This window comes from Kitasatospora sp. NPDC088391 (assembly GCF_044753345.1).
Lineage (GTDB): Bacteria > Actinomycetota > Actinomycetes > Streptomycetales > Streptomycetaceae > Kitasatospora.
The window spans coordinates 447,398-501,938 of the sequence record NZ_JBIVNB010000004.1 but is presented as its reverse complement, the minus strand read 5'-3'; the positions used below and the strand labels follow the sequence as shown (position 1 = coordinate 501,938).

Sequence of the window (54,541 nt, the reverse complement as noted above, 5' to 3'; positions counted from 1 at the left end):
GCACGGCGGTCCGCGGCAGGTCGGCGGCGCGGGCGGCGGCCCGGTGGAGGGCCTGCGGGTCGTGGTCGACGCCGAGCAGCAGGCCGGCGGGGGTGAGGGCGCGGGCCAGGGCGGGGAGCGCGCCGCCGGTGCCGCAGCCCCAGTCGAACAGGTGCTGCCCGGGGCGGGCGTCGAGGGCGTCCAGCAGGACCTGCCGGTAGGCGCGGGCCTGGTCGGTGCTGCCGAGGCGTTCCTGGTAGGCGATCCGGTCGGGGACGGCGGTCTCGAACAGCAGGTCGGCACTGTCGGCGAGGGCGGCCAGTCCGGCGCGCAGCGCGGCCCGGCCGTCGGCGGTGAGGTGGACGGGGCGGCGGCGGCCGTCGCCGGGCAGGTCGGCGATCAGCTGCTTGTCGCGGAGCCGGGCGAGGGCGCCGGAGAGGCTGCCGCGGCCGAGCCGCTGCCCGGTGGCGCGTTCGATGGCGGTGTTGACGGCGTAGCCGTGCAGCGGGCCCTCGGCGAGGGCGGACAGCACCAGCATCTGGGCGTCGTTGGTGCGCACCTGGCTCCGTTCGGTGGTCCGGCCGCGCTCCCGATGACACGCGCCGCGTGCTATTCATTGTGCACCACACCGCGTCCCCCGGGGCCGGTGCGGCCGTCCGCCTGCCCGAAAGGCCGTCAACCGTGCGTCCCGCCCTGCCCGTTCCCGCCGCCCGCCCGACTTACCGCCCCGTCCCCCGGCCCGCCCGCCGCGCCGCCTCCCGGCCCTTCGCCGGGCTCCGCGCCCGGCTGCTGCGCCGCCGCCTGGCGGGGGCCGAACTGCCCCGGCACATCGGGCTGATCATGGACGGCAACCGGCGCTGGGCCCGGGCCCGCGGCCTGGCCGACACCCGCCTCGGCCACCGGTACGGGGCCCGGCACGTCGCCTCGGTGCTGGACTGGTGCGAGGCGCTGGGGGTGCGGCACGTGACGGTGTTCGTCTGCTCGGCGGAGAACCTGCGGCGGCGCGACGACGGCGAGATCGCCTTCCTGATGCGGGTGATCGAGGAGGTGCTGGTGGCGCCCCTCGCCGCGCCGCGCCCGCGCTGGCGGGTGCACCTGGCGGGCGACCTGGACACCCTGCCGGAGTCGACGGCCGCGGCACTGCGCCGGGCCGTCACCGCGACCGCCACTGCCACCGGAGCCGCCGCCACCGCCGCCACCGGCCCGGCGTCGGCCGCCGACCGCGCGGACGGCTTCGAGCTGACCCTCGCGGTCGGCCACGGCGGGCGGCAGGAACTCGTCGGGGCGGTCCGCGGGCTGCTGCGCGCGCACGCCGACTCCGGCCGCCCGGTGCGCGAGCTGGCGGAGGAGCTGACGGCCGAGCACATCTCCCGCCACCTGGACACGGCCGGGCAGCCGGACCCGGACCTGGTGATCCGCACCAGCGGCGAGCAGCGGATGTCCAACTTCCTGCTCTGGCAGAGCGCCTACGCGGAGCTGTACTTCTCCGCCGCGAACTGGCCGGCCTTCGGCGAGCTGGACTTCCTGCGGGCGGTGCGCGCCTACGCCGCGCGCCGCCGCCGCTACGGCGCCTGAACCCGTCGGCGGCGGGCTACTGGTCGACGGTGAAGACCACGGCCAGGCCGGCCGCGGCGGCCCGGTGGTAGAACTCCCGCAGGTCGGGCAGGAACGCGGCGGTGTACTGGAGGTCCTGCTCGCCGTGCGGCCCGTCGTAGTCGGCGAGGTCGAGGCCGAGGTAGCGGCCGCGCAGCCAGGGTTCGTCCACGGCGGCCAGGGCCGCGGCGACCGCCCGCACCTCCTCGGGGGTCACGTAGCAGACCAGCCAGTCGTCCCCCTCGGTCAGCGGGCGCCCGCCGAGGATCACGTGCGAGAGCGGGAAATCGCCGTTGTCGAAGGCGAGTTCGCCGTCGGTCAGGCAGCGGTGCAGCGCGTCCCAGGACTTGTCGAGTTCGCACACCCGGTCCTCGGCCCAGGCTTCCTCGACCTCGGCGACCCGGGCCACCACCTCCTCGTCGCCGTCCGCCGCGAGCAGCGCGGCGGCCTCCTGGTCCGTCAGCGCGAACAGCACTCCTCGACACGCCATCGGGGCGCCTCCTTCCGGGTCGGCCCCGATCCAAGCGGGTGCCACCGACAGCGGGGCCGTTCGAAGGGCCGTTCAGCGGCGCAGCACCAGGACGGTGTTGTGGCCGCCGAAGCCGAGCGAGTGGCTGAGCGCGAGGCGCGGCGCGTCGTCCCGGGGGTGGCCGGTGACCAGGTCGATCCCGGCGGTGTCGGGGCCGGGGCGGTGGTGGTTGGCGGTCGGCGGGACGGTGCCGGTGAGCAGGGTGCGGACGGTGAGGACGGCCTCGATCGCGCCGGCGGCGCCCATGGTGTGGCCGAGGACGCCCTTGGCGGAGGTGACGCTCGGCGGGGTGCGGGCGAACAGGTCGCGGATCGCGGCGGCCTCGACCCGGTCGTTCAGCGGGGTGCCGGTGCCGTGCGCGTTGACGTGCCCGACCTCGTCGGGGCCGGTGTCGGCGGCGCGCAGCGCGAGGGCGATCGCGGTGCGCAGGCCGCGGCCCGCGGGGTCGGGCGCGGCGGGGTGGTGGGCGTCGGAGGTGGTGGCGTGTCCGGCGAGTTCGGCCAGTGCGGGGGCGCCGCGGGCGGCGGCGTGCGAGGCGCGTTCCAGCACCAGCACGCCCGCGCCCTCGGCGAGCACGAAGCCGTCCCGGTCCTGGTCGAACGGCCGTGAGGCGGTGGCGGGTTCGGCGGTCCGCCGGGACAGCGCGCCCATCCTGGCGAAGGCGGCCGAGCAGAGCGCGGTGGCCATCGCGTCGGTGCCGCCGGCCACCGCGAGGTCGCAGGCGCCGGTGGCGAGCAGCTGTGCGGCGTGCACGACGGCGCTGGCGCCGGAGGCGCAGGCGGTGGAGGTGTGCAGGGCGGGTCCGGTGCTGCCGAGCGCGAGGGAGAGGTGTCCGGCGGCGGACAGGTTGGGCAGGTGACCGGTGAGGGTGAGCGGGGAGAGGGCCTGCGGTCCGCGGTCCAGCAGGCGGCGATGGGCGGCCTCCAGGACGGAGATCCCGCCGGCGGCCGAGCCGATCACCACCGCGACGCGGGCCGGGTCCCAGTCGGGCGGGTGGGGGCCGAACGCCTCGATCCGGGCTTCCAGGAGTGCTTCGCGGGCGGCGGTCAGGACGTACCGGGTGGAGCGGTCCAGCCGCCAGCCCTGCCGGACGGGGGCGTCCGCCGAGGGGGGCCGGCAGCTGATCGGCACGGGGCTGTCGGCGAGTTCGGGGTCGGCGGCGGCGGTGCCGCGGCCCGCGCGGACGGCCCGCCAGGTCGCCTCGACGCCGATCCCGCCGGCGGTGACCAGCCCGGTGCCGGTGATCACCACGGGATCGGCGGCGGGGCCCGGCGCCGAGGAGGCGCCGGTCGACGGGGTGTCAGTCATCGCTCCGGCGCCCGTCCCCGTCGAGCAGTTCGCGGCAGCGGTCGGCGAGCTGCCCGACGGTGGTGTCGGGGGTGGCGGCCTCGGCGTCGAGCGGGAGGCCCCACTCCTCCTGGAGGGTGACGTACAGCTCGACGGTGGAGAGCGAGTCCAGGTCGAGGTCCTGGAAGGTGGCCCCGGCGGTGATCAGGTCGGCGGGGACGTCGAACTTGTCGGTGAGCAGGGTGGTGATGCGTTCGGTGACGAGGTCCACGGGGGTCTCCTCCTGACGCGGGGTCAGTCGACGGTGTGGCGGACGGGGTGCGCGGCGGGCCAGGTCAGGGCGACGGACGCCCAGGTCAGGCCGCCGCCGAAGGCGGTGAGCAGGGTGGGGGCGCCGGGGGCGAGGGCCCGTTGCGGGCCGTCGTCGGCGAGCACCAGCGGGATGGACGCGGCGGCGGTGTTGCCGAGGTCGCGCAGGTTGCCGAAGCGGGCGGCGGCGGGCAGGGCGAGCCGTTCGGCGACCGCGTCGAGGATCCGCTGGTTGGCCTGGTGGGCGACGAACGCGCCCAGGTCGGCGGGTTTCCAGCCGGCCCGGTCGAGGGCGCGGCCCGCGGAGGCGGTCAGGTGCCGGACGGCCTGGCCGTAGACGGCGCGGCCCTGCATCCGGAACCAGTGCGCGCCGGGGTCGAGCCGCTGCCGGTCGGGGTGGCGGGCGCCCCCGGCGGCGACGGTGATCAGCGCGGCCCCGCCGCCGTCGCTGCCGAGGTCGGTGGCGCGCAGTTCGCCGGGGGTGCCGGGGGCGGCGGCGGCGAGCAGCACGGCCCCGGCGCCGTCGCCGAAGATCGCGGCGGTGTCGCGGTCGGTGGGGTCGACGATGGTGGAGTAGGTGTCGGCGCCGATCACCAGCGGGCGTCGGCAGGCCCCGGCCCGGATCAGGGCGTCGGCGGTGGCGAGGGCGTAGAGGAAGCCCGAGCAGACGGCGGAGACGTCGAAGGCGGGGACGTCGCCCAGGCCGAGCCGGTGGGCGACGGCGGGCGCGGTGGCGGGGCAGGGGTGGTCCGGCGTGGTGGTGGCCAGCAGCACGAAGTCCGGTGCCGCATCCGTGCGTTCGTCCTTCCCTCCGGGGCCGGTCGCGGCGGACTCGATCGCGGCGGCCGCCGCCCGCACCGCGAGGTCGCCGGTGGAGGTGCCGGGGGCGGCCCGCCGCCGGCGGTGGATGCCGGTGCGGCGGCGGATCCACTCGTCGCTGCTGTCGAGGCCGCCTGCGGCGATCACCTCGGCGTTGTCGACGCTGCGGGCGGGCAGGCAGGAGCCGATCCCGACCACCGCGCCGACCGTTGCGCGTCGCGGGGCCGACGCCCCGTCACCCGTCGTGTCCGGCACGGCGCACCGGCCTAGGCGGCGAACGGGGAGGGCGGCTTGGGGATGCCCGCCAGGCCGCCGTCGGGGACGCTGAGCCCGCCGTCCAGGACCAGGGTCTGCGCGGTGACCAGGGCGGCGGCGGGCGAGGCCAGGAACAGCACCGCGCCCGCGACGTCCTCGGGCGTGCCCCAGCGGCCCTGCGGGACGTGGCTCATCAGCCAGTCCGAGACGGGGCCGGTCTCGACCGCGAAGCCGGTCATGTCGGTGGCGATCCAGCCGGGGCTGACGGCGTTCACCCGGATGCCCTCGCGGGCCCAGCCGACGCCCAGGCTGCGGGCCAGCGAGATCTGGGCGGCCTTGGAGGCCGCGTACGCCTCCATCATCGGGGTGCCGACCAGTCCGGCCACCGAGGACATCAGGATCAGCGAGGCCCGGTCGGAGGCGGCCAGGAACGGGTGCGCGGCGCGGCAGAGTTCGGCGGTCACGTTCAGGTTGACGGAGATCACCCGTTCCCAGTCGGGCTGGGCGGAGAGCTGGAAGGGCACCAGCAGGGGCGTGCCGTCCTCGGCGGTGGGCAGCACCCCGGCGTTGTGCACCAGCACGTCGAGGCCGCCGAACACCTCGGCGGCCCGCCGGACCACGTCCGTCGGCGCCCCGGGCTCCGCGAGGTCCGCGGCCAGCGCCCGGGCCCGGACGCCGTGCGCCTCGGCCTCCTTGACGGCCTGGTGCAGCGCCGCCTCCGTGCGGGCGGTCAGCACCAGGTCGCAGCCGGCCGCGGCCAGCGCCAGCGCGCAGGCCCGGCCGATGCCGCGGGACGCGCCGGTGACCAGGGCGCGGGCCCCGTCCAGCCGGAACGCGGCGGGCAGCGCGGGGACGAGGCCCTCCAGGACGGGGGCGCCGGGGGCCGGGACGCCGGGGGCGGGGGCATCGGGGGCCGTGCCGTCGAGGGCGGGGTCGTTGAGGACGGGGTCGTTCATGACGAGGTCGTTCATGACGGTCGCTCCTTCCCGAGCGGGTGGTGGTCGCCGGACCAGCGCAGCAGGGCGCTGCCCCAGGTCATGCCGGCGCCGAAGACGGTCAGCAGGATCAGGTCGCCGGGGCGCAGCCGCCCCTCGGCGTGCGCGGTGGCCAGCGCGTACGGGGCGCTGGCCGCGCCGATGTTGCCCACCAGGTCGCCGACCACGGTCATCCGGTCGGCGAGGCCGGACTCCTCGGCGAGGCGGTGCAGCAGCACCGGGTTGGGCTGGTGGGTGATCACGTGGTCGAGGTCGGCGACGGTGAGGCCGTGCGCGCGCAGCGTCTCGTGCAGCATCCGCGGGAACGCCTCCCGGATGAACCGGCTGACGAAGCGTCCGTCCATCCGGATCCGGTGCTCGCCCGCCGCGAGGGTCTTGCCGTCGGCGGGGAGGCGGCTGCCGCCCGCCGGGATCAGCACCCGGTCGGCGAGCGTCCCGTCGGAGCCGAGCCGGAACCCGCCGAGGCCGCCGGGCGGCTCGACCGGGCCGAGGACGGTCGCGGCCGCGCCGTCGGCGAACAGCACCGCGGTGGCGCGGTCGGCCGGGTCGACGAACTTCGAGTACGCCTCCACGCCGACCACCACGGCGAGCATCGGGCCGTCGGCCCCCCGCAGCCAGTCGTGCGCGACCTTCGTCCCGAACAGCCAGCCCGAGCAGGCCGCCGAGACGTCCAGGGCGACCGCCCCGGCCGCGCCGACCAGGGCCTGCACCCGGCAGGCCGTGGCCGGTCCGAGTTCGTCGGGCGTGGAGGTCGCGCAGACCAGCAGCCCGATCCGGTCGGCGGTCACGCCCGCCGAGTCGAGCGCCCGCCGGACGGCGGCGGCCGCGAGGTCCGAGGCGGCCTGCCCGTCCGCGGCGACGTGCCGCTGCCGGACGCCGGTCCGCTCGGCGATCCACTCCGGCGTCACCCCGACCGTGCCCGCGACCTCGGCGTTCGGCCGCACCCGTTCCGGGACGTACCGTCCCGTTCCCCACACCCCGACCGCGTTCACCGCACCCACGTTCCTTTCCGGTTCTCGGTGGTCGTTCCTCGGTGGTCGTCGTCCCTCCGGGCCCGGCGGGAGGTTCTCCCGGGGCCGCGCCGGCCCCCGGCCCGTCCGCCGCCGGGGCGCCTACCCGGCACCGAAGAGCTCCTCGACCAGGTCGAGGTGCGGCAGCAGCAGGTCGTAGGCGCGTTCGAGCGCGGTGTCCAGGCCGGCGAGGTCGCCCGGGGTCAGCGTCCGGTGCCGCAGCAGCGGGCCGGCGGCCCGTTCGGCCGCGCGCAGTCCGGCCAGCCGGGCCATCGCCGTGAGCGGCTCGCGGTACGGCCCGCCGGGGTCGAGGGCGGCGAGCGCCCGGGGGACGTCCTGCGCCGCCAGCCGCGCCGCGTACGTCGCGCCGAGTTCCGCGGCCAGGTCCAGCAGCGGGTTCCAGACCTCGAACGGGGTGCTGCCGCCGCCCTCCCGCTCGGCCCGGGCGCGGCGCAGCCGGACGGTCAGGGTGTGCTGGTGGCGGGTCAGGACGGCGGGCCACCAGCCGGGGTCGGCGAGGTCGGCGGGGATCGCCGGGAGTTCGCCGCCGGGGGGCTCGTCGAGCAGGGCGCGGCCGAGGTCGTAGCGGATCAGCCGGCTGTCGCCGCCCGCCGGGTCGAAGGCGCGGGCGAAGCCGTGGTAGCCGGGGAGCCGGTTGGCGTCGGCGAGTCCGGCGTGGCCGCAGCGGCGCTGGCAGTCGGCGACGATACGTTCGGCCTCGTCGGCGCAGTGCGCCTTGTACGCGGAGAGCGGGCGGCTGACGGCTGACCAGGGCGCGAACCCGGCGGCCGCCCCCGGGGTGGTCGGGGCGTCCGACTCCCGTGCGGCGAGCAGGAGTTCGCGGGCCCGGGCGGCGGCGCAGCTGAGCGCGAAGGCGTCGGCGAGGGCGCCGAGCAGGGCGCGCTGCTGGCTGCGGTGGGCGAGCAGCGGGGTGCCGGGGGCGAGGACGGCGCGGGTCTCCCGGTGGCGGGAGTGCCGGACGGCGAGGACGGCGGAGCGCCGGGCGAGCGCGGCGAGCACGGTGGGCAGGACGCCCCACAGTTCCTGGCCGACGGCCAGGGTGCGGCGCAGCCGCTCCTCGGGGGTGCGCGGGTCGTGCAGGCGGCCGTGCCGGTCGAGGCGGGCGCCGTCGCGCAGCCAGTGCGCCTCGGGGACGCGCAGGCCGTCGAACCGCACCCGGTGGTAGCTCAGCGGCAGGGCGCTGACCGCGACGGGCGGGCCGAGCAGCACGCCGGGCCGCGGCCCGGCCCGGTCGGCGAGCGTCGCCAGGAAACCGAACACCCCGCCGTCCCGGCCGTCGGCGTCCACCGCCCGGGCGACGACGACGGCTCCGCGCGGCCCCGGGTACCGGGCCACCCCGCCGAACTTCCGGTCCGCCGTCTCCCTGGTCCGCAGGACGAACTCCCTGGTGGTGGCGTCGAATTCGGCGACCGTCCCGGCTTCGAGGTGGCTGCTGGCGCGGCCGGCCTCGGTGACCAGGTAGCCGATCCGCAGCTCGCCGGCGTCGACGGCGGCGAGGGTGTCCCGGACGTCCTCGGGCGCTCCGGCCAGCCGCAGCAGGGAGCCCTGTCCGAGCACCAGTTGGGTGACGAGCGCCATTCCGAGCCGGGGGTCGGCGAGCGCGGCCTCGGCCAGCACGGCGGCCAACTCGTCGGGTTCGGCGTGCAGTTCGGCGGCCGACGGGGTGGCCGCCAGCAGCGCCCGCAGCCGCCGGTACAGGTACGGCTCGCGGGCGGCGGCGGACTCGGCGACCCGGTAGGGGTACCGGTCCAGTACCCGGCGCAGCCGCTCCGCCCGGGGGCGGACGCCCAGCAGGCGCGCCAACTCCTCGTCCCGGAGGGCGGGTTCCACGGCGTTCATCGGTGCTCTTCTCCCTGCTGGACGTGGTCCTTCGGTACGGGTGGGGGCGGGGGCGGGAGGTGCCCGGCGACGTCGGCGCCGGTGCCGCGCAGGCAGTCGGCGGCGTTGCGGGCGAGGGCGGTGCCGGGCCCGGCCTCGCGGTAGTGGGTGTGGCCGTGGGCGGCGAGCAGGGCGAGCGCCCGGGGCAGGTGGGCGGGCCGGACCAGGCAGTCGGCGGCCCGGGCGGGCAGGTCGTCCCGCTCGGTGTAGCAGCGCCCCGCGACGGCGGAGTAGACCGGCAGCGCGGGCCGCCCGGGCCGCGGGCCGGCCCGCAGCAGCGCCTCGAACTCCGCCCGCTGCCGGACCAGTTCGGGGTGGTGGGAGCCGAACGGCAGCCGCAGCCGGACAGCCTGCGCCCCCTCCGCGGCGGCCTGCCGCTCGACGGCGGCGAGCTGCTCGACCGGCCCGCCGAGCACGCACTCCACCGGGCTGTTGACGCACCCGACCACCACCCGCCCGGCCCCGGCCCGGGCGATCAGGGCGGCCGCGGCCGTCTCGCCCCGGTCGAGCAGGGTGAGCCCGTCGGCCGCCCCCGCCCCCGCTCTTGGCGCCCGGTCCGGCATCAGCACCCGGGCGAGCCCGAGCGCGGCCCGCGCCCCGGCGCCGACCGTCCACGCCCCGGCGGCGGTCAGCGCGGCGAGTTCACCGAAGCTGACGGCCAGCAGCGCGTCCGGCCGGCCGTGCCGCTCGACCAGCCGCCGGTGCCAGGCAACCGCCGCCCCGTAGTGCGCGAGCTGCTGGACCCCGACCCCGGCCTGAGCCAACTCCCGCCCACCGGACGGGTGTTCGCCGAGCAGTCGGCCGACGAGACCGACTCCGGTCTCGATGTCGATCTCCCGGTACACCTCCCCCAGGTGACGGCGCAACGCACCGTCCCCGGCAGCGGCCCGGTACAGAACCTGAACGGGGAAGTCCCCCTGACCTGGAAACATGTGGACCGAAACGGGCATGACGGGACGCTCCGCAGCAGCGAGAAGGCCGATCCGGCACGGGCCCGCCCCCTCGGCGCACCGGGTTTCCGGCCCGTTCACCACAGTGCCCGATCCGTATACCCACCAGCCAGCCCCACCAGCGCCGAAGCCGTTGAAAATCGCACCCCGGCTGAACTTCTGCCCCCGACCCCGCCACTCCCCCCTCTCGCCCCCTCGCCCTTCCCGGTCCGCCCCCACCGGTCCGCCCCCACCGGCGGAGACCGCCCCGGAGCTGCCTTGTTACGCTCGCCCGCATGACTTCCTCCTCCCCCGGCCCGGTCACCGCCGACGACGTCACCCTCGCCGTCCGGTCCGCGATCACCACCCTGCGCGCCGCCGAGAGCGCCGACTGGGGCGTCAACGCCGGTTCGCTGGAGTGGACCTGCTGGGAGACCGGCGAGCACCTGGCCGACGACCTGTTCTCGTACGCCGCGCAGATCGCCCCGTCCTCCCCGCCGCAGGACACCCACGTCCCGTTCGGCTGGGCCCGCAAGCGGCCGGGCGGGCCCGCGAACGCGGTGTCCGCCGATCCGGCGGGCGGTGTCGCGGGGCTGCTCCAGGTCCTCGACACCTGCGGCGCGCTGCTGGCCGCGGTCGTCCGGACCTCGCCGCCGACCGTCCGCGCGCACCACGTCTTCGGGGCCGCCGACCCGGAGGGCTTCGCCGCGATGGGCGTGGTCGAGACCCTGGTCCACACCCACGACCTGGCCGTCGGCCTCGGCCTGCCCTGGGCCCCGCCCGCCGACCTGTGCGCCCGCGTCCTGCACCGGCTCTTCCCCGACGCCCCCGCCGACACCGACCCGTGGACGGCCCTGCTGCACTCCACCGGCCGCGCCGACCTGCCCGACCGCCCCCGCCCGACCACCTGGCGCTGGCACGGCGCCCCCCGCCCGGCCTGACCGGGGCCGAGCGAGACCGACCGGAACTGAGTACGCGTACTCTGGCCGGAGATCCGTCGCATACGGAATGATGAGCGGACCGACGGGCCGACCGGGCCCGTCCCGCCGTCTCCGGAGTGCCCTGCCGTGTCTCGTCCCGCCCTCGCCGCGGCCGCCGCCGTCCTCGCCGCCGCCGGCCTGCTGACCGGTTGCGGCAGCAAGTCCGCCGCCGAGTCCCCGGGCCGCTCCGACGCGACCCCGCGGGCGACCTCGCGCACGACGGCCGCCCCGGACGCCGCCGCGCAGGCCCGGCAGGACCTGGAGCGGCGGGTCGCCGAGCACGACCGGACGTACCCCGAGGTGGCCGCCGGCTGCGCGGGCCGCCCGACGGAGCTGCCGCAGGCCACCGCGACGGCCGGGAGCGGGGGCGGCCCCGCCCCGGAGAACCCGAAGTACCTGGAGAACCACTCCTTCCAGCAGACCGTCCCGCTGAACCCGATGCAGCAGTGCCGGGGCGAGGCGCACGCCGCCCGCCTCACCGCCGCCCTCGCCAAGGCCGCCCCGCCCACCGGCCCGCAGTCCGCCGAGACGCTGCTGCGCCAACTCGGCTACCAGGACGCCAAGGTGACCGAGTACCCGACCTCCCTGCACTTCACCCTCACCGTCCCGGGCCTCGGCCCCTGCCTGACCGGCGTCCTCTCCGCCCCGCCGCAGATCGAGGTGCACGGGCCGTACCAGGAGGGCGGCTGCGAGTTCCCGCGCGGCGGCCACTGAGCCGACGGCCGCCGCCCCGCCGCGGCGAAACTCCGGTGCGCCGAAACTCCGGTGCACGCGGACGACCGCCCGGGGCAGACTGCCCCGATGACGAACGATCTCCTCCGCCGGGCCCGGCGGCTCTGGACGGGTCTCGCCGAGGCGCCCGCCGCGTTCCCGCCCCGGGGTGCCGCCACCGTCCTGGTGTCCCCCGACTCGGGCCTGTGCCCGGCCGGTTGGGTCGGCCTGATCACCCTGGACGGCGCGGTCCTGGCCACCGCCCCGGACGAACGACGGGCCGCGCTCGTCCGCGCCGCGCTCCACCCCGACCCGGGCGCGGCCGCCGACCCGCAGCGCCTGCGCGCCGCCCTGCCCATCCGGTGCCTCCTCGGCACGGCCACCCTCGCCTACCTCGCCCCGGACGCCCTGACGGCCCCCGCCCCGCGACTCCCCCGGTTCCCGCCCGGCGTCCCGACCCTGCGGGCCCGCCGACTCCCGGCCGACCACCCGGCCCTGCGGCAGCCCGCCGCCCCGGACGCCGCCCCGCGGACGTACCGGCTCCCCCTCGACCGCGCGACGCCGCAGCAGCCCGCCGTCCAGGGCCCGACGGCCACCGGCGCCCCCACCACGCCGCGGGTCCGCCGACTCCCGCCCGGCCACCCGGCGTTGCGGCAGCTCGCGGACCGCGTCCCGTCGGAGGAGCGCGACGAGGCGGGCCTGGACGAGATCACCTCACCCGTGTTCGCGGTGACCGAGGGCTCCACCGTCCTCGCCGCCTGCGGCTACCGCGCCTGGCCGTTCGCCACCGCCCAGTTCTCCGTCCTCACCACCCCGGCCCACCGGGGCCGGGGCCTGGCCGGCACCGTCGCGGCGGCCGCCGCCCGCCACGCCCTCGCCGCCGGCCTCCTCCCGCAGTGGCGCGCCCGCCCGGCCGCCTCCCGCCGGGTCGCCCAGCGGATCGGCTTCCGCGAACTCGGCACCCAGATCTCGCTCGAAGTCCCCTGACCCCCCGGCCGGCCACCGGCCCCGGCGCCGGCGGCACCGACCGCCCCCTCCGACCCCCGCCCCGCCGGAAGGCGCTCAGCGGCGGCCGGACACCAGCAGCGCCGCGTGCGGCAGCGCCAACAGGCCGTCCGGCTCCCGGAATTCCTCCGCGAGGCGTTCGAAGTGCGCCTTGACCGAGGCCCGGAGCTCCGGCGTCTGGTGGTGCAGCAATTCGCCGATGAAGGCGACCCGGCCGGCGGGCCCGGCCCACCAGTCCTCGGGGGTGGTGCGGTGCTCCCAGCGCAGGACGTCGACCTCGACGTCGCGCAGGCCCGCGTCGGCGACCAGCGCGGCCAGCCCGTCGGGGGTGCCGGCGGCCTGGAGCGCCGGGGGCGCGGGCGGCAGGTGGGCGGGCCGGGGCGTCCCGGCGGCCTCGACGGCGCGGCCGAGCAGGGTCTGGCCGGGCAGCGCGGGCTGGGCCCAGACGGTGAGCGCGAGCCGGCCGCCGGGGCGCAGCACCCGGCACAGTTCGGTGAGCGCGGCGGGCTGCCGCCCCACGTGGTTGAGCACGAAGTTGCCCACGACGGCGTCGAACTCGCCGTCCCCGAAAGGGAGCTCGGGGAGCGTCGCGGCCCGCACCACCGCTCCGGGGGCGTTACGCCGGGCGGCCGCCAGCATGCTGGGTTCGGCGTCGACGGCCGTCACCCGGGCTCCGCGCGCTCCGGCGGCGGCCGCGGCGGCGCCCGTCCCGGTGCCGACGTCCAGCACGGCGGTGCCGGGGACGACCCCGGCGGCGTCGAGCAGCGCGGGCACGGGGTGCGCGCAGAGCCGGGCGAAGCTCGCGGCGTAGGCGTCGGCGCGCCCGTCCCAGATCCGGCGCTCCAGCGCGTCGTACGCGTCGAGTGCCCCGTCCTCGCTGCCCACCCCGGCCGCAGTGCCCACCCCGGGTGCGGTGTCCCTCGTGAAAGCCGTCATCCGTTTCCTCCCCTTGTCCCGCTTGTCCCGCTCGCGCCGCGGAGCCGTCCGGGGGCGATCGTTCGCACACCGGCCGCCCCCGCCCCGCACCCTACCGGGGCGCCCGGCGGGGGCCGCGGTCAGCCCACGGGGGTGCCGGCCCGGACCTTCGCCAGGAAGTCGGCCAGGTTGTCGCGCATCCGGTCGATCCGCTGCTCCTGCGTCAGCGACTCGTAGATCTTGGTGCCGGTCTCGCGCAGGCCGCGGACGTACAGCGGGCAGGCGAGGTCGCTGCACATGTACGCCCCGACCGAGTTGCCCTGCCGCCCGGCGGGACCGGCCAGCGGGGCGACCAGCAGGGAGACGCCGCCGGTGTGGGTGGTGACGCAGAGCGAGCAGATGCTCCGCCGGGCCTGCCAGGACGCGGCGGAGGAGCTGCGCAGCACCACGGCCTGCGGCTGCTCGCCCAGGTCGGTGACCAGGTAGGCGCGGTCGGGGGCCTGCGGGTCGCGCCAGCCCAGGAAGTCCAGCTCGCCCCAGGGCTGTTCGGCCAGCTCGCGGGGCAGGTTCAGTCGTTTCGCCTCGCCCTTGGAGCAGTTCAGGAACGCGGCGCGGATCTCGGGTTCGGTCAGCTCTCTCACGAAACGCCACGCTAATTTGCCTAAGTCGTTTAGGCAAATGGATAATCGACGGAGGAAGCGACCCCGATCCCGGACGAGGAGACGACAGCCGGTGGCACGCGCAGGACTGACCCCCGAGGTGCTGGCCCGGGCCGGGGCGGAACTCGCCGACGAGGTGGGCTTCGACCGGGTGACGGTCGCCGAACTGGCCCGCCGCTTCGACGTGAAGGTCGCCAGCCTCTACTCGCACGTCAAGAGCTCCCAGGACCTGAAGGTCCGGATCGCCCTGCTCGCCCTCACCGAGCTCGCCGACCGCGCCGCCGACGCGGTCGCCGGCCGGGCCGGGCGCGACGCGCTGGCCGCCTTCGCCGAGGCGTACCGCGGCTACGCCCGCGAGCACCCGGGCCGCTACGAAGCCGCCCGCCTGCGCCTGGACGGGGAGACCGCCGCGACCAGCGCCGCCCCCCGGCACGCCCACCTCGTCCGGGCGATCCTGCGCGGCTACCACCTCCCGGAGCCGGACCAGACCCACGCCGTCCGCCTGCTCGGCGGCACCGTCCACGGCTACATCGCCCTCGAAGCGGCCGGCGGCTTCGCCCACACCCCCGTCGACCCGCAGCTCTCCTGGGACTGGATCGTCGACTCCCTCGACGCCCTGCTCCGCGCCCGCGCGACCGGCTGACCCGCCCCCGGAACGGCCGGGAGCCGGCCGCGGGCTCCGCACCCACGACCGGCTCCCGCTTCTTCCGGCACCGCGCCGGGCTTCCGGCACCGCACTTCCGGCACTGCTCCGCACTTCCGGCACCGCGCCGGGCCCGCGCGCCGTGCCTCCCGGCCGTCAGGCCCCGTCGCGCACCGGCAGCTTCCAGCCCGGCCGCGGGAAGTGGCAGGTGTACCCGTTCGGGATGCGCTGGAGGTAGTCCTGGTGCTCGGGCTCGGCCTCCCAGAAGTCGCCGAGCGGGGTGACCTCGGTGACCACCTTGCCCGGCCAGAGGCCGCTCGCGTCGACGTCCGCGATGGTGTCGAGCGCGACGGCGCGCTGCTGCTCGTCCGTGTAGAAGATCGCGGAGCGGTAGCTGCTGCCGATGTCGTTGCCCTGGCGGTCGACGGTGCTCGGGTCGTGGATCTGGAAGAAGAACTCCAGCAGCGCCCGGTAGTCGGTCCGCTCCGGGTCGTAGACGATCTCCAGCGCCTCGGCGTGGCCGGGGTGGTTGCGGTAGGTGGCGTGCGCGTTCTCGCCGCCCGTGTAGCCGGTGCGGGTCGACAGGACGCCGGGGAGTTTGCGGATCAGCTCCTGCATTCCCCAGAAGCACCCGCCGGCCAGGACAGCACGGTCCGTGGTCATCTCGTTCTCACTCCTCGCGTGTGGCGTCGACTCGCCCCGCCCGGAGCACCGGCTCACGAGCGGGACCATCCGGTCCAACTGTCCGGGCGCCCACCGTGTTCCCCGGCCCCGGGGGTTCCGGCCGCCGGGGAGGGCGTCCCCGGGAAGGCGTCTGCGGGGAGGGCGTCCGCGGGGAGGGCTCAGCCCGCCAGCCCGTCCAGCACCGTCGCCCCGGGCAGGGCCGCGACCGCCGCCCCGGGCAGCAGCAGCTTGCCGCGCCGCCGCCCGCTGCCGACCAGCACCCACGGGGTCGCGGCCACGGCGGCGTCGACCAGCAGCGGCCAGTGCGCGGGGAGGCCGACGGGGGTGATGCCGCCGTACTCCATGCCGCTGCCGTCGACGGCGGCGTCCATCGGCGCGAAGGACGCCTTCCGGGCGCCGAGGTGGCCGCGGACGGCCTTGTTGACGTCGAGTCGGGTGGTGGCGAGGACCAGACCGGCGGCGAGCGTGGTCTCGCCGCCGCGCTTGGCCGCGACCACCACGCAGTTCGCCGAGGCCTCGACGGGCACCCCGTACGCGGCGCAGAACACGGCGGTGTCGGCGAGTTCGGGGTCGGTGTCCACGTACAGGACCGACCGGGCCAGGTCGGCGTCCCAGTTCTTGAGTGCTTCGGCCACGGGGGCGGCCAGTTCGGCGACGGCGTCCACCGCGCGCCGGGCGTCGGGGAAGTCCCCGAACGGCGTCCTCACCTGCTCGTCCATGGACGCGACTCTAGCGAACGCCGGCCGCTGGCCCGTTGGAGTGAGCCGTGCCGATGTCGCGCCGGGGCGGCGGGGGCGGGCGGGAACGCGGACCTATCGTCGCCTCCGGGCGCCCGGCCGGGGGTCCGGTGGCGACGAGTCGGTGGAGTGGCATGGCGACCGGGATTCCCCCGCAGGTGCACGGGCCGCAGGCCAGGGCCGGGCGGGTGCTGCGCCGTTGGAAGCTGTGGCTGGTGCCGGGGGTGCTGAGCGCGCTGGTCGCCCTGGTGCTGTCGCTGCTGTACATGGGCGGCATCCTGACGCCGCAGGACAACCTGCACCGGATGCCGATCGCGCTGGTGGACGCGGACACCGGGCCGCCGCTGCCGGGCCACCGGGCGCCGCTGGGCGCCGAGTTGGCGGACGCGGTCGCGGCGGGCACCCCGCCGGGACAGGTCCAGTGGGAGCGGGTGTCGATGGCCGAGGCGCAGGAGAAGCTGTCCTCGGGCAAGGTGTACGGGGCGCTGGTGGTGCCCGAGGACTTCACCCGCAGCGTGGCCGCGCTGACCGCCGACCAGGCGTCGGCCCGCCCGGTGCTGCTGTCGCTGACCAACCCGGGCACCGGGTCGCTGGGCTCCTCGCTGGCGGGCCAGATCACCCAGGCCGCGGCGCACCGCTCCTCGGCGACGCTGGGCAAGCAACTGGTACCGGCCGTGCCGAACGCCTCGGCGACCGCGAAGCTGCTGCTGGCGGACCCGGTGGACGTGCAGGTGAAGCCCGGCCATCCGATCGGGCGGCACACGGGGCTGGGGCTGAGCGCCTTCTACTACACGCTGCTGCTGGTGCTGGCCGGGTTCCTGAGCGCGAACCTGGTGCACAACGGGGTGGACACGGCGCTCGGCTACGCGGACAGCGAGATCGGGCCGTGGCACAGCCGCCGGCCCACGCTGCCGATCAGCCGCACCCAGACGCTGGTGGTGAAGATGGCGATGACGGCGGGGCTGTCGGCCGTCACCACCACGATGATCATGCTGGCCACGGTCGGCATCCTCGGGATGGACGCCCCGCACCCGGCCCTGCTCTGGGTCTTCTCGTTCTGCGCCTGCGTGTCGGTCGGCATCGGCGTGCAGGCGATCAACGCCGCCTTCGGCACCCTGGGCCAACTGGTCGCCATGTTCGTCTTCATCGCGCTGGCGCTGCCCTCCTCGGGCGCGACGGTGCCGCTCCAGGCGACCCCGTCCTTCTACCGCTTCCTCGGCGCGTTCGAGCCGATGCGCCAGGTCGCGGGCGGCGTCCGGGCCATCCTCTACTTCGACGCCCAGGCCGACGCGGGCCTCACCCGGGCCTGGCTGATGATCCTGCTCGGCCTGGTGATCGGCCTGGTCTTCGGCTTCGCCATGACGCGCTACTACGACCGCAAGGGCCTGCACCGGATGGTGCCCGTCCCGTCCTGACGCACCCTCACCACCGGCCCGCTCACTCCGGCAGCGCGGCCCGCCACACCCAGGAGGTACGACGGGGCAGGCCGGGGAGCGCGGCCCGGCCGGTGCACCAGAGCAGGACGGCGGCCGGATCGGCCCCCGTACCGGTCGGCGCGTCGGGGAACAGCCGGGCCAGCACCGCCGCGGCCGGCCCGGCCGGCGGCGACCAGCCGAGGCCGAGGCCGGTGGCGATGTCATGGGTGTGCAGCAGGATCTCGGCGACCCCCATCGCGGCGAACCCACCCGGATCGGTCGGCCCCCAGTGCCAGGCCCGCACCCCCGGCCCGGCCGCGGCCAGCGCGACCGCAAGCAACTCCCCGCAGGCCAGCACCACCTGCAGGACGTCGCCCGGCCCGGCCCCCGGCCGCACCGCCAGGTCGAACGGCAGATAGCGGTCGACCGGCCGGGCGACCAGCTGACCGGCGTAGGCGAGCTGGTCGTGCCCGATGTGCGCGAGAGTGTCCCGACAACTCCAGTCCAGCGGCCCCGCCGGCACGTCCCAGTCCCGTCCCACCTGCGGGGCGAGGACACGCCGGAGCTCCCCGAGGGCGGCGCGCACGTCCTGATGATCCATCAGATCATCCTACGACCCCGCCTCCCTTGACCCCCTTCCCCCTGCCCCCCTGGCCCCCTCCCCCTACCTCTCCTCCTCCTGCCCTGCCTGCCTGCCTGCCCCACCTCCCCTTCACCCCCCTGTCCTGGGGCCGCTCCCCCTACCTCTCCCCCTCCTCCTGCCCTGCCTGCCTGCTCTACCTCCCTCCCCCTCCCTTCCCCCCCCCTTCACCTCCCCGCCTTGGGGCCGCCCCTCCCTTTCCCTTCCCCTCCTCCCGTTCGGCGAGCCGCCCTCTCCCCGCACCAGGACGTGTGCGAAAAATCGAATGCCGCTGATGGGCCGTCAGGCATAGCCTCCGCACCATGGCCGACGAGTGCTTCACCCACCCCCGCCTCGCCGCGATCTACGACGCCCTCGACCCGGAGCGCCCCGATCTGCTGCCCTACCTCGCGCTGGCACGCACTCTCGGGGCGCGGCAGGTGCTGGACCTGGGCTGCGGCACCGGCGTGTTCGCGCTGCTGCTGGCGCGGGACGAGCGGACCGAGGTGATCGGGGTCGACCCGGCGGCCGCCTCGATCGAGGTGGCGCGCGCCAAACCGGGTGCCGAACGGGTCCGGTGGATCACCGGCGACGCCACGACCCTGCCGCCGCTCGGCGTCGACCTGGTCACCATGACGGCCAACGCGGCCCAGCAGATCACCGGGGACGGGCCGTGGCTCGCCACCCTGAAGGGCGTGCACGAGGCGCTGCGCCCGGGCGGGCACTTCGTGTTCGAGGTCCGGGTACCGGCCCGCCGCGCCTGGGAGGAATGGACGCGCGGGGCGTCCCACCGGGTCTCCGAACTGCCGGGCGTCGGCGCGGTGGAGAACTGGGTGGAGCTGGTCGAGGTGGCCGGCCAACTGGTGACGTTCCGCTGGAACTACGTCTTCGCCGCCGACGGCGCGCACCTGACCTCGGATTCCACCCTGCGCTTCCGCGAACGCGAGGAGGTCGCGGCCGACCTGCGGGCCGCGGGGTTCGAGCTGGCCGACGTCCGGGAGGCACCGGACCGCCCGGGCAAGGAACACGTCTTCCTCGCCCGCCGCCCCTGAACCACCAAACCGCCGAACCGCCGAACCGCCCTGCCGATCCGTCAGAACCGGCCGCGCTCGGCGAGCTGCCCGTACCCGCCCGCGTCCCAGACCTCCGCCCGGAACTCCTGCAGGGTCATCGCCCGCCCCGCCGCACCCGTGGGGGAACGGAAGTGCACGCTGCCGCAGCGCTCGCAGTACCACCCCCGGGCCCAGACCCGCTCCGCCTCCGGCCGCCCGGCCAGCAGCCGCCGCTGCGCGGCCCGCTCCCGCCGGGCCCGGACGAACAGCGTGACGGCGGCCAGCAGGGCGATCGCGGAGATCCAGCCGAGAAAGGACAGGTCCGGCCGGTGCGCGGGCCCGGTGGACAGCGAGGAGTGGTACGCGTCGTAGGCCCACGACCGGTCGGGCCCGGGATCGTCGGCGAACCAGCCACCACCGACCGCGCCCCCGACGAAGGTGCCGATCGACACCAGCACCAGCAGGACGCCCAGCCCGACGTGCCCCGCACAGGACAGCGGCAGCAGCACGGGGGCGGGCCGCAGCGCGTCCGACAGGGACGAAGTGAAGCGGCGGGTCTCGGTCCCCGAAGGATTGTCGTCGCTCCGGGGCAGCCCGGTGACGGTCACCTGATCACGCCCCCGGTGGTACACGGCCGGCACCCCGACCACCCGGTCGCTCGACCCGCAACTCGGGCACGGCTCCAACACCGGCGCCCCGGCGTCGACGCTCCCCGTCATCCCCGCCCCTCTCCCCCACGCCCCGCTCCGCCCCTGCGGCGCGCCCATGCTGGCAGAGCCCCGCCACCCGCGCCCGAGGTCTGAGCAGATCTTGAGCCTGCGCCTACTCCCAGGGGTCCTCCAGCACCGGTATGCACGGCGAGAGTTCGGCCTCCGCTCCTTCGGCCACCCGCCCCCGCACCATCCGGTGCGCCCGCAGCTCGTTGCCCCGCCCCTCGGCGTCCTCGGCACCCTCGGCGTCCTCGTCGTCCCGGACGTGCAGCACGCCGTACGAACCCGGAGCCCGCTCGCCGACCTCGCGGAAGAAGGCGAGGACCCCGGGGTCGCGGTGGTTGCACGAACCGCCGAGGTGCAGGTAGGGCTCGCCGTTCATCCACCGCACGTCCAGCAGGCAGGGGCCGCTCAGTTCCCGGGCCCGCTCCTCGATGCCCGCCACGATCGCCCGCAACCGGGCCTGCTCCTCCGCCCAGTCACCGTCCTCGGCCGTCGCGGTCTCCCGGATCGTCACCCACCCGTGGTACTCGAACATGCCGGCGACCCTACCCGGCCGCCGGCCTCGGCCCTTCGTATCGGATCATGGTCGGATGAACGGCTCCCCGGCGCACGCCGCCCTCCTCGCCCACCTCCGTCGCACCCTGCCGGGGCGCCGGATCGACGAACTCCCGGGGGTGCCGGGGCCGATCGAGGAGCGCGTCCCGGGGTTCCGCGTGCTGCGGGTGCACCCGGCGGGGCCGGGCGACTGGTGGCTGTACGTCAGCTCGGGCTGCTGGGCGGCCACGCAGGAGGGCGGGCACGGGACGGAGTTCTTCCTCGCGGCGCCGGTCGACGACCCGGTCAACCTGGAGAGCGTCACCATGAACGCCTACTACCACTGCGGGCCCGCCACCCAGCGGCTCGACGTCGGACACACGGTGCCGATCGGCCGGCCCTGGCTGGGCGACTCCGCGTGCGACCACTACCTGGTCAGCCTGCCCTACCCGCTCGGGCCCGACTTCGAGGTCTGCCGCTGGGACGGCGGGGCGCACGCCCGGATTCTCTGGCTGCTGCCGATCACCGAGGCCGAGAAGACCTTCCGCCACCGGGCCGGACTGGAAGCCCTGGAGAGCCTCTTCGACGACCACGCCATCGCCCCGGCCGACCCGCACCGCCCCTCCGTCGTCGGGCCGGACCAACGGCCCGTCACCCCCACCACACCCTGACGCTCCGTCATTTCCGTCCCGAGCGGCCCCCGGCGGCCCGCAGCCCGGCCACGGCCTTCGCCAGCCGCGCCTGCCGGGCCTCGGGGGTGAGCGCCTGGAGCAGCGGCAGGACCACCTGGTACCGACCCGTCCGGTCGAGCGCCTCGAAGGCGCTGGCGGCCGTACCGTCGGCCGCCAGCGCGGCCGCCAGGTCGGGCGGCACCGTCGCCGTCCGCTGCGACTCGTAGGCGGCTGCCCAGCGCCCGTCCTGCTGCGCCCGGCGCACCTCGGCCAGCCCGGGTTCGCGCATCCGCCCGGCGGCCGTCAGCTCCGCGACCTTGTCGACGTTCACCTGCGACCACCGGCTCCGGGGGCGCCGCGGCACGTACTTCTGCAGGTAGTACTGCGCGTCCAGCGAGCGCCGCTGCCCGGAGATCCAGCCGTAGCAGAGCCCGATGTCGACGAGTTCGTCCTCGGTGACCGTGGGAATGCCCGACTTCTTCTTGGCCACCTTCACCCAGACGCCCGCCTCCCGCGTCCAGTGCCCGGCCAGCCAGCCCTCGAACGCCGCCCCGTCCGCGAACGCGACGACCTCCACCCCGGCGATCTCCTCCATGCGCCCCACGCTACCGCCCGCCGCCGAAGTGAATCCGCGCCCGGCGCTTCGCGCTCCGGGACCCATCGACCGGGGGGGAATGAACCCGGCCCCCGAACGGCGAAACTTCGGCCGGACCGATTCGGAAGACCAGGACGCCGCCGCACCTGCGTCATGTACGAACGGTTCCACCTCCACCCCTTCCGCTGTCGGCGTGCCGCCCCTCGCGCCAACGATGCCGGGCCGACTGCCTCCTACCAGCACCTTCTCCACCAGCGTGACAATTCTCGGAAGCGCGGCCATTTTTCGCATGGGCACGGACAAGAAATCCCTGCACCGCTTCTCCGCAGGAAAAGGATCCTCTTCCCTACTTCGACAGCCCGAGCAATCGAGACCCAGGAGTCGACCGCCGACCCCCCGGACCCCGCCATGGATGCCGACACCCCTGCCAACCATCTTCCGCGAGCAGGAAAGATTCTGCAGGTATTGATCCGTTTGACTCACCGTCGGGCGGTTCGCCCATTAAATGGTTTGCATCCCTATTGTCCGAATAAAAGCCGATCGCGCACGGCTCGAGTCGAGGGTGGCGCCGACAAAAGGCCGGCCCCACGCAGGCCAACCACCATGGAAGGCAAATTGAATGTGAGGCATATCACAGGGGAGTGCAAAATTGACCATGCGCACAAATGGGGCATTTTGCAGCTCTATCGGATTGCGCTGTCGGTGCCGCTTGCGTGAATGTGATGGGCACCCGCGCGCCCGCACCTTGCCCCGCCGAGAAAACCGAGCCTCCCGCAACATCCCGGACCATCGACGACGGTGCGCATCAAACGGACCTGACGGCGTCCCGAAAATTTCCGCCGACCGTCCTCGATGATCCAAAGAAAACGAACGGTCATTTCGGCCAGAAGACTTGACGTTCCATCAGATACAGGAGTTTTGACTGTGAGCAGAAGGTATCGCGGCGCTGCCGCGCTACGGATGGTGGGTCTGACCGGGGCGTTGGCCCTGGCGGGCGGGTTGGCCGTGCCGGTCGCGTTCGCGGCCGACGCGCAGCAGTTGCCCTCGGCCGGGGAGATCGCGGCGGTCGCCAAGCAGCGTGAGCAGCAGCGTCCCCAGTCGGAGACGGACCGGGCGTTGGCGCAGGCGAAGGCCACGGGCAAGAACGTGGTGATCGAGTCGTTGACGACGGAGTCGGGTGAGACGTCGGCGACGCCGGAGGGGCATCTGCTGTTGACGGCGGCGCCGGAGCAGAAGCGGGTGAAGCGGGACGGGAAGTGGGTGGCGCTGGACGCCACGCTCGGCAAGCGGGCGGACGGTGCGTTCGCGCCGAGGTCGGCGGCCGCGGGTGTGGTGCTGTCGGGTGGCGGGAGCGGTCCGCTGGCGACGCTGACCAGTGCGGACGGGAAGAAGCTCTCCATCTCGGCGCCGTTCGCGCTGCCGGCGCCGAGCGTGGACGCGGACGGTGACGGCCTGCTGTACCCGGACGTGGTGCCGGAGGTGGACCTGAAGGTGACGGCGTCGAGGTTCGGCGGCGTCTCCACCGTGCTCGTGGTCAAGACCCAGCAGGCCGCCGCAGGCGAGGCGTTGAAGAAGCTGCGTTTCGCCACCACCGCCGACGGCGTCGAGATCGCCGCGGACAAGGACGGCGCGCTCACCGCGAAGGGCGCGGACGGCAAGGCCCGTTGGACCGCTCCCGCGCCGACCATGTGGGACAGCAGCGGCAAGGCCCCGGCCGCCAAGCAGGCGGCGAAGAATGCGGCCCCGTCCGCCGAATCCGCCCCCGCCCCCGCCCCGGCGGCGAGTTCGGCGGACGGCCCGGGCACCGGCGCGACCGTCGCCGTGATGCCGGTGGCCACCGACGCGGGCTCGCTGACGCTGACGCCCAGTCAGGACCTGCTGGCCCACGGCACCGCGCCGTACTACATCGACCCGGCCTGGATCCCGGCCTCGAACACGGCCGCGGCCTGGACCTGGGTGCAGTCGGCCCATCCCACCAACGCCGGCAACTACAAGGTCTACGGCACCGGTTCGGCCCGCCCGGGCGTCGGCGTCTGCGGCACCTACCCCAACGGCGGCAGCTGCGTCCCCAGCGACGTCGAGCGGTCGTTCTACGAGTTCGACACCCGCTCGCTGCGCGGCGCGGTGATCAGCAGCGCGACGGTCAGCCTGCAGGAGGTGTACTCGGCCAACTACGCCTGCGGCACGACCTACCCCGTCGACCTGTACCTGACCGGCGGAATCAGCAACAGCACCAGCTGGAGCACCCAGCCCGGTACGGTCGGCGGCAAGCTGGACGGCACCCGTAACGTGCCCGGCACCGGCCAGTCCGGCTGCAGCAGCACCGTCGGGTTCGACTACAACGTCACCGACTCGATGCGGCAGTACGGCACTTCGTACGACAACCAGACCTACGGTGTGTTCGGCAACGAGAGCGACGCCTACGGCTTCAAGCGCCTGAGCAACAACCCGAGCCTGACGGTCACCTACGACCGGGTGCCCGACGCGCCCGCGAACCCGGCCGTCGTCCCCTCCCCCCGCACCGCCGGGGACAACCAGAACCGGCAATCCTGCGGCAACGGCGACGCCAGCGCCTGGGGCTGGCTCGGGGCCGGGGCCTCGCAGGCCCAGGCCGTCGCGCTGACCGCGACCGTCTCCAGCCCCACCCAGGGCCAGGCCGGTACCTGGAGCCACATCTGGGACTACAACCAGCCCGGTTCGCCGGACGTCGCCAGCGGGTTCTCCGAGCTCGTCGCCAACAACGCCGCCGCCTCCTTCTGGCTGCCCGGCGGCACCCTGCAGGACGGCCACTCCTACGGCTGGAGCCTGTTCGCGACCGACGGCCTCAACGGTGTGGGCTGGAACGGCCCGACCCCGAGCTGCTTCTTCAAGGTCGACACCACCCCGCCGACCCTCGCCTTCCCCACCACCGTCACGGACCCGGCCACCCAGTTCCCGCCCTCGGGCAGCGGACAGACCACGGCGCTGCGGGCCGGGCAGAGCGGCAGCATCCCCTTCACCGCCGCCGACCCGAACCCGAGCGGCCTGAACAGCTCCGGCCTGGTCTGCCTGCGCTGGTCCTTCGATGCGCAGTTCACCGGCGCCACCTGGCAGTGCGGCGCCTACATGCCCAACGGCCAGATCAGCGTCACCCCGGGCCGCTGGGGCACCAACGTCCTCTACGCCCAGACCCTCGACAACGCCGGCAACGTCTCCCCCGTCGGCCAGTACGCCTTCTACGTGCCGTGGAACCCGAACGGCCCGCAGCCCGTGTACGGCGACGTCAACGGCGAGCAGAACGGCGCCCGCACCCCCGACGTCCTCACCTGGGGCCCGGCCGGCGACCTGCGCGCCTACACCGCCCCCGCCACCGGCCCCCAGAACGCCTCCGCCGCCACCACCGCGCAGTCCCCCGGCGGCGACTCCTGGGCCAACTACCGCACCACGCACCGGGGCAGCCTGCGGCTGGGCCCCGACCTGGACGACCTGCTCGCCCACAAGGACGGCGACGCCGCCCTGTGGGTCTACAAGAACCCGGGCAACACCGGCGTCAGCGGCACCTTCGACACCAAGACTGCCCTCGCCAAGCCCGCCTGCGCCGTGAGCACCTCCAACCCCGACTGCACCGGCTACGCCACCACCTGGGCCACCACCCAGCAGATCGCGGCCCTGGGCGACCCCGCCTCCACCGACCGCAGCACCACCAACCAGAACAAGAACCGCACCGGCCTGCTCACCACCGAAACCGCCGGCAGCGACGCCGCGCTCTGGTACTACCCCACCACCACCGACAACACCCTCGGCGCCCCGATCCGCCTGGCCGCGAGCGGCTGGAAGGACACCGACCTGATCAGCCCCGGGAGCTGGACCACCCAGACCCGGCCCGGCCTTTGGGCGCGCAACCGCACCACCGGCACCCTCACCGCCTACCCCCTCGTCCTCGGCAGCATCAGCCAGACCGACAGCTTCGGCAACACCTACAGCTACCCGGTGATCACCGGCCTCGGCACCGCCAAGACCGTCGCCACCAACATCACCGCCGCCGCCTGGCCCCGCATCGGCTCCGACGGCGACCTCACCGGCAACGGCGCCCCCTCGCTGTGGGCCATCACCCCCCAGGGCACCCTGCAGACCTGGACCGGCACCCGCACCGGCACCACCGCCGACCCCGGCTACACCCTCACCGGCCCCAACACCGCCTACAGCCTCGACGCGGTCCCGGCGCCAGCACCACCCTCCGCCGTGGAGGACGGCGTCTACCCCGGTGCGCAGAACATCGCGGCCACCACCGGCGCGACGCTGGTGCGGGGTGACGGCCTGATCACCCCCGTCGCCTGCGACGCCCCGCACCAGATCGCGGTCACCGCGAACGGCATCACGCTGTCCCAGCACCGCATCTGCTTCACCGCACCGGCCGCCACCGGCTACCTGGCCCTCAACCTCCCGGGCACCACCCGGATCGAGACCACCGGCCGCACCCTGCGCAGCACCCTCACCGTCAACGGCGGCGCGCAGAGCACCGACACCGCCGCCGACGCGGCCACCGACCTCGGCGCGGGCACCGTCCTGCAGGAACTGCGGATCACCGGCCCCGCCACCACCCCCGCCACCGGCCAGAACGACCCGGCGACCGCCTTCAACACCCGTCTGGCCATCGGCGCCGCCGGCCGGACCTGCTCCGGCGCGCTCGTCGACCCGATGTGGGTCCTCACCGCCAGGAGCTGCTTCTCCGACCACCCCGACAACCCCGACGACGTCGTCCAGGGCGCCCCCAAGCTGCCCACCACCGCCACCGTCGGCCGCACCGACCCCGCCACCTCCGGCGGCTTCACCACCACGGTCGCCGAACTCGTCCCGCAGACCGACCGGGACGTCGTCCTCGCCCGGCTGCAGGCACCCGCGGTCGGCATCACCCCGGCCGCGATCACCTCGACGGCCGCCACCAACGGCGGCGCGCTGACGGCCGCCGGCTACGGCCGCACCGCGACCGGCTGGGGCCCGGGCGTGCTGCACACCCCCGCCACCACCGCCAACACCGTCACGCCGACCGGGTTCGCCGTCGCCCCCACCGGCTCCGGCCGGATCTGCCAGGGCGACGCCGGCGGGCCGCTGTGGCGCACCGAGAACGGCAAGCCCGCCCTCGTCGGCGTCATCTCCCGCTCCTGGCAGGGCGGCTGCCTCGGCGCTCCGTCGACCGAGACCCGCACCACCGCCCAGGCGGCCCGCACCGACGGGCTCGCTTCCTGGGTGAGCGCCACCGCGGGCCGCTCCTACCTGCTGTACAACACCGTCACCGCCAAGTGCGCCGACCTCCCCGGCTACGGCAACGGCGGCATCGGCGGCGCCGTCAACCAGTACACCTGCAACGGAACGTCCTCGGACAACCAGCGCTTCCACTTCGACAACTACGGCACCACCGCCGACGGCTACGCCCAGTACACCGTCCGCAACGACAAGGACAACCTCTGCCTCGACCTCCCCTACTTCGACGGCGTGCCCAGCGGCACCCTGGTCAGCGAGTACACCTGCAGCGGGAGCACCTCCGACAACGAGCTCTACAAGCTGGTGCCCCGGCCCAATGACGGCAACTGGCTCGTCAACGTGAAGAGCGGCCTGTGCCTCGACGTCGACGGCGTCCGCACCGGCGGCAACGACGCCCGGCTGACCGTCTACACCTGCAGCGACACCGACGACCACACCTGGCAGCTCCTCTGACCCAGGAAGCCGGCGGCCACCACGGCACCGGCTGACCCGATCACGACCACGGCCGGTCGGACCCCGCCCAGGGGCCCGACCGGCCGTGGTCGTTCAGGACGAACCGGTGTCCCCGGTCGGGAGCGGGTCAGCGGCCGCTCTCGAACCGCAGGACGCGTTCGCGCAGCAGGCGCTCGGCCCGGGGGCGGAAGGCGCTGCTGGGGCCGCCGACGTGCGGGGTGATCAGGACGCCGGGGGCGTGCCAGAGCGGGTGGTCGGCGGGGAGCGGCTCGGGGTCGGTGACGTCGAGCGCGGCCCGCAGGCGCCGCGCGGAGAGTTCCTCCAGCAGTGCCGCGGTGTCGACGACGGGGCCGCGCGCGACGTTGACCAGCAGCGCGCCGTCCTTCATCTGGGACAGGAACCCGGCGTCGACCAGGTGGTGGCTCTCGGGGGTGAGCGGGGTCAGCAGCACGACGACGTCCGCGGCGGGGAGCAGCGCCGCCAACTCGGCCGTGCCGTGCACGCCCTCCTCGGGGCGGGGGCGGCGCGCGACCTTGACGATCTCGCACTCGAAGGGTTCCAGCCGGGCGGCGAGCGCGCGGCCGATCGAGCCGTACCCGACGACCAGCACCGTCCGGTCGGCGAGGGACGGGTGGAACTCCTGCTGCCAGCGTCCCTGTTGCTGGAGACGGGTGAAGTGCGGGACGCCGCGCAGCGAGGCCAGGATCAGGGTGACGGCCAGTTCGGCGGTGCTGGCGTCGTGCAGCCCGCGGGCGTTGTCGGCGCGGACGCCCTCCGGCACGTGCGGCAGCACGTCGTCCATCCCGGCGGTCAGCGTCTGGACCACCTTGAGCGACGGCAGGCGCGGGATCAGCGGGAGCGCGGCGGCGTGCCGCAGGTAGGGGAGGCAGAAGAACTCGACCTCCCGGAGCGCCTCGTCCGGCGGCACCGGCCCGTCCCCGTCCCAGACCAGGGCTTCGAGTCCGGCGGGCAGGCCGCCGATCGCATCGGGGGCGTACGGGAGAAGGTAGCGGGCGCTCATCCTCCGACCTTAACCACTGCGCCGGGACCACTGCTCCGGCAGGTCGATGACGGTGACGCCGTCCGCCCCGCCGACAGCGAGCCGCGCCCCGTCGGGGCTGACGGCCGCGACCGCGCCGGGGACGTGTTCCACGCCGTAGCACGCGGTCTTCCCGGGGACGCGCACCTCGGGCCACTCGGCGACGACCCGTCCGGTCGCGGCGTCGAGCAGCCGGGGGCGGCCGTTCAGCGAGACCGGCTGGGAACCGCGGGCCAGCAGGGTGCCGGTGGGGCGGTCGATCGGGCTGCGGTGCAACCAGCGGCGCTGCCCGACGGACCAGACCCCGAGCAGCATGGTCCCGAACACGGGTTCCTCGTCCCACCCGAGCGCTTCCTGGGTGGAGGCCGTCGCCACCCGGTCCGCGTCCAGCCAGCAGGCGGCCCCGATCTCGGCGTCGACCCCGGCGTACGGCTCGAACAGGTCGTCCCACCACAGCGACTTCACTCCGCCCGACGCCGCCCACGTCCGCACCGCCACCGCGCTCCCCCTCCACTCCGTGCCACCGGAGATCGCAACGGCGCCGCCCCGGCGAACGTTCCTTCCCGTGGCGGCGGGGGGGGTGCGGGTGGCGGGGAGTCAGATCTCCAGTTCGATCCAGCCGAGGTCGTTGATCTCGGCGGTGAGGCCGTCCGCGCGGCGGCCGCCGTCCTTGAAGTAGTGCTCCTGGAGGGCGGTGGCGAGGATGCGGCGTTGGTCGGTCTCGGTGGCCCCGGCGTCGCGGGCGGCGTACAGCTCGCGGGCGACCTCGCCGGGCAGGTGCTGGGTGATCAGGCGTTCGCGCGGGTCGTCGGTGGAGCCGGCCGCGGCGCTGTAGCCGAACCGGGCCTGGATGTGCACCATGAAGCCGTCCGCCTCGGCGCGGCGGCGCACCCGGCGGCGCACCCCGGGCTGCCAGCGGGCCCGGACCTTCTCCTCGATCCGGCGGGCCGCGTCCGGCTTCGGGCTGATGGTGCCCTTGAGCCAGCGCTGCACGGTGCGCTGGCTGACGCCGAGTTCGGCGGCGACCGCCCGGGTGGAGCCCTTGGCCTGCTTGACCAGGTACCGGACCCGGGCGGGCACGGTGCGCGGGACGGGCCGGGTCCGCTCGACCCGCTCCATCCCTTCCTCAATCTCCCCCACGGGGCGTCACTTCCTCACTGCTGCTGGACGGTCCACACCCACCGCGCCCCTCGGGGCGACCCCGCCGGGCGGGCTCACTCGTCGGCGGAGACCCGGCCGCCGGTCTTGATGTACCGGGCGGGGTTGGCCCCGTCGGCGATCAGTTCGCGGATCTCGGCGAACGGCCGGCTGCCCTCGAACTTGACGTGGCCGGGCGAGATGCCCAGCCGCAGCGCGGTGCTGAGGGTGCCGTCGGGGCGGCGGAGCACGTCGAGCGCGGAGGGGCCGGGGGCGGCGAAGACCGCGCAGTCGGAGAGGACAGCGAGCGGCGGGGTGCCGAGTTCGGCGTGCAGCCGGGCGAGTTTGCGGTGCAGGTTGACGGTGGCGGTGTCGATCACCAGGGCGCGGACCAGCGGGTCCCAGGTGGGGCGTTCGAGGGCGGCCCAGCGCTGGCCGGGGCGGTAGCCGAGGCCGCGCGGGCGTTCGCGGAACTTGCCGATGGTGCCCTTGGCGGTCTGCTTGATCGCGCCGAGCACCGCGAGTTCGGCCGGGTCGCCGCCGGGCAGCGCGGCCATCGCGTCGAGGAAGGCCCGCGGGTCGCGGTCGGCGAGGTCGAGCGGGACGCCGAGCGCGGCCATGGTGTCGACGTACGCCTGCCGCAGCCGCTTGTGCCAGGGGTCGAGGTACGGGCCGGACTCGTGCCGCAGCCACGCCTCGGTGGGGCGGACGTCGGCGCCGAGTTCGACGGCGTAGGCGAGTTTGGCGGTGCTGTACCAGGCGGGGCCGGTGGGGGCGGTGCCGTCGGCGGTGAACGGGTTGGGCAGCAGCGGGTCGAGGACGAGGCCGCTGAGGTCGGCCCGCCAACTGCCGGGCGTCCTGCGGTCGAAGGCGGGGTTCAGCTCGTGGACGGGTTCGGACAGCGGCAGGGTGAGCCGTCCGGCGGCCGCGAGGAAGGCGGTGTTGACGTCGAGTCCGACGGCGAAGGGGGCGGCGAGTTCGGCCGCGGTGGGCGGGCGGTGCCAGTCCCAGGCTTCCGTGGCCAGGACGCCGTCGTCCTCGCGTTCGGCGGCGAGCGGGTGCTCGTCGGGCACCTCGGGCGGCGCGGCGTCGAACACCCGGCTGCGGGAGCCCTCGACGGGGCCGGAGGTCCAGCCGCTGTCGGTGCGGACGGGGCGGGTCGGGGGGCGCAGCGCGGTGACGAGTTCGAGGCCGGAGACGGCGGTGGAGCCGCGCGGGGTGACGACCCGTCGGGCGTAGGCGCCGAGCAGGCGGGCGAGTGCGGGGGCGGCCAGGGTGTCGGGGACGGCCCAGCCGCCGCCGGAGAGCGCGCCCCAGGGCAGGACGCAGAGCTGGACGCACTGGCGGCGCCCGGCCTCGGGCTCGCGGTAGATCCGGGCCCAGGGGCCGAGGCCGCGCCGGGTCAGCTGCCAGTCCGCCTTGGCGAGTGCCTTGACCTGACGGTGGGTGTCGGGGAGGCGGCCGATCCGGGCGACGTACTCGGTCTTCTCGTCGCGCCCGGCGGGCGGCAGGCCGAGTTCGGTGGCGGCGGCGTCGGTGAGGACGAGCAGCGGGTCGCCGTCCTTGCCGTGGCGGTGCAGCCGGGCCGAGCCGAGGCCGGCGGCCAGCGCCCACTCCAGCAGTCGGGGCAGCGCGCTTCCGGGCGGGCGCTCGCCGGGCAGTTCGGCCCCGTCGGCGTCGTACCCGATCAGCGACCGGCCGTCGGGGGCCACGTCCACCACCACCAGCGGCCCGGCCGGGAACCGCGCGGCGGCGGCCTCCTGCCAGTCCTCCCCGTCAGCGGCCGCCTTCCGCGCGCCCCCGCCGCCACTGCTGCCCGCGCCCCGGGGCTTCCCCTTGGCAGCGGCCGGCGCGGGCCGCCGGACCGGCGGCGACAGGACGACGGCCGCGGCGCCACCGGCGGCGGCAGCAGCAGCACGGGAAGGGACCACGCCGGAAGGGGCCGCACCGGAAGGCGGGACAACGGGGGGCGGGGCAACGGGGGGCACAGCCGAGGGGGCAGGGGAAACGGCCGAGGAGGCGGGCGCGACCGGCCGACAGAACCCGCCGAGGTGCATGGGCCGCCCCTGGGACCGGTACACCGAGGGCTGTCCGCACTGCACGCAGGGCTCGGCGGCGGCCATCACCAGCGACCCGTCCGGGTGCTGATCGAGCATCACCGCCTGCGGCACCGGAGCCGAGACAGGGGCAGGGGCAGGGGCAGGGGCAGGGGCAGGGGCAGCCGACGGAACGACGACCTCCTCCTCCGCCTCCTCCGCCACCTCGTCCACCTCTTCCACTGCCGCCTCTGGGAGCTGCGCGGCCATGCCCTCCAGCAGCCGGGCGTACGCGGCACGCCCCTCGCCCTGCGGGTCGCGGCGGCCCTGCTCCCAGGCGGTGAGCGTGGCGGCGCTGATGCCGAGGGCCTGCGCGGTCTCGGCCTTGCCCAACCCGTAGGAGGTGCGCAGCCGTTCGCGCTCGGCGGGCTCGGGCAGCGGGACGGGGCGGCGCGGGCCGGTGCCGAGCAGGGCGCCGATCGCGTCGGAGGCGCCGGGGCCACCGGGAGTGTCGGGGGTGTCGAGGGCGGGGGTCATCTCAGGCCGCCTCCGCCCGGAGGGCACCGGTCGGTCCGGTCGCGTTTCCGTGCCGTGCTGCCGGGCGGGGGCCACACATCGTGCCGGTACACCTCTTCTTGCCTGCTGGAACGGTCGGGCTCCGGCCCAACATAGACATCCGGCGCGCGGCGGCACAAGCAAGGGCCGCCCACCGCGCGCCCCACCCGGCGGGCCCCGACCGCGACCGGCCGAGCCCATCATTTCGCCCATCAGTTCGACGGGTGAAAAATCTCCCTCGGGGGCGACGCTTCAACAATGAATCATCACGCCATGTAGCCGAGGCCGCCGCCCGAGTGACGGAATGCCCCGAAATCCGACGGTTTGCGTACCTGCCCGGGCGGGGCCTCGTTGGGCGGGGCATGAAGAAGATGATCACTGGCGCGTCGGCGGGACTGCTGCTCCTGGCCGCCACCGCGGCGACCGCGACTCCGGCGGGAGCGGCGACCGCCCAGCGCTCCGGCGCCCACATGACCCGCGGACACGGGGTGGCGGCCTGCCCGGCGGACGCGTTCTGCCTCTACGAGCACGAGGACTACAACGACCGGGAGACCGGCCAGATCTGGATCTTCCAACAGGAGAAGACCCGCAGCACCCCTCGCCTGGACCTGACCCGGACCGGCGCTGTCGGCTTCGGCCGCTCGGCCGTCGCCAACGACACCGACTTCGTCACCATCCGACTGTCTCCGAACACCTGCAGCACGGTGCACAACCCGACCCGGGACTGGGAGTACCTGATCTTCCTGCCCGCCAGCGGCAACCCGGAGCGCACTGCCCGCCGCCCCGACCTGAACGGCGCCAAGGGAATCCACCACACCGCCCGGGAGATGGACGACCAAGGCCGCCAAGTGATCTCCGGCCGCACCCTCGACCTGGACAACCGGGGCCGCTGCCTGCTCTTCGACGAATCCACCCCCGGCCTGTGACCCGACCGACATCCCCCAGCTGAAACGATTCTGCCCGGTCGGCCGAGAACCCGACCGGGCCCTCTCCCCCACACCCCGCGCGGAGCCGCCCACACGGACCTCCCGCGCCCGCGCGAGGTCACTTCCCGTCGTGGTGGACGAAGAGGTAGGTCTCCCGGTCGAGTTCGGTGATCTCCACCCCGAACGCCACGGGCACCCGGACGTACGCCCGCAGCAGGTCCGTCACCGCGGCCGAGAGCTCGGCCCTGATCGCGGTGCTGCGCCCGGCCAGGATCTTGATCTCCACCAGCACCACGGCCTCCCCCGACGCACCGTCACCGACCAGGTGCCGCAGGGCCGGGCGCACCAGCGTCTTGCACGCGCCGATCGGGGCGTCGATCACCGTCGGGATCAGGGCGTGCACCTCCGCGGCGAAGGCGAGCGCGTCGAAGTCCAGGCCCGGGGAGTGGTCGATCAGGATCTGCGGCATGGTGGCGCGCCTCTCGGGACGACGGCCCGCCCGGGGCCCTCCCGGGTGTGGCGTCCGTGATCGAGAACATAGCCCCCGCGACCCGGCCCGCGACAGGCATACTGGCGCAATGTCCGACCATCGCCAGCCCGATGCCATCGAGCCCCCGGACCCGTTCGAAGGACTGGTCCTGGACGAGGAGTTCGTCCGCTCCGCCACCGTGAGCGAGCCGTCCGCCCGGGCGCGAATGCTGGCCGAGCGCTGGCGCCGGGAGCCCCCGGTCGACCCGGGCGACCGGCGTCGGCCCGCCGAGGACCCGGCCCGGGCCCGGCGCACCGGGCGGCTGCGGTGGCCGCGCCCGGGCCGCGACCGGTCGGACGACGGCGACTACGGGGCTGGCGTGTACCGCCGCCCCGGCCTGCGGGGCCGGTTCGGGGTGCTCAGCCGCGGCGAGCAGTGGTCCGCTGTCCTGGGCGTGCTGATCGTCCTGCTGGTGGTCGGCGGGGTGCTGTTCGGGCCGAACCGGGCGCACACCCCCCAGGTCGCGGCCGACTCCGCCCGGGTGGGCGCCCCGCGCACCGCCGCCGACCGTGCGCTCTCCGGCGGCGGCGTGTTCGCCGGCAGCGCGTGCGGTCGGCACGGCTACCACCGCTTCCCGGACGCCGCCCGACCGACCGGGCCGGAGGGCGGGGCCGGACCGGCGATGGTCCTCGGCGCCTACGGCCACCAGCGCCTCGACGCCTCCCTGCCGGGCGAGTTCACCTTCGACCTGCTGCTCACCGGCGGCTCCGGCCCGCTGACCCTGGCCGCGCCGCTGGGGCGGGACGGGGTCGCGGTCGAGATCGAAGGCCCGGACGGGGTGGTCGCCGCCGCGTACGGACTGCCCGCCGAGGTGTCCGGCGCGAGCCGTCTGCCGGACGGCGGCGGCTGGCTGGTCACGGGCCCGACGGGCGCCTCCGCCCACGTCGTCCTGCCGGAGGCCGCGCTCTGCCCGGGGGTGGACGCGCAGGCGCTCACCTCCGGACTCATGCTGCCGACCGACGCGAGCCGCACCATCACCGGGCCCGCCCCGTACACCGTCACGGTCTCGATCTCCGACCCGGAGATCGCCGAGGCCCGCCGCACCACGCACGCGCAGTCCTCCGGCCAGGTGCTGGCGGCCACCAACCAACTGTCGGCCGCGACCGCGCAACCGGTCTGACCGGCCCGCTCCCCGCTCCCTCCCGGAACCCGGGCAGACACGGAGCAGCCCTTCCCCGTCCACTTCCCGCCCCCTTTCCCGCATGCTTCACTGACTGACCGTCAACTACCGGAAGGCCGCCGAACGGAGTCGCCCCGCCGTGTCTCCCCGCCCGCGCCCCGCCGCCGTCGCCGTCCTGCTCTGCGCACTCGCCCTGTCCGCCACCGGCTGCTCCGACGACGGGCCGCCGACCCGGCACGTCCAGATCGACTGGGCCTCCCACTACACCGACGTCAAGGAGTTGGACGCGCACAGCGACCTGGCCGTCGTGGGCGTCTTCCACCAGGACCTCGGCGAGTCCACCGACGCGGCCGGCATCACCCGCACCGACTTCGGCTTCTTCGTCCAACGCCAGCTGTCCGCCCACGGGGGCAGCCCTCGGACGGGCGGCACCCTGATCCGCGTCCGCCAGAACGGCGGCCGTGCCGTCCGGGTCGAGGACGACGCCCTGTTCGTGCTCGAGCAGCACGCCGTCCTGTTCCTGCACCGGATCGAGCCCGACGTCTACGCCGTCGTGGGCGGCCCGAACGGGCGCTTCGACCTCCCCCCTCCGCCACCCGGCACCAGCTCCCTCCAACCGTTCGACGACGCCGTGGTCGTTCCGTACAACGACGAGACCGCCCGCTTCAGCGGCAGCATCCGGACGCTGGCCGCCCTGCTCGACCCGGCCGCCAGCACGCCCCTGCCTTCCCCGTGACCACCGGACCCAGGCCCGAGCCCCGACCCGGGCCGGAGCCGTTCACGCCCGGCCGAGCAACTGGGTGCCGGCGACGCTGCCGGTACGGGCGGTGAAGAACCCGGTGAAGCCGCGGACGAACTCCTCCTCGGTGATCCGCCCGTCCCCGTCGGTGTCCAACTGCTGGAACCCGTCGGCGAGTTCGGCGGGATGGACGCGCGAGCCGCCGAACAGCGTGCGGTACTCGTCCGCGTGGAGCAGGCCGCTGCCGTCGAGGTCGGCGGCCCGGAACATGGCCCGGACGGCGACGTGCAGGCCCGCCTCCAGGTAGTGGGGGTCGCGGTCGATGCCGGCGAGCATCGCGGTGACGAACTCCTCGCAGGAGATCTCGCCGTCGCCGTCGGCGTCCATGGTGGCGCGCAACTGCTGCCACCAGGTGTCGAAGGCCGCGTGGACGGCGTCCTCCCCGGCCTGGTCCAACTCCAGCGGCCAGCAGACGTTGTGCGCCATCGCCCGGAAGTCGGCGGAGGTCAGCCGGCCGTCGCCGGTCTGGTCCATCACCTGGTGGTAGAAGGCGGCCAGCCGGGCGGGGCGGTCGTCCCGCCGCCGGGTGCGGGTCGGGCGGGGCGGGGCGGCGCTCCGGGCCTCGGCCCGCTCCCCGTCGGACAGCGTGCGGTAGCGGAGCCGGTCGGGCAGGTGGAGGGCGACCACCCGCGCCCCGCGGTGGACCGCCCAGGACAGCGCGGCGGCGGACCGGCCGCGGGGCAGGCCGAACTTGGCCCGGAACTCGGGCGGCAGGTCGGCGAGGGTGAGCGCGGTGACGAACCCGCCGACGAGGCGCCGCAGCAGCGGCCAGGCGGGACGGAGCCGGCCGAGCCGGCGCGGGGCGGGCGCCCGGGTCAGGACGGTGAACAGCATGTCCTGGGCGGCGTCGGTGAGTTCGAGGGTGTCACGGATGGTCTCCCGGAGGTAGCCGGGCACGTCGGCGGCGGTGGCCGGGAACAGCTCGTCGGGCAGTTCGAAGGCGGCGCAGACCTCGCGGAACTCGGTGTACAGCTGGTCGAGCCGGGCAGCGGGCAGCGGGCGGCCGGAGAGCGTGCCGAGCGCGGTCATCGCCTCGTAGAGCGTGACCAGCACCCAGACCCGGACGGCGGGGTCGAGCGCGCTGTAGGAGCGGCCGAGGTGGTCGGTGCCGTTGACCCGGCGGTGGCTGCGTTCGAGGCGCTGGACCTCGCGGCGCAGGGCCTCCGCGTCGGAGAAGAAGAGGCGGCGGCCGCTGTCCATGGTGTGCTCGATCCGCCGCCAGGGGTGGTTGCGGTAGGTGGAGAGCCCGTGGACGCCGGCGCCGACGGCCGGGTGGGCGTTCTGCAGCACGAGCAGCCGCCAGGCGACCAGCGCGATCCGCCGCTCGCCCAGGGTGCGGCGCAGCATCGAGTCCGCCCCCGGTCGGGTGGTGTCCGTCATCCCCGTCCTCCTCTCCGCCCGCGGCGGTCAGGTGCCGATCGATCACGGTCACCCTAGAGGCGGTTCGGCCTCGAACTTGCTTGCGAACGAACCAAACCACCCGGGCGGGGGAACCCTGAGCCCGTTCTCCACTCGCACGGGTGGTTCGAGTCTGATCGAAATTGACGGGCCGTCAGTCCCACCAGAACGACCACTGCCCGGAGCCGACCAGGCCGGGGGCGTACTCGGCGAGGGAGCCGGAGCCCTGGAAGATGTTGTCGGGGCAGAAGGCGAGGTGCTCGGCGGCGACGTGCAGCGCGGCGGCGAGGTCCGCGGGCGGGGCGGCGACGCTCAACTCCAGCTCCGCGAAGCCGACCTGGACCACCCGGGCGCCGAACCGGCGCTCCCAGTCGAGCAGCACGGCGGAGACCTTGGCGATGTCGTCCTCGTGGTTGACGGGGCCGGTCCACCCCAGCGCGGTCAGCGCCCGCGCGCCGGTGGCGGCCGGGACCAGGCCGATCCGCAGGCCCTCGTCGGCCCCGTTGGCGAACAGCTGGCGGGCGAGCGCCCGGGCGGCGTCGTCCGGGTCCCGGACCGGCACGCCGGCGGGGGCGGGGCCGGGCCAGTCGGACGTGAACGGGGCGATGCTGCCGTCGAGTTCGACGCGCTCCTCGGGGTCGAGCGGATCCCCCTCCGCGTCGAGGGTCACCGAGTACTGCCAGCCGGTGCGCAGCAGCGCGGCGGGGTCGTACCAGTCCGGCTCGCTCGCGGAGCGGGGGTCGAGCTCCCCGTTCGCCCAGGGGCGGAACTCCTCGTCCACCTTGAGCGGGGCCAGCAGCAACGGCCAGAGCCCGCTGGCCGGGTGGGCCCGGTGCAGCTGCTCCCAGAGCCCCTGCGGGGCCTCCGCCCCGCTCATCCAGAGCACCGGCTCGGCCTCCCGGTCGCCGAACTCCGGCCTCACCAACCGCCCGGCCGGCAACAACCCGGCCACCGTCTCCGGATTCCCCTCCGGCGACAACCGACGCAGATCCCGCAGCACATCGCTCATGCGAACACGCTATCGACCGGCACCGACAGTACCGGCAGCACCGGCACGTCCGGGGTTGAGTACCCGGGCTCAGGCCGGACGGCGCGGGGCGGCGGCACAATGGGCGGGCCGCCCGGGGCCGCCCGGCCCGGCCGCCGATCCCGAGGAACCGAGAGCCACCCATGCTGAGCGCCGTCGCCCGCACCGTCGTCCCGATCCTCGGACGGCTCACCGTGACCGCGGACGAGGACGCGGTCCTGGCCCCCGGCAGCATCGTCGCGCCCAACCACTCCTCCCTGGTCGACCCGGGCGTGGTGCTCGCCGCCGTCCGGCGCCTCGGCGTCGAACCGGTGGTGCTGGCGACGGCCGGGCTGTGGCGCGTCCCGCTGCTGGGCGGCGCGCTGGTCCGCGAGGGCCACATCCCCGTGCACCGCGGCACCGAACGGGCCGCCGAGGCCCTGGACGCGGCGGCCGACGCGCTGGCCGCCGGCCGGATCGTCGTGATCTACCCCGAGGGCCGCCTGCCCCGCCGGGTGGACGCCGCCGACAGCCCGCCCGGCCCCTTCCGCACCGGCCTGGCCCGGCTCGCCGCGCACGGCGCCCCCGTCGTCCCCCTCGGCCAGGCGGGCGCCCGCCGGATCAGCTCCGGCTCCACCGCCAAACAGCTCGCCGGCGTCCTCACCGCGCCCCTGCGCCGCCCCGCCGTGCACGTCCACGTCGGAGCGCCCCTGACCCTGGACGGCGACACCGCCACTGCCACCGCCCGGGCGCACGCCGCCGTCACCGCCGCCTGGCGCACCGCCTCCACCCACCTCGCCACCGGCCGGAACTGACGCCCTCCCAGCCACGCACGACCGCCCCGACGCACCCGACCACGCCCCGACGGATCACCGCTGCGCAGCAATACCCGGCGGGCCGCAGACCGATCCGAACCGCATCAGCCCGTCACCACCGCACCCCCGCCACCCACGACCGGCTTCCCGCCCATCCACCTCCCGCTCCGGCGGATCACCGCTGCGCGGCGGCGTCCAACGGGCGGTAGGCCAGCCCGAACCGGCGGTAGAGGCGGATCGCGGGCACGTTCCACTCGTGCACCATCAGCGCGGCGCGCGGCGCGCGCTCCAGGAGGCGGGTCAGCACGAGCCGGCAGGCGGCTTCGGCGTGGCCGCGGCCCCGGCCGTGCTCGGGGTCGGCGACGACGCCGGCCAGCAGGCCGACCGCGGGGGCGGACCAGGCGTCGGCGGCGAGGGCGGTGAGCCGCCCGCCGGTGCCGCGCACCCCGGCCCAGGCGGTCGCCCCGGCCCGCCGGGGGTGGGCGTGCGAGTCGGGGAAGTGACCGTCCATCAGCTCGGCGGCCGCCCCGAGGTCGGCCCCGGTCAGCCACTCCGCGACCGCCCCGGGGCCCGCCTCCCCCGCCGCGAGCGGGCCGGTGCGGTCCATCCAGCCGAACCGGCCGCGCAGTTCGAGGCGGTCGTCCCGGGCGACGAGCGCGGCCAGCAGGTCGGCGTCGCCGAGCGGCCGGTAGCCGGGGCCGACCAGGTCGATCACCTCGGCGAGCAGCGGCGACAGCTCGTCGACGGGGCCGCGCACCGCGATCCGGTCGCGGCCGGAGAGCGCGGGGCAGGCCACGGCGACGGCCCGCCCGCGCGTCCAGGCCCGGGCGCCCCGGGTGAGGCCCTGCCCGGCCCAGACCAGCAGGGCGTCGTCGTCGGAGGCGGCGCGCAGGTCCTCCGCCGCGGTCAGTTCGAACACGGGTCGATCCTGCCCCACCCACCGCCGTGCCCCGGCCCCGGGGTCAGGCTCCGGCGTCCCCGTAGCGGTCGAGCAGCCCGGCGACGTACTCCTCCAGGCGGTCGCCGAGCACCTGCGGGGTGAGGTCGGTGCGGCCGAGTTCGCGCCAGGGGACGGCGACCTTCTCGGCGTCCGGCGCGAAGGCGAGCGCGTCGAGCAGCCGCCAGTAGAGGTGGTCGGCGGGGTCGTCCGCGAGGGTGCCGCCGGCGGCGGTGTAGCGGTCGGCGAAGGCGAGGCCGTGCTCGGGGCCGTACAGCAGGGCGTGCGCGGTGGCGCAGTGCGCGACGTCCAGGTCGGCGGGGCCCCAGGAGGTCTCCACCCAGTCGACGACCCCGCTGATCCGCAGGCCGCCGTCACCCGCGTCACCCGCCCCGTCCGCCCTGTCCGTCCCGTCCGCCGCGCCCTCGTACAGGAGGTTGCCGGGGTGGTAGTCGCGGTGCAGGAAGCACGGGCGGTACCGGGGCGGATGGCGGTCGATCAGCGCGACGGCGCGGGACCAGAGCGCGGGGCGGGTGGTGTCCGGCGGCACCGCGACCCGTTCGGGGGCCGTCCAGGGCTGGTAGTCGCGCGGCCGGGTGGCGTCGGTGACGCCGGTGCGGTGGATCTCCAGCAGTTGACGGGCCGCCAGGTCGGCCCGGGCCCGCGCACCGGCCGGCTCCAGGCGGACGCCGCCGGGCAGCAGCGTCATCAGCAGCGAGGGGTGCTCGCCGTGCGCGCCGGCGGCGTCCACGGCGACCAGTCGCGCGGCCGGGACGCCGCCGGGGGCGAGCAGGCGCAGGATCGCGGCCTCCCGCCCGAGCAGCCCCTCGGCGTGCTGGACGAAGAACGGCTTGACGAAGGAGCGCAGCACCAGCGTCCGTTCGCCGTCCGGTCCGGTGACCGTCAGCCGACGCATCTCGGACGTCCAGCCGCCGCGCAGCGTGGTCACCTCGGTGATGTGCTCGTCCCGCCCCAGCCGGTCCGCGACCCAGGCCGCGGTCCGCTCCCCGATCATCTCAGTCATATGTGACACCTTACTCCTCCCCGCCTCCCGCGCCGTGATGTCCCGTCAGCGTCCCACCTGGGGAAACGACTTCGACCAGGGGCGAAAGTGGACGGGAACCCCGGGGCTTGATTACGGTCTGGCATCAAACCGATGTTCGGACCGTCTTTTCATCCCACCGGTCCGGCGTGGAGCAGAAGGAGCCTGCCGTGGCCTCCCACCGCCGTCCCAAGCAGCCGAGCCGTGCCCGGGTGTCCGTGCTCACCGGCGCCGCCGCGACCGCGGTCGCCCTCTCCGCGCAGGTGAGCGCGCACGCCGCGCCCGCCCAGCCGGGCAAGGACGAGGTCAAGGCGCAGGTCGACAGACTGACGGAGGAGCAGGAGCAGGCCGCCGAGAAGTACAACGGCGCCAAGGAGCGGGCCGACCAGCTGCGCAAGCAGGCCGACCAGCTGCAGGAGCAGCTGGCCCGTGGCCAGCAGCAGCTGAACGACCTGGCCACCGGCCTGGCCGCCGTCGCCGGGGACCAGTACCGGCAGGGCGGCGTCGACCCGTCGATGGAGCTGATGCTCTCCGCCGACCCGGACGCCTACCTCGCCCGGGCCGCCTCCTTCGACCAGGCCGCCGGCACCCAGGCCGACACCCTGAAGGCGCTCAAGGACCAGCAGCGCCGGCTCGACCAGCAGAAGCTGGAGGCCGCCGACGTACTGGCCGAACTGGACGGCCAGACCCAGCTGCTGAACAGCGCCAAGAACGACGTGCAGGCCAAGCTCCGCGAGTCGCAGCAGTTGCTCGGCCGGCTCGACGCCGCCGACCGGCGGGCCGTGCTGGACGGCGACGGCGCCGCCTCGCGCAGCGCCGAGCGGGTCGACCCGTCCACCCTGCCGCCGGCCAGCGGCGCGGCCGCGGTCGCCGTCCGGGTGGCGCTGGAGCAGCAGGGCAAGCCGTACCACTGGTCCTCCACCGGGCCGGACCAGTTCGACTGCTCGGGCCTGATGGTCTACGCGTACGCCCAGGCCCACGTCTCGCTGCCGCGCACCTCGCAGGAGCAGGCCACCGTCGGTACCAACGTGGGCAACGACTGGCACAACGCCCAGCCCGGCGACCTGGTGATCTACTACGGCGACCGGCACCACGTCGGCATGTACATCGGCAACGGCATGGTGGTGCACGCCCCGCACTCGGGCGACGTGGTGAAGGTGATGAAGGCCGACGCCATGCCGATCTCCGTGATCCGCCGGGTCTGACCCCGCGCCACCACCGCATCCGCCCCCACCGGACCCGACACGGCCGGACCCGCCGCCGCCGGACGGGTCACCGCCGGACGGGTCGCCGGGTCCGGTCGGGCAGCTGTCCGGCGACGATCGAGGCCAGCGCCAGCGCGAAGCCGAGCAGTTGCACGGCACCGAGGGTCTGGTCGAGCAGCAGCGCGCCGAGCGCGGCGGCCACCAGCGGGGAGAGCAGGCCGAGCACGGCGGCGGCGGTCACCGGCAGGCGGGCGATGCCCTGGAACCAGAGGGCGTAGGTGAGCAGCCCGCCGACCAGACCGAGCCAGAGGTAGCCGAGCGCGGCCCGCCCGTCGACGGCCGGGGGCGCGCCCTCGAACAGGAAGGTCGTCGGGAGCAGCAGGAGTCCGCCGGCGGTGAGCTGCCAGCCGGTGAGGGCGAGCGGGCCGACGCCCTCGGGGCGGCCCCAGCGCTTGGTGAGGACGACCCCGAGCGCCATGCTGGCGGCGCCGCCGAGCCCGGCGGCGATCCCGAGGGCGTCCAGTTGCGCCCGGGGGCCGATCACCACCAGTCCGACGCCGAGCACGCCGACCAGGGCCCACAGCAGCCGCCGTCCGGACAGCCGTTGGCCCAGCACCGGGACGGCGAGCAGGGCGACGGCCATCGGCTGGGCGGCGCCGAGGGTGGCGGCGACGCCGCCGGGGAGGCGTTCGGCGGCGGTGAACAGCAGCGGCAGGAACAGTCCGATGTTCAGCGCGCCGAGCACGGCGGCCTTCCACCACCAGTCGCCGCGCGGCAGCCGGCGGGTGAGGGCCAGTGCGATCAGTCCGGCGGGCAGGGCGCGCAGCAGGGCGGCGAACATCGGGTGGGCGGGCGGCAGCAGTTCGGTGGTGACCACGTAGGTGGTGCCCCAGACGGCGGGGGCGATCGCGGTCAGTGCGGTGCGCGGCAGCGGGCCGGGGCCCGAACGGGCCTGCTGCGCCGGGGCGGTGAGGGTGTTCGCGGTCATGCCGGGAAGTCTGGCTCCGCCGTGAGCGATGAGTCCAACACATGTTTGTCAGCGCATCGATCGCGGTGCACGATGGATCGCATGGAGCTGCAGCAGGTGCGCTACGTCCTCGCGGTCGCCGAGACGCTGAACTTCACCCGGGCCGCCGAGCGCTGCCTGGTGGTGCAGTCCGCGCTCAGCCACCAGATCGCCCGGCTCGAACAGGAGCTGGGGGCGCGGCTGTTCGAGCGGACCAGCCGCCGGGTGCGGCTGACGGCGGCGGGCGAGGCGTTCCTGCCCGCGGCCCGGCAGTGCCTGGAGGCGGCCGAGCGGGCGGCGGCCGAGGTCGCGGCGGCGGTCGGCGAGGTGCGCGGGCGGCTGGCGGTGGGGCTGATCCCGACCGTCACGGCGGTCGACATCCCGGCCGGGCTGCGGGAGTTCCGCGGCCGGCACCCGCAGGTCCGGGTCCGGCTGCGGGTGGGGGCCAGCAACGACCTGTCGGAGCTGGTCCGGCAGGGGGCGCTGGACGTCGCGTTCCTGGGGCTGCCGCCGGGCCTGCGCCCGCCGGGGGTGGCGGTGCGCGAGCTGGCCCGGGGGCGGCTGGTCGCGGTGGTGGCGCCGGACCACCCGCTGGCGGCCCGCCGCCGGGTGCCGCTGTCCGCGCTGGCGGCCGAGCCGTTCGTCGACCTGCCGGCCGGGACGGCCGGGCGGGCGCAGACCGACCTGGCGTTCGCGGCGGCGGGCCTGGTGCGGGACGTGGCCTTCGAGGTGGACGACGCCGCCTACATCCCGCGCCTGGTCGGTCCGGGGCTGGCGGTGGCGATGCTGCCGGCCGGGTACGTCCCCGGGTTGGCGGGCGTGGCGGTGGTCGAGGTGGTGGACGCGCCGACCCGGGTGGAGACGGTGGTGTGGCCGGGCGCGGGGCCGTCCCCCGCCACGGCGGCCTTCCTGCGGCTGCTGGCGATCCCGCCCTCCTGACCTCGAACCCTGTTCGTACGATCATCATTTGATGACCCGTCAGGTGACTCCCGCATGTCCTCCCGTGACGCCGGATGTCCACTCGGGCGATCCGCTGGCGGGCCGCTCCCGGGCCGTGCTTGTCTGACGCCGTGACCGTCCCGCGGCCCTCCCGCGCCGCCGCACCTCCCGACGGTCCCCCGTCCCGCGCGCCCTCCAGGAGCAACATGTCCGAGCAGAGTGCTGTCCCCGTACCCGGCTGGTCCTTCGAGACCCGGCAGATCCACGCGGGCGCGCAGCCCGACCCGGCCACCGGGGCCCGGGCCGTCCCGATCTACCAGACCACCTCCTTCGCGTTCCGGGACACCGCGCACGCCGCCGACCTGTTCGCCCTCGCCGAGCCCGGCAACATCTACACCCGCATCCACAATCCGACCACCGACGTCCTGGAGCAGCGCCTGGCCTCGCTGGAGGGCGGCGTCGCCGCGGTCGCCGTCGCCTCCGGCCAGGCCGCCGAGACGCTGGCCCTGCTGACGGTGGCGGGCGCGGGCGACCACCTGGTCTCCTCCGCCTCGCTGTACGGCGGCACCTACAACCTGCTGCGGCACACGCTGCCCCGGTTCGGCATCGAGGTCGGCTTCGTCGAGGACCCGGACGACGCCGAGGCGTGGCGGGCCGCGATCCGGCCGAACACCAAGGCGCTGTTCGCCGAGTCCCTGGGCAACCCGCGCGGCAACGTGCTGGACGTCCGCGCGGTCGCCGACGTCGCGCACGCCGCCGGGGTGCCGCTGATCGTCGACAACACCGTGCCGACCCCGTACCTGCTGCGGCCGATCGAGCACGGCGCGGACGTGGTGGTCCACTCGGCCACCAAGTTCCTCGGCGGGCACGGCACCACCATCGGCGGCGTGGTCGTCGACGGCGGCACCTTCGACTTCGGCGCGCACGCCGAGCGCTTCCCCGGCTTCACCGAGCCCGACCCCAGCTACCACGGCCTGCGGTTCTGGGACGCCCTCGGCCCCGGCGCGTTCGCCGCCAAGCTCCGGGTCCAACTGCTGCGCGACCTCGGCCCGGCGCTCTCCCCGCACTCCGCCTTCCTGCTGCTGCAGGGCGTCGAGACGCTCTCGCTGCGGCTGGAGCGGCACACCGCCAACGCCCTGGAGCTGGCCCGCTGGCTGGAGCGGCGCGACGAGGTCGCGGCCGTCCACTACCCCGGGCTGCCCTCCAGCCGCTGGTACGACGCGGCGCGGCGCTACCTGCCGAACGGCGCGGGCGCGGTGCTCTCCTTCGAGCTGCGCGACGGCGTGGAGGCCGGGCGGCGCTTCGTCGACGGGCTGGAACTGTTCAGCCACCTGGCCAACATCGGCGACGTCCGCAGCCTGGTGATCCATCCGGCGTCCACCACGCACAGCCAGCTGGACGCCGAGCAGCTGGCCGCGACCGGCACCGCGCCGGGCCTGGTCCGGCTGTCGGTCGGCCTGGAGAGCGTCACCGACCTGCGGGCCGACCTGGAGGCCGGCTTCCGCTCCGCGAAGGGCGCGTCCTCCTGAACCGCGCCGAACCGCCGACCGCCCCCGCGGTCGCTCCCGCAGTCGCCTCCGCGGTCGCCGAACCGCCGGCCACCGGGGCCTGGCGGGACGGCGACCCCGCCGGGCGGCGCCGCTTCCTGGCGCTGCCCGGCCCGCTCGCCCTGGAGGCGGGCGGGGTGCTGCCGAACGCCCGCCTGGCGTACGAGACCTGGGGCACCCCGGCGCCCGACGGCTCCAACGCCGTGCTGGTGCTGCACGCGCTGACCGGCGACAGCCACCTCGCCGGTCCGGCCGGGCCCGGGCACCCGACGGCCGGCTGGTGGGACGCCCTGGTCGGGCCCGGGCGGGCGCTGGACACCGACCGCTGGTTCGTCGTCGCGCCGAACGTGCTCGGCGGCTGCCAGGGCTCCACCGGCCCCGCCTCGGCCGCCCCCGACGGGCGGCCCTGGGGCGGGCGGTTCCCGTTCCTGACCCAGCGCGACCAGGTCGCCGCCGAGACGGCCCTCGCCGACGCGCTCGGGATCGGGCGCTGGGCCCTGGTGGTCGGCGGTTCGATGGGCGGGATGCGCGCCCTGGAGTGGGCGGTGACGCACCCGCGCCGGGTCGGGGCGCTGCTGGTGCTGGCCACCGCGGCGGCGGCCTCCGCCGAGCAGATCGCGCACGCCTCCGCCCAACTGCACGCCGTCCGGGCCGATCCGGGCTGGCACGGCGGCGACTACCACCACCTGCCGCCCGGCGCGGGCCCGCACCGCGGCCTCGGCCTGGCCCGCCGGCTGGCCCAGCTCACCTACCGCAGCGAACCCGAGCTGGCCGCCCGCTTCGGCCGCGCCCCGCAGCCGGGCGAACACCCCTGGCGGGGCGGCCGGTTCGCCGTCGAGTCCTACCTCGACCACCACGCGGCCAAGCTGGCCCGGCGCTTCGACGCGGGCAGCTACGTGGTGCTCAACGAGGCGATGAACGCGCACGACCTCGGCCGGGGCCGCGGCGGCACCGCGGCCGCGCTGCGCCGCGTCACCGCCCCCGCGCTGGTCGCCGCCGTCGACTCGGACCGGCTCTACCCGCCCGCCCAGCAGGCCGAACTCGCCGCCCTGCTCCCGCACGCCGACGCGCCGCGCACCCTCGCCTCCCGCTACGGCCACGACGGCTTCCTGCTGGAGACCGCCCAGGTGGCGCCGCTGTTCACCGAGCTGCTGCCGCCACCCCGCTGACGGGAACCTGCCGACGGGCCCTGTCGGCGGAGCCTGCTGACGGCTGCTCAGGCGATCGACGCGGCGACGATCGCGGCGGCCGCCAGGTTGCAGCTCGCCGAGACCCACACCGCCGGGTGCGGCTCGGTGGAGACCAGGATCGCGCCGAGCCGGCCCGGTGTCAGCAGGTCCAGCAGCCAGAACGCCAGCGCCATCAGCAGCAGGCCGAGCACTCCGAAGCAGAGCGTCGACACCAGGCCCTTGCCGAAGTCGTCGTAGGTGTACCGGATCGCGGTGTACACGATCCCGCCGACGCCCAGCAGCGCGGAGCTGAGCAGCACCGCGGCGTTCCGGTTGCCCTCGGCCCAGATCAGCCGGCCGAGCCGGCCCGGGGTGAGCACGTCGATCAGCGCGTAGCCGAGCAGCAGGAGCAGCAGGCCGACCAGGCCGTAGACGGCGGCCGCGCCCAGGCCGTGGACGATGTCGTTCATCCGTGGGACTCCCCGGAGGATCGGGCGGCGGCCGTCCGCGACCGCGCCATGGTCAAGGATCGGCAAAAGATATCCCATTTCCCTGGCGTCCCCTCAGGTTCTGGGGTCCTCACCCGTATCATCCGGCCCGCGCGTACCATGGTCCGCCATGACACCGCCGCCTTCCGTTCCCGCCGGCCCGGGGCAGCCGATCCCGGGCGGGCGCCGCCGCTCGGGCTTCGTCAGCCTGGGCATGGTCGGCACGCTCGCGCTGACCCTCTCCGGCTGTTCCTCCTCGGGCAGCACGCCGAGCCGCTGCGTCGACCCGACCACCCTGAAGGTCCTCGACCAGCACTCCTGCACGGCGGGCGGCGCCGGCGCGGGCCGCTGGTACTACTGCGGCTACGGCACCGGCACCGCCAGTGGCGGGACCTTCGACAAGGCCGCCACCAAGCGCGGCGGCTTCGGCTGCCCCAGCGGCAGCGGCAGCGGCTCGGGCGGGGGCTGATCGCGGTGCGCCGCCACACCGTCGCCCCGCGGCCCGATTGGCTGGCGACCGTCGAGTCGCAGGGCCTCGTGTACGCGATGTGCTCCGACCCGTGCAACCAGGGCGGCCCGCACCCCTACTGGGACGAGAGCGCCTACTACGAGTTCTCGCTGCCCGAGGTCGAGGCCCTGGAGGAGGTCGTCGAGGAGCTGCACGCACTCTCCCTCGCCGCCGCCGAGCACGTCGTGCGCACCGGCCGCTTCGCCGACTTCGGGATCACCGACCCGCGGCTGGCCGCCGTGGTCGCCGAGTCCTGGCGGCGGCGCGCCGAGCAGCCCAGCGTGTACGGGCGCTTCGACCTCGCCTACGACGGCACCGGCCCGGCGAAGCTGTTCGAGTACAACGCCGACACCCCGACCTCGCTGATCGAGGCGGCCGGCCCGCAGTGGTTCTGGCTGGAGGACCGCTTCCCCGGGGCCGACCAGTGGAACTCCCTGCACGAGCGCCTGATCGCCTCCTGGGAGCGGCAGAAGCACCTCCTGCCGCCCGGGCCGGTGCACTTCGCGCACTCCCGCGGCGACACCGAGGGCGAGGACTGGCTCACCACCCTCTACCTCCAGGAGTGCGCCGAGCAGGCCGGGCTGCGGACCGTCGGCATCGCCATGGAGGACATCGGCTGGGACGGCCTGTCCGGCCGCTTCGTCGACCTGGAGCACCGCTTCATCCGCTCCGCCTTCAAGCTCTACCCGTGGGAGTGGCTGGTCGAGGACGAGTTCGCGGACCGGCTGCTCGATGTGATCGACCTCGGCGGCGGCACCGGCTCCACGCTGTGGATCGAACCGGCCTGGAAGATGCTGCTCTCCAACAAGGCGCTGCTGGCGGTGCTCTGGGAGCTCAACCCCGGCCACCCCAACCTGCTGCCCGCCTACCTCGACGGCCCCCGCGAACTCGCCGACCCCGACGGCCCCGGCTACGCGGCCAAGCCGCTGCTGGGCCGCGAGGGCGCGGGCGTCCGGATCGTCGAACCCGACGGCCGGGAGACCCGGCTCGCCGACTGGGCGGGCGACCCGGACCGCTACGGCGCCGAGGGGCACTGCTACCAGCAGTACCACCCGCTGCCCGACTTCGACGGCAACCGCCCCGTCCTCGGCGCCTGGGTCGTCGACGGCGAGTCCGCCGGCCTCGGCATCCGCGAGACCGACGACTCCCCCATCACCCACCAGGGCGCCCGCTTCCTGCCGCACCTCATCCGCTGACCCCGCGGCGCCGTCCGCCGGACCGCGGCGCCGGGTGACGGCAGGTCAGCTTCCTTGGCCCAACGGCCTCCTCAGCCCTCCGTGCCCACCGGCCGGGCCGAGCAGGTCCGCTGCGCGGGGATCAGCACGGACCGCCCGACGACCTGGACCCGCCGGGGCGCGGGCCCCTCGCCCTGCGGGGAGATCCGCGCCAGCGAGGCCAGCCGGGACCGGCTGGTCTGCCGTTCGACCGTCCCCCGGCAGCGCGACAGTGCGGCGACCGACTCGTCCGGGGCGGTGAAGTGCTCTGCGGCGTACAGGCGGAAGCGCTCGCGGCGGGTCATCGAAACCTCCTGGGGCGGCCGGTGGCCGGCTCTGGCCGTCATCGGGACGCCTCAAGCAAACCCCCGCCCCACCCACCGAACAATGCGTACCCCCTACCCATCGTCCGACCCGAACTCTGGGTACCCCCACTCCTCGGCCGCGACTACCCAGCCTTCACCTCCCCCGTTGGGTACCACTACGCATTGATCACCACTGCGGGCCACCGGTTAGCTGGGACTTGTTCACGCCCCAGACCCTCAACCCTCACCCGGAGGTCCGGATGACCCGCCGCGAACGCTTCCGTCTCTACGCCAGCGAGCACTTCGCCGGCCTCGCCGACCACTCCGCGACCGGCCGGGACCGGGGCACCGTCGAGCGCCAGACCCGGCGCGCCAAGCTCGCCCGCCTGGCACGGCTCCCGCACCGACCCCGCCCCTGAACCATCATGACGATCACCGCCACCGAGGCCGTCCCGCGCCCACTGCCCAGCTTCGACCTGCCGCTCTGGCTGGTCACCATGCCCACCACCGGCACCACCGGCGCCCGCGGCGAACAGACCTTCGCCGTCCGTGCCGTCACCCACGCCGCCGCCCTCGCGGCCGCCGAGGCCACCGCCTTCGCCCACCCGGCGCTCCGCCACCGCCGCGGCGCCCACATCGACCCCAGCGCCGCGTACGTCACCCTGCACCACTGACCCACCGCCCCACCCCGCCCGCGGCCCTGACCGACCGTCACCCCGCAGGCCCCACCGGCCCACTCCCCGGCCACCCCACCGGCATCGGACCGCCGCCGACCCACCGGCCGACCGGAACTCCCGCCCAGGACCAGGCACCACCCACCCCTGGTCCGCGCGGTGCCCACCTCCCGGACACCCCGACCGCCGCCCGAGCATCCCGCCGCCCCGCGTGACCGCTCCGCCCCCGGCCCGGCCGACGGCCCCGCTCGTCCCTCCGTCCGGTCAGCCCTCCGCCTCCGCCAGAGCCTCCCCGACGTCCTTCCGCCCGACCCCGAGTTTGCGCAGCACGCTCGCCACGTGATGCTCGACCGTGCGCGGCGACAGGAACAGCGCCTGCGCGATGTCCTGGTTGCTGGCGCCCTGCCCGACCAGTTCGGCGACCTGCCGCTCGCGCGGCGACAGCGCCTCTCCGTAGCCGCGCCGCCCGGGCGAGGCCATCCGCCCCAGGCCGAGGTCCCGCCGGGCGTGCTGGCAGCGGGCCGCGTCGGACGCCGCCCCCAGCGTGGTGTACGCCGCCTCCGCGGCGGCCAGCCGCTCCGCCGCGGTCTGCGGGTCGCGCTCGGCGAGGGTCCGCGCCAGCCGCTCCTCCGCCCGGGCGACCTCGTACGGCCGGCCGATCGTGCGCCAGGACTCCCGGGCCTGCCGGTATGCCTCGATCGCCCCGCAGGAGTCGGTGGCCTCCAGCAGGACCCCGCGCGCCAGCTCCAGGCCCGCGTGCGCGGCGGGCGCATCGATCCCGTGCAGGGCGTCGGTGGTCTCCTCCACCAGGTGGCGCGCCCCGTCCTCGTCGCCCACCGCCCGTGCCGTCTCGACCGCGACCGGCAGCAGCTCGGCACTCCGGGCCCAGGCCCCGACCTGCCGCAGGATGCCGATCGCCGGGGCCAGCACCTCGGCGGCGGCCGCCCCGCCGCGCTCCACCAGGTCGAGCCCGGCCAGGCCGGCGGCCGACCGGATCGCGGCGGTGACCTGCGACTCCCGCTCCCCGTAGCGGGCCGCCGAGGTGAACTCGGCGCGGGCCAGTGCCAGCCGCCCGCGGGCCGCCGCCAGCCGGCCCAGCAGCATGGCGCGCTCGGCGGTGGCCATGGCCACGTCCGGGAACTCGGTGCCGAGCGCCTCGAACCGCTCCTCCAGGCCCTGCCAGCGACCGGCCAGCCCGTCCAGGCGCAGCAGGGCGATCCGGCTGTAGCACTCCAGGTAGGAGATCGCGGCCTGCCGGGCCAGGGCGCGGCTCTCCGCGAGCAGCCGTCCGGCCCGCTGGTCGTGGCCGGTCTCCAGGGCGATGTCGCCGACGTTGAACAGGGCGCGGGTGGTCTGCCGGACCAGTTCGGGGCTGCGGGCGTCGCGGGGCAGCCGGTCCAGTTCGGGCCAGAGCTCCGGGTCGCCCTCGCGGGCCTGGAACGTCAGCCGGGTGGCCCGGTAGGCGGCGGCGACCTCCTCGTCGGGTTCGACCTCCAGGGCGGCGGCGGCCTTGGCCATCCGGTCCCATCCGGCCCTCGCACCGCCGTCGCGTTCGTTCATGGCGAGCGCGACCAGGGCGCGGGCCGCCCGGGCCGGGCGCTCGGCGAGTTCGTCCGCGGCCTGCTCTATCTGCGCGAACCCGGCCCGGTCGCCGCCCTGGACGGCGAGGCGCAGGCCCAGGGTCAGCCGGATCTCGCCGCGGTCGGCGACCGGCAGTCTGGGGTCGGCGATGATGCCGGCCAGGGTCTCGGTGCTGGCGGTGTCGTCGGCGGCGTTGGCGGCGATCCCGGAGAGCGCGCGGGCCGCCCGGCCGCGGCGCTCCGGCGCGAGGTCGGACTCGGCGAGCAGTTCGCGCAGCAGCGGCCCGGCCGCCGCGGTGTCGCCCTGCTGCACCGCCTGTTCCGCGGCGGCCTCGGCGGCCTGCTGCCAGACCTCCCGGTCGCCGAGGGCGCGGGTGTGGGCGGCGATGCGGGCCAGCGGCTGCGGTTCCGCGGCCCGGAGCGCCTCGATGGCGCGCCGGTGCAGCGCCGACCGGACGGGGCCCGGTATCCGCCGGTACGCCACCTCCCGGGCGGGTGCCCGGCGGAACGCGTACCTGGCCGGTTCGGGTTCGTCGAGGACTGCCGCCCGCAGGGCCTCGACCAGTCCGGCCGCGACCTGTTCCGCCGGCAGGGCGGCGACCTCGGCGATCAGTTCCTCCGGTGCGGGCCCGTCGAGGACCGCCGCGGTCTCCACGACCAGTCGGCCGTCCGGCCCCAGCCCCGCCAGCCGCTCGGTGATCGTGTCGTGCAGGCCGCGCGGCAGCCCGGCGGCGGCCAGCACGGCCGGCGGGTCCGCGTGCGGGCCGCTCGCCCGCACGGTCGCCAGGTCCTCCGCGACGGCGGCGGGCAGGCCGCCGGAGCGTTCGTGGAGCAGGGCCCCCAGTGCCGGGGCGGTGCCCGGGCCGAGTTCGGCGCGGGCCAGTTCCAGCACCTCGGCCTCGTCCAGCGGCAGGACCCGGAGCAGGCCGCCCGACACTCCCGGCGGGCAGCGGTAGGCCGTCCCCAGTACCGATGCCCCTTCCGGCAGCTCGTCCGCGCGGTAGGTCACCACCAGCGAAAGTCCCGGCTGGGCGTCCCTGGCGAGGACCAGCAGCAGCTCCCGGGTCGCCCGATCGGCCCATTGCGCGTCCTCGACCTGCAGCACGACCTCGCCGAGGATGCCGAGCAGCGCCCGGACCCCCTGCAGGACCCGGTACTGCTCGTTCCCGCCGGTGACGTCCTCCGGGAGCCGGTCCGCCAGGTCCGGCAGCCACGGCCGCAGCGCGCCCACGCTGCGCGGCACCTGCCCGGCCTCGGGCAGCAGCGGACCGCAGCGCCGCAGCGCGTCGAACAGCGGCCCGTACGGTGTCGGCTCGGCCACCGGATGGCAGCGGCCGATCAGCACGCGGTGCGGCGGCACCGCCGCTTCCGCCAGTGCCCGCTCGACCAGGACGGACTTCCCGACGCCCGCCTCGCCCTCGACCAGCACGACCGCCGGAGCGGCCCGCAGGGCCTCGGCCAGCCGTGCCACCTCGGACCGCCGACCGACGAAGGCCGGCGCCCCACCACCGTTCATCACCATCGCGCACCCCATCCGCACACCCGACCCGACCGCACCAACCGGCGAGAGCACGTGCCTGCCATGCGCCCCATCATGCCGTGCCACCTCACGACACCGGTCCCCGCCCACCGCCGGACCGCTGCCCCGCACCACCAGCCGCACCATCACCCTCCGTCCCCGATCCTCCGCACCCGCCGCGCCCCTGCCCTGCTGTTCCGCCTCCTATCCGCCTCCTACTCGGCTTCGCTCTCGGCCTCGATGTGGCCGAGCCCGTACCTGCATCCGACGTACCGCTCCCGCGCTCCCCGTCCCCGGGCCGCTGCCTCCTGCTCCGGCACTACCGGGTCCGGCCCGGAACCCGACACCACCGTTGCCGCCCGCATCGACCGGAACAGGTCCGTTCCCACACGCACAGCTCCTGGCACGACGGGCCTCGCCCCGACCGGCTCCACCCGCGACCCGGGCCACGGACCCACCAGCACCCGGGCCCGTTCTCCCGCCACCGGTCCGTCGCCCCGGCCTGCCCCGTCCACTGTCACCGTCGGCCTCCCGATCCTCTGCTGCTGCTCCGACACCTCCACTCCATCCCGCCCTCCCGGCCACCTGTCCCTTTCTTGACGCCTTCGCTACGCCCACGAAGCGCCTGTTGACGCATCCCTGCGCCGCGCACCGGCCGACCAGCCTCCTCAGCGCCGTGCATTCGACCTCACAGCTGCCGTCACCCCTCGTACCGCCGCCGCTCCAGACCGCTCCGTGTTGCGGGCCGGGTGGCTCCCTGGCGAGCATGAAGAAACTGCGTGTGACCTCACCCGAGCGACGAGGACAGGTGCTGTCATGACCGACTGGGACGCCCAGGACCCGGAACCCGCCGAGGACGACGGCGTTCTCGAACCGGCCGATTCCCTGCTCACGGACCGGCTGAACGACGATCCGCTGGACACGGGCGTCATCCCCCCGGACGGTTACCGGGGCGCAACCGCGTACGGCACGACCCCGGCGGAGGCCGAGCGCGGCGAGTCCCTGGAGCAGCTGTTGTCGGAGGAAGAACCCGACGACGTCCCCGAGGTGGTCGACGACCGCTGGTCCGACGGCCCCTCCCCGCGGGCGGGCCGCCTCGTCGAGGACGGCCTCGACACCGAGGGCACCGATGTCGGCCCCGACTGCGGTGCCGCCAGTGCCGAGGAGGCCGCGGTCCACCTGGTGTACCCCGACGATGACGCCGAGGCCGAGCTCGACGACGCCGGCCCGGACGAACCGCTGAGCGAGGCAGTCCGCTTCACCGTGCTCGACGACCTGGCCGACCGGGTGCCCGACGACGACTACCGCTGACCGGTCACCATTATCCGCTCCTCCTCGGCCACCCCCGCGGTTGCTTTTCTCATCCCCGCCCCTCCACCTCCAGATCGGCCACCTGCAACTGCGGACCGCTCTCGCCGGCTTCCGTGACCACGCTCCCGTCCGGTGCCCATACGGCGCTGCCGCCGCAGCCCTGCCAGGGCCCGATGGAGCCGACGAAGTTGGCGAGCACCACGTGCATATTGGTGACCTTCGCTATCGCCGGATACACGGTGCGGCGTTCTTCCCGCCCGCCCTCGCTCCCGTAGATCGAGCTCGCCAGGTGCACTTGGCAGCCCTGCGCGACGTTCCGCGCCGGCACCTCGGGAAAGTGGTTGTCGTAGCAGGTGGCCAGTGAGTAGCCGACGCCGTTCCACCAGAACCGGCCACCTCCGACACCGGGCTCGAACACGCCCCGCTCGTTCTCGTACAGGTGCTCCTTCGCATAGGTCGCCAGCACCTCGCCGTCCGGCCCGAACACGATGCTCTCGATCCGCGGC

At 75.5% G+C, this 54,541-nt stretch carries 54 protein-coding genes (2 of these 54 cut by a window edge); 23 read left to right on the top strand and 31 right to left on the bottom strand.

Going from position 1 to position 54,541, the window contains the following annotated elements:
- Window positions 1-538: the 5' portion of a methyltransferase domain-containing protein gene (locus ACIQBJ_RS15425; protein WP_400709123.1), read on the bottom strand. It extends 518 nt beyond the left edge of the window; the window shows 538 of its 1,056 coding nt (coding positions 1-538); its start codon is at window positions 536-538; the stop codon falls past the left edge of the window.
- A gap of 227 nt (window positions 539-765) precedes the next feature.
- Between ACIQBJ_RS15425 and uppS the strand changes: the two genes are divergently transcribed.
- Window positions 766-1,554: a polyprenyl diphosphate synthase gene (gene uppS, locus ACIQBJ_RS15420; protein WP_400709785.1), complete on the top strand. Its 789-nt coding sequence runs from the start codon at window positions 766-768 to the stop codon at window positions 1,552-1,554.
- A 16-nt stretch (window positions 1,555-1,570) separates the two neighbouring features.
- Here uppS and ACIQBJ_RS15415 read toward each other — a convergent pair whose 3' ends face one another.
- The 8 genes from ACIQBJ_RS15415 to ACIQBJ_RS15380 form a co-directional block, all read right to left on the bottom strand.
- On the bottom strand, window positions 1,571-2,062 hold the full coding sequence (locus ACIQBJ_RS15415; RefSeq protein ID WP_400709120.1) for a DUF1877 family protein: 492 nt from the start codon (window positions 2,060-2,062) through the stop codon (window positions 1,571-1,573).
- Between the two features lie 72 nt (window positions 2,063-2,134).
- Window positions 2,135-3,409: a beta-ketoacyl-[acyl-carrier-protein] synthase family protein gene (locus ACIQBJ_RS15410; RefSeq protein WP_400709117.1), complete on the bottom strand. Its 1,275-nt coding sequence runs from the start codon at window positions 3,407-3,409 to the stop codon at window positions 2,135-2,137.
- Window positions 3,402-3,659, bottom strand: a complete 258-nt coding sequence (locus ACIQBJ_RS15405) for an acyl carrier protein (RefSeq protein WP_400709114.1) — start codon at window positions 3,657-3,659, stop codon at window positions 3,402-3,404. The genes ACIQBJ_RS15410 and ACIQBJ_RS15405 overlap by 8 nt, the downstream gene beginning before the upstream one ends.
- Window positions 3,660-3,682: 23 nt before the next feature.
- A complete protein-coding gene (locus ACIQBJ_RS15400) occupies window positions 3,683-4,714 on the bottom strand; it encodes a beta-ketoacyl-ACP synthase 3 (RefSeq protein WP_400709111.1) in 1,032 nt (343 codons plus the stop codon).
- A 68-nt stretch (window positions 4,715-4,782) separates the two neighbouring features.
- Complete coding sequence (locus ACIQBJ_RS15395; protein ID WP_400709108.1) at window positions 4,783-5,742, bottom strand: SDR family NAD(P)-dependent oxidoreductase; 960 nt, start codon at window positions 5,740-5,742, stop codon at window positions 4,783-4,785.
- On the bottom strand, window positions 5,739-6,767 hold the full coding sequence (locus ACIQBJ_RS15390) for a 3-oxoacyl-ACP synthase III family protein (protein ID WP_400709105.1): 1,029 nt from the start codon (window positions 6,765-6,767) through the stop codon (window positions 5,739-5,741). Before ACIQBJ_RS15390 ends, ACIQBJ_RS15395 begins: the two co-directional genes overlap by 4 nt.
- A gap of 111 nt (window positions 6,768-6,878) precedes the next feature.
- A complete protein-coding gene (locus tag ACIQBJ_RS15385) occupies window positions 6,879-8,636 on the bottom strand; it encodes an acyl-CoA oxidase (protein WP_400709102.1) in 1,758 nt (585 codons plus the stop codon).
- Window positions 8,633-9,541: an acyltransferase domain-containing protein gene (locus tag ACIQBJ_RS15380; protein WP_400709099.1), complete on the bottom strand. Its 909-nt coding sequence runs from the start codon at window positions 9,539-9,541 to the stop codon at window positions 8,633-8,635. Before ACIQBJ_RS15380 ends, ACIQBJ_RS15385 begins: the two co-directional genes overlap by 4 nt.
- 359 nt (window positions 9,542-9,900) lie before the next feature.
- Here ACIQBJ_RS15380 and ACIQBJ_RS15375 point away from each other — a divergent pair, with 359 nt between their 5' ends.
- From ACIQBJ_RS15375 to ACIQBJ_RS15365, 3 genes are all read left to right on the top strand, one after another.
- Window positions 9,901-10,545 (top strand): hypothetical protein, encoded by a 645-nt coding sequence (locus ACIQBJ_RS15375; RefSeq protein WP_400709096.1) that lies wholly within the window; start codon window positions 9,901-9,903, stop codon window positions 10,543-10,545.
- Window positions 10,546-10,671: 126 nt separating this feature from the next.
- Window positions 10,672-11,298 (top strand): hypothetical protein, encoded by a 627-nt coding sequence (locus ACIQBJ_RS15370; RefSeq protein ID WP_400709093.1) that lies wholly within the window; start codon window positions 10,672-10,674, stop codon window positions 11,296-11,298.
- Window positions 11,299-11,385: 87 nt separating this feature from the next.
- Complete coding sequence (locus ACIQBJ_RS15365; protein WP_400709090.1) at window positions 11,386-12,282, top strand: GNAT family N-acetyltransferase; 897 nt, start codon at window positions 11,386-11,388, stop codon at window positions 12,280-12,282.
- Between the two features lie 75 nt (window positions 12,283-12,357).
- On the opposite strand, the gene ACIQBJ_RS15360 is transcribed toward ACIQBJ_RS15365, so the two are convergent.
- Both ACIQBJ_RS15360 and ACIQBJ_RS15355 read right to left on the bottom strand, forming a co-directional pair.
- Window positions 12,358-13,236 carry a class I SAM-dependent methyltransferase gene (locus tag ACIQBJ_RS15360; protein WP_400709087.1) on the bottom strand — a complete coding sequence of 293 codons (879 nt, stop codon included), beginning with the start codon at window positions 13,234-13,236 and terminating at the stop codon, window positions 12,358-12,360.
- A 119-nt stretch (window positions 13,237-13,355) separates the two neighbouring features.
- Window positions 13,356-13,856 (bottom strand): FBP domain-containing protein, encoded by a 501-nt coding sequence (locus tag ACIQBJ_RS15355; protein ID WP_400709084.1) that lies wholly within the window; start codon window positions 13,854-13,856, stop codon window positions 13,356-13,358.
- Window positions 13,857-13,947: 91 nt separating this feature from the next.
- Between ACIQBJ_RS15355 and ACIQBJ_RS15350 the strand changes: the two genes are divergently transcribed.
- Complete coding sequence (locus tag ACIQBJ_RS15350) at window positions 13,948-14,517, top strand: TetR/AcrR family transcriptional regulator (RefSeq protein ID WP_400709081.1); 570 nt, start codon at window positions 13,948-13,950, stop codon at window positions 14,515-14,517.
- A 156-nt stretch (window positions 14,518-14,673) separates the two neighbouring features.
- On the opposite strand, the gene msrA is transcribed toward ACIQBJ_RS15350, so the two are convergent.
- Both msrA and ACIQBJ_RS15340 read right to left on the bottom strand, forming a co-directional pair.
- A complete protein-coding gene (gene msrA / locus ACIQBJ_RS15345; RefSeq protein ID WP_400709078.1) occupies window positions 14,674-15,180 on the bottom strand; it encodes a peptide-methionine (S)-S-oxide reductase MsrA in 507 nt (168 codons plus the stop codon).
- Between the two features lie 179 nt (window positions 15,181-15,359).
- Entirely contained in the window at window positions 15,360-15,920 is a 561-nt protein-coding gene (locus ACIQBJ_RS15340) for a YbaK/EbsC family protein (protein WP_400709075.1), read from the bottom strand.
- A gap of 152 nt (window positions 15,921-16,072) precedes the next feature.
- On the opposite strand from ACIQBJ_RS15340, the gene ACIQBJ_RS15335 reads away from it, so the two are divergent.
- Complete coding sequence (locus tag ACIQBJ_RS15335; protein WP_400709072.1) at window positions 16,073-17,353, top strand: YhgE/Pip domain-containing protein; 1,281 nt, start codon at window positions 16,073-16,075, stop codon at window positions 17,351-17,353.
- A gap of 22 nt (window positions 17,354-17,375) precedes the next feature.
- Here ACIQBJ_RS15335 and ACIQBJ_RS15330 read toward each other — a convergent pair whose 3' ends face one another.
- Complete coding sequence (locus ACIQBJ_RS15330) at window positions 17,376-17,954, bottom strand: maleylpyruvate isomerase N-terminal domain-containing protein (RefSeq protein ID WP_400709069.1); 579 nt, start codon at window positions 17,952-17,954, stop codon at window positions 17,376-17,378.
- A 341-nt stretch (window positions 17,955-18,295) separates the two neighbouring features.
- Between ACIQBJ_RS15330 and ACIQBJ_RS15325 the strand changes: the two genes are divergently transcribed.
- Window positions 18,296-19,024, top strand: coding sequence for a class I SAM-dependent methyltransferase (locus ACIQBJ_RS15325; protein ID WP_400709067.1), 729 nt, complete (start codon window positions 18,296-18,298; stop codon window positions 19,022-19,024).
- A gap of 41 nt (window positions 19,025-19,065) precedes the next feature.
- Here the strand turns inward: ACIQBJ_RS15325 and ACIQBJ_RS15320 are convergent, their stop codons facing one another.
- Together ACIQBJ_RS15320 and ACIQBJ_RS15315 are read right to left on the bottom strand one after the other, a co-directional pair.
- Window positions 19,066-19,743 carry a hypothetical protein gene (locus ACIQBJ_RS15320; protein ID WP_400709064.1) on the bottom strand — a complete coding sequence of 226 codons (678 nt, stop codon included), beginning with the start codon at window positions 19,741-19,743 and terminating at the stop codon, window positions 19,066-19,068.
- Between the two features lie 103 nt (window positions 19,744-19,846).
- Window positions 19,847-20,272: an Imm7 family immunity protein gene (locus tag ACIQBJ_RS15315; RefSeq protein WP_400709061.1), complete on the bottom strand. Its 426-nt coding sequence runs from the start codon at window positions 20,270-20,272 to the stop codon at window positions 19,847-19,849.
- 55 nt (window positions 20,273-20,327) lie between these two features.
- Between ACIQBJ_RS15315 and ACIQBJ_RS15310 the strand changes: the two genes are divergently transcribed.
- The gene (locus ACIQBJ_RS15310; RefSeq protein ID WP_400709058.1) at window positions 20,328-20,942 is read left to right on the top strand and encodes a suppressor of fused domain protein; all 615 of its coding nucleotides are present in this window, start codon (window positions 20,328-20,330) and stop codon (window positions 20,940-20,942) included.
- Between the two features lie 7 nt (window positions 20,943-20,949).
- Here the strand turns inward: ACIQBJ_RS15310 and ACIQBJ_RS15305 are convergent, their stop codons facing one another.
- On the bottom strand, window positions 20,950-21,537 hold the full coding sequence (locus ACIQBJ_RS15305; RefSeq protein WP_400709056.1) for a YdeI family protein: 588 nt from the start codon (window positions 21,535-21,537) through the stop codon (window positions 20,950-20,952).
- Between the two features lie 408 nt (window positions 21,538-21,945).
- On the opposite strand from ACIQBJ_RS15305, the gene ACIQBJ_RS15300 reads away from it, so the two are divergent.
- Entirely contained in the window at window positions 21,946-22,254 is a 309-nt protein-coding gene (locus ACIQBJ_RS15300; RefSeq protein WP_400709053.1) for a hypothetical protein, read from the top strand.
- Between the two features lie 207 nt (window positions 22,255-22,461).
- Window positions 22,462-27,231: an RICIN domain-containing protein gene (locus tag ACIQBJ_RS15295; RefSeq protein ID WP_400709050.1), complete on the top strand. Its 4,770-nt coding sequence runs from the start codon at window positions 22,462-22,464 to the stop codon at window positions 27,229-27,231.
- 127 nt (window positions 27,232-27,358) lie between these two features.
- Here the strand turns inward: ACIQBJ_RS15295 and ACIQBJ_RS15290 are convergent, their stop codons facing one another.
- From ACIQBJ_RS15290 to tap, 4 genes are all read right to left on the bottom strand, one after another.
- Window positions 27,359-28,252 (bottom strand): 2-hydroxyacid dehydrogenase, encoded by an 894-nt coding sequence (locus tag ACIQBJ_RS15290; protein WP_400709047.1) that lies wholly within the window; start codon window positions 28,250-28,252, stop codon window positions 27,359-27,361.
- 9 nt (window positions 28,253-28,261) lie between these two features.
- Window positions 28,262-28,768 (bottom strand): hypothetical protein, encoded by a 507-nt coding sequence (locus ACIQBJ_RS15285; protein ID WP_400709044.1) that lies wholly within the window; start codon window positions 28,766-28,768, stop codon window positions 28,262-28,264.
- A 99-nt stretch (window positions 28,769-28,867) separates the two neighbouring features.
- The gene (gene tpg, locus ACIQBJ_RS15280) at window positions 28,868-29,410 is read right to left on the bottom strand and encodes a telomere-protecting terminal protein Tpg (protein WP_400709041.1); all 543 of its coding nucleotides are present in this window, start codon (window positions 29,408-29,410) and stop codon (window positions 28,868-28,870) included.
- Between the two features lie 74 nt (window positions 29,411-29,484).
- Window positions 29,485-31,980: a telomere-associated protein Tap gene (tap, locus tag ACIQBJ_RS15275; RefSeq protein ID WP_400709038.1), complete on the bottom strand. Its 2,496-nt coding sequence runs from the start codon at window positions 31,978-31,980 to the stop codon at window positions 29,485-29,487.
- Window positions 31,981-32,369: 389 nt separating this feature from the next.
- On the opposite strand from tap, the gene ACIQBJ_RS15270 reads away from it, so the two are divergent.
- Complete coding sequence (locus ACIQBJ_RS15270) at window positions 32,370-32,924, top strand: peptidase inhibitor family I36 protein (protein WP_400709035.1); 555 nt, start codon at window positions 32,370-32,372, stop codon at window positions 32,922-32,924.
- Between the two features lie 118 nt (window positions 32,925-33,042).
- Here the strand turns inward: ACIQBJ_RS15270 and ACIQBJ_RS15265 are convergent, their stop codons facing one another.
- Complete coding sequence (locus ACIQBJ_RS15265) at window positions 33,043-33,393, bottom strand: 5-carboxymethyl-2-hydroxymuconate Delta-isomerase (protein ID WP_400709032.1); 351 nt, start codon at window positions 33,391-33,393, stop codon at window positions 33,043-33,045.
- A gap of 109 nt (window positions 33,394-33,502) precedes the next feature.
- On the opposite strand from ACIQBJ_RS15265, the gene ACIQBJ_RS15260 reads away from it, so the two are divergent.
- Window positions 33,503-34,573: a hypothetical protein gene (locus tag ACIQBJ_RS15260; RefSeq protein WP_400709029.1), complete on the top strand. Its 1,071-nt coding sequence runs from the start codon at window positions 33,503-33,505 to the stop codon at window positions 34,571-34,573.
- A gap of 139 nt (window positions 34,574-34,712) precedes the next feature.
- Window positions 34,713-35,309, top strand: coding sequence for a hypothetical protein (locus ACIQBJ_RS15255; RefSeq protein ID WP_400709026.1), 597 nt, complete (start codon window positions 34,713-34,715; stop codon window positions 35,307-35,309).
- Window positions 35,310-35,351: 42 nt separating this feature from the next.
- Here ACIQBJ_RS15255 and ACIQBJ_RS15250 read toward each other — a convergent pair whose 3' ends face one another.
- Both ACIQBJ_RS15250 and ACIQBJ_RS15245 read right to left on the bottom strand, forming a co-directional pair.
- Window positions 35,352-36,752, bottom strand: coding sequence for an oxygenase MpaB family protein (locus ACIQBJ_RS15250; protein WP_400709023.1), 1,401 nt, complete (start codon window positions 36,750-36,752; stop codon window positions 35,352-35,354).
- 172 nt (window positions 36,753-36,924) lie between these two features.
- On the bottom strand, window positions 36,925-37,779 hold the full coding sequence (locus ACIQBJ_RS15245; protein WP_400709020.1) for a DUF4253 domain-containing protein: 855 nt from the start codon (window positions 37,777-37,779) through the stop codon (window positions 36,925-36,927).
- A gap of 161 nt (window positions 37,780-37,940) precedes the next feature.
- On the opposite strand from ACIQBJ_RS15245, the gene ACIQBJ_RS15240 reads away from it, so the two are divergent.
- Window positions 37,941-38,591: a lysophospholipid acyltransferase family protein gene (locus ACIQBJ_RS15240; RefSeq protein ID WP_400709017.1), complete on the top strand. Its 651-nt coding sequence runs from the start codon at window positions 37,941-37,943 to the stop codon at window positions 38,589-38,591.
- A gap of 175 nt (window positions 38,592-38,766) precedes the next feature.
- On the opposite strand, the gene ACIQBJ_RS15235 is transcribed toward ACIQBJ_RS15240, so the two are convergent.
- Both ACIQBJ_RS15235 and ACIQBJ_RS15230 read right to left on the bottom strand, forming a co-directional pair.
- Window positions 38,767-39,510, bottom strand: coding sequence for a GNAT family N-acetyltransferase (locus ACIQBJ_RS15235; RefSeq protein ID WP_400709014.1), 744 nt, complete (start codon window positions 39,508-39,510; stop codon window positions 38,767-38,769).
- Between the two features lie 43 nt (window positions 39,511-39,553).
- Window positions 39,554-40,552 carry a phosphotransferase family protein gene (locus ACIQBJ_RS15230; RefSeq protein ID WP_400709011.1) on the bottom strand — a complete coding sequence of 333 codons (999 nt, stop codon included), beginning with the start codon at window positions 40,550-40,552 and terminating at the stop codon, window positions 39,554-39,556.
- A gap of 188 nt (window positions 40,553-40,740) precedes the next feature.
- On the opposite strand from ACIQBJ_RS15230, the gene ACIQBJ_RS15225 reads away from it, so the two are divergent.
- Window positions 40,741-41,775, top strand: a complete 1,035-nt coding sequence (locus ACIQBJ_RS15225; protein ID WP_400709008.1) for an NlpC/P60 family protein — start codon at window positions 40,741-40,743, stop codon at window positions 41,773-41,775.
- Window positions 41,776-41,842: 67 nt separating this feature from the next.
- Here the strand turns inward: ACIQBJ_RS15225 and ACIQBJ_RS15220 are convergent, their stop codons facing one another.
- Window positions 41,843-42,763, bottom strand: coding sequence for an EamA family transporter (locus ACIQBJ_RS15220; RefSeq protein ID WP_400709005.1), 921 nt, complete (start codon window positions 42,761-42,763; stop codon window positions 41,843-41,845).
- A gap of 81 nt (window positions 42,764-42,844) precedes the next feature.
- On the opposite strand from ACIQBJ_RS15220, the gene ACIQBJ_RS15215 reads away from it, so the two are divergent.
- The 3 genes from ACIQBJ_RS15215 (at window position 42,845) to ACIQBJ_RS15205 (ending at window position 46,436) form a co-directional block, all read left to right on the top strand.
- Complete coding sequence (locus tag ACIQBJ_RS15215) at window positions 42,845-43,720, top strand: LysR family transcriptional regulator (protein WP_400709002.1); 876 nt, start codon at window positions 42,845-42,847, stop codon at window positions 43,718-43,720.
- A gap of 206 nt (window positions 43,721-43,926) precedes the next feature.
- Window positions 43,927-45,249, top strand: a complete 1,323-nt coding sequence (locus ACIQBJ_RS15210) for a bifunctional o-acetylhomoserine/o-acetylserine sulfhydrylase (RefSeq protein WP_400708999.1) — start codon at window positions 43,927-43,929, stop codon at window positions 45,247-45,249.
- Window positions 45,246-46,436, top strand: a complete 1,191-nt coding sequence (locus ACIQBJ_RS15205; protein WP_400709782.1) for a homoserine O-acetyltransferase — start codon at window positions 45,246-45,248, stop codon at window positions 46,434-46,436. The genes ACIQBJ_RS15210 and ACIQBJ_RS15205 overlap by 4 nt, the downstream gene beginning before the upstream one ends.
- A gap of 47 nt (window positions 46,437-46,483) precedes the next feature.
- Here ACIQBJ_RS15205 and ACIQBJ_RS15200 read toward each other — a convergent pair whose 3' ends face one another.
- Window positions 46,484-46,906 (bottom strand): DUF350 domain-containing protein, encoded by a 423-nt coding sequence (locus tag ACIQBJ_RS15200; RefSeq protein WP_400708996.1) that lies wholly within the window; start codon window positions 46,904-46,906, stop codon window positions 46,484-46,486.
- 148 nt (window positions 46,907-47,054) lie between these two features.
- Between ACIQBJ_RS15200 and ACIQBJ_RS15195 the strand changes: the two genes are divergently transcribed.
- Together ACIQBJ_RS15195 and ACIQBJ_RS15190 are read left to right on the top strand one after the other, a co-directional pair.
- Complete coding sequence (locus tag ACIQBJ_RS15195) at window positions 47,055-47,393, top strand: hypothetical protein (protein WP_400708993.1); 339 nt, start codon at window positions 47,055-47,057, stop codon at window positions 47,391-47,393.
- 5 nt (window positions 47,394-47,398) lie between these two features.
- The gene (locus tag ACIQBJ_RS15190) at window positions 47,399-48,628 is read left to right on the top strand and encodes a glutathionylspermidine synthase family protein (protein ID WP_400708990.1); all 1,230 of its coding nucleotides are present in this window, start codon (window positions 47,399-47,401) and stop codon (window positions 48,626-48,628) included.
- A 71-nt stretch (window positions 48,629-48,699) separates the two neighbouring features.
- Here the strand turns inward: ACIQBJ_RS15190 and ACIQBJ_RS15185 are convergent, their stop codons facing one another.
- A complete protein-coding gene (locus tag ACIQBJ_RS15185; RefSeq protein WP_400708987.1) occupies window positions 48,700-48,951 on the bottom strand; it encodes a hypothetical protein in 252 nt (83 codons plus the stop codon).
- Window positions 48,952-49,211: 260 nt separating this feature from the next.
- On the opposite strand from ACIQBJ_RS15185, the gene ACIQBJ_RS15180 reads away from it, so the two are divergent.
- Both ACIQBJ_RS15180 and ACIQBJ_RS15175 read left to right on the top strand, forming a co-directional pair.
- Window positions 49,212-49,370: a hypothetical protein gene (locus tag ACIQBJ_RS15180; protein ID WP_400708984.1), complete on the top strand. Its 159-nt coding sequence runs from the start codon at window positions 49,212-49,214 to the stop codon at window positions 49,368-49,370.
- Between the two features lie 6 nt (window positions 49,371-49,376).
- Entirely contained in the window at window positions 49,377-49,625 is a 249-nt protein-coding gene (locus ACIQBJ_RS15175; protein WP_400708981.1) for a hypothetical protein, read from the top strand.
- Window positions 49,626-49,889: 264 nt separating this feature from the next.
- Here the strand turns inward: ACIQBJ_RS15175 and ACIQBJ_RS15170 are convergent, their stop codons facing one another.
- Window positions 49,890-52,739 (bottom strand): AAA family ATPase, encoded by a 2,850-nt coding sequence (locus ACIQBJ_RS15170; RefSeq protein WP_400708978.1) that lies wholly within the window; start codon window positions 52,737-52,739, stop codon window positions 49,890-49,892.
- A gap of 801 nt (window positions 52,740-53,540) precedes the next feature.
- On the opposite strand from ACIQBJ_RS15170, the gene ACIQBJ_RS15165 reads away from it, so the two are divergent.
- Window positions 53,541-54,035 (top strand): DUF5709 domain-containing protein, encoded by a 495-nt coding sequence (locus ACIQBJ_RS15165; RefSeq protein WP_400708975.1) that lies wholly within the window; start codon window positions 53,541-53,543, stop codon window positions 54,033-54,035.
- A 49-nt stretch (window positions 54,036-54,084) separates the two neighbouring features.
- Here the strand turns inward: ACIQBJ_RS15165 and ACIQBJ_RS15160 are convergent, their stop codons facing one another.
- On the bottom strand, window positions 54,085-54,541 hold the 3' portion of the coding sequence (locus tag ACIQBJ_RS15160) for a carbon-nitrogen hydrolase family protein (RefSeq protein ID WP_400708972.1). The gene runs 260 nt beyond the window's last position; only the last 457 of its 717 coding nucleotides appear in the window; its start codon lies beyond the right edge, outside the window — the gene reads right to left on this strand; its stop codon occupies window positions 54,085-54,087.

Excerpts from the sequence above, each read along its gene's own strand:
- ACIQBJ_RS15260 (WP_400709029.1), top strand. The coding sequence starts at position 33,503 with ATGTCCGACCATCGCCAGCCCGATGCCATCGAGCCCCCGGACCCGTTC.
- ACIQBJ_RS15375 (WP_400709096.1), top strand. The coding sequence starts at position 9,901 with ATGACTTCCTCCTCCCCCGGCCCGGTCACCGCCGACGACGTCACCCTC.
- ACIQBJ_RS15200 (WP_400708996.1), bottom strand. The coding sequence starts at position 46,906 with ATGAACGACATCGTCCACGGCCTGGGCGCGGCCGCCGTCTACGGCCTG.
- ACIQBJ_RS15340 (WP_400709075.1), bottom strand. The coding sequence starts at position 15,920 with ATGGACGAGCAGGTGAGGACGCCGTTCGGGGACTTCCCCGACGCCCGG.
- ACIQBJ_RS15310 (WP_400709058.1), top strand. The coding sequence starts at position 20,328 with ATGAACGGCTCCCCGGCGCACGCCGCCCTCCTCGCCCACCTCCGTCGC.
- ACIQBJ_RS15320 (WP_400709064.1), bottom strand. The coding sequence starts at position 19,743 with ATGACGGGGAGCGTCGACGCCGGGGCGCCGGTGTTGGAGCCGTGCCCG.
- ACIQBJ_RS15395 (WP_400709108.1), bottom strand. The coding sequence starts at position 5,742 with ATGAACGACCTCGTCATGAACGACCCCGTCCTCAACGACCCCGCCCTC.
- ACIQBJ_RS15315 (WP_400709061.1), bottom strand. The coding sequence starts at position 20,272 with ATGTTCGAGTACCACGGGTGGGTGACGATCCGGGAGACCGCGACGGCC.
- ACIQBJ_RS15220 (WP_400709005.1), bottom strand. The coding sequence starts at position 42,763 with ATGACCGCGAACACCCTCACCGCCCCGGCGCAGCAGGCCCGTTCGGGC.
- tap (WP_400709038.1), bottom strand. The coding sequence starts at position 31,980 with ATGACCCCCGCCCTCGACACCCCCGACACTCCCGGTGGCCCCGGCGCC.
- ACIQBJ_RS15325 (WP_400709067.1), top strand. The coding sequence starts at position 18,296 with ATGGCCGACGAGTGCTTCACCCACCCCCGCCTCGCCGCGATCTACGAC.
- ACIQBJ_RS15330 (WP_400709069.1), bottom strand. The coding sequence starts at position 17,954 with ATGGATCATCAGGACGTGCGCGCCGCCCTCGGGGAGCTCCGGCGTGTC.
- ACIQBJ_RS15210 (WP_400708999.1), top strand. The coding sequence starts at position 43,927 with ATGTCCGAGCAGAGTGCTGTCCCCGTACCCGGCTGGTCCTTCGAGACC.
- ACIQBJ_RS15410 (WP_400709117.1), bottom strand. The coding sequence starts at position 3,409 with ATGACTGACACCCCGTCGACCGGCGCCTCCTCGGCGCCGGGCCCCGCC.
- ACIQBJ_RS15290 (WP_400709047.1), bottom strand. The coding sequence starts at position 28,252 with ATGAGCGCCCGCTACCTTCTCCCGTACGCCCCCGATGCGATCGGCGGC.
- ACIQBJ_RS15265 (WP_400709032.1), bottom strand. The coding sequence starts at position 33,393 with ATGCCGCAGATCCTGATCGACCACTCCCCGGGCCTGGACTTCGACGCG.
- ACIQBJ_RS15170 (WP_400708978.1), bottom strand. The coding sequence starts at position 52,739 with ATGGGGTGCGCGATGGTGATGAACGGTGGTGGGGCGCCGGCCTTCGTC.
- ACIQBJ_RS15300 (WP_400709053.1), top strand. The coding sequence starts at position 21,946 with ATGGATGCCGACACCCCTGCCAACCATCTTCCGCGAGCAGGAAAGATT.
- ACIQBJ_RS15240 (WP_400709017.1), top strand. The coding sequence starts at position 37,941 with ATGCTGAGCGCCGTCGCCCGCACCGTCGTCCCGATCCTCGGACGGCTC.
- ACIQBJ_RS15185 (WP_400708987.1), bottom strand. The coding sequence starts at position 48,951 with ATGACCCGCCGCGAGCGCTTCCGCCTGTACGCCGCAGAGCACTTCACC.
- ACIQBJ_RS15175 (WP_400708981.1), top strand. The coding sequence starts at position 49,377 with ATGACGATCACCGCCACCGAGGCCGTCCCGCGCCCACTGCCCAGCTTC.
- ACIQBJ_RS15230 (WP_400709011.1), bottom strand. The coding sequence starts at position 40,552 with ATGACTGAGATGATCGGGGAGCGGACCGCGGCCTGGGTCGCGGACCGG.
- ACIQBJ_RS15215 (WP_400709002.1), top strand. The coding sequence starts at position 42,845 with ATGGAGCTGCAGCAGGTGCGCTACGTCCTCGCGGTCGCCGAGACGCTG.
- ACIQBJ_RS15335 (WP_400709072.1), top strand. The coding sequence starts at position 16,073 with ATGGCGACCGGGATTCCCCCGCAGGTGCACGGGCCGCAGGCCAGGGCC.
- ACIQBJ_RS15365 (WP_400709090.1), top strand. The coding sequence starts at position 11,386 with ATGACGAACGATCTCCTCCGCCGGGCCCGGCGGCTCTGGACGGGTCTC.
- msrA (WP_400709078.1), bottom strand. The coding sequence starts at position 15,180 with ATGACCACGGACCGTGCTGTCCTGGCCGGCGGGTGCTTCTGGGGAATG.
- ACIQBJ_RS15270 (WP_400709035.1), top strand. The coding sequence starts at position 32,370 with ATGATCACTGGCGCGTCGGCGGGACTGCTGCTCCTGGCCGCCACCGCG.
- ACIQBJ_RS15165 (WP_400708975.1), top strand. The coding sequence starts at position 53,541 with ATGACCGACTGGGACGCCCAGGACCCGGAACCCGCCGAGGACGACGGC.
- ACIQBJ_RS15415 (WP_400709120.1), bottom strand. The coding sequence starts at position 2,062 with ATGGCGTGTCGAGGAGTGCTGTTCGCGCTGACGGACCAGGAGGCCGCC.
- ACIQBJ_RS15250 (WP_400709023.1), bottom strand. The coding sequence starts at position 36,752 with ATGACGGACACCACCCGACCGGGGGCGGACTCGATGCTGCGCCGCACC.
- ACIQBJ_RS15305 (WP_400709056.1), bottom strand. The coding sequence starts at position 21,537 with ATGGAGGAGATCGCCGGGGTGGAGGTCGTCGCGTTCGCGGACGGGGCG.
- ACIQBJ_RS15245 (WP_400709020.1), bottom strand. The coding sequence starts at position 37,779 with ATGAGCGATGTGCTGCGGGATCTGCGTCGGTTGTCGCCGGAGGGGAAT.
- ACIQBJ_RS15195 (WP_400708993.1), top strand. The coding sequence starts at position 47,055 with ATGACACCGCCGCCTTCCGTTCCCGCCGGCCCGGGGCAGCCGATCCCG.
- ACIQBJ_RS15180 (WP_400708984.1), top strand. The coding sequence starts at position 49,212 with ATGACCCGCCGCGAACGCTTCCGTCTCTACGCCAGCGAGCACTTCGCC.
- ACIQBJ_RS15360 (WP_400709087.1), bottom strand. The coding sequence starts at position 13,236 with ATGACGGCTTTCACGAGGGACACCGCACCCGGGGTGGGCACTGCGGCC.
- ACIQBJ_RS15385 (WP_400709102.1), bottom strand. The coding sequence starts at position 8,636 with ATGAACGCCGTGGAACCCGCCCTCCGGGACGAGGAGTTGGCGCGCCTG.